36 protein-coding genes (2 of these 36 cut by a window edge) are annotated in these 57,671 nt (G+C 52.0%); 26 read left to right on the top strand and 10 right to left on the bottom strand.

Going from position 1 to position 57,671, the window contains the following annotated elements; all coding sequences use genetic code 11:
- A protein-coding gene (locus HF324_RS21965) for a non-ribosomal peptide synthase/polyketide synthase (RefSeq protein ID WP_168860837.1) crosses the window boundary here: on the top strand, nucleotides 1-3,684 show its 3' end. Its footprint begins 14,766 nt before the window's first position; the window shows 3,684 of its 18,450 coding nt (coding positions 14,767-18,450); its start codon lies beyond the left edge, outside the window; it ends in the stop codon at nucleotides 3,682-3,684.
- A gap of 118 nt (nucleotides 3,685-3,802) precedes the next feature.
- Here the strand turns inward: HF324_RS21965 and HF324_RS21960 are convergent, their stop codons facing one another.
- Nucleotides 3,803-4,135: a YegP family protein gene (locus HF324_RS21960; protein ID WP_168804554.1), complete on the bottom strand. Its 333-nt coding sequence runs from the start codon at nucleotides 4,133-4,135 to the stop codon at nucleotides 3,803-3,805.
- Between the two features lie 197 nt (nucleotides 4,136-4,332).
- On the opposite strand from HF324_RS21960, the gene HF324_RS21955 reads away from it, so the two are divergent.
- From HF324_RS21955 to dxs, 15 genes are all read left to right on the top strand, one after another.
- On the top strand, nucleotides 4,333-4,881 hold the full coding sequence (locus HF324_RS21955; protein WP_168804553.1) for an RNA polymerase sigma-70 factor: 549 nt from the start codon (nucleotides 4,333-4,335) through the stop codon (nucleotides 4,879-4,881).
- 77 nt (nucleotides 4,882-4,958) lie between these two features.
- Entirely contained in the window at nucleotides 4,959-5,909 is a 951-nt protein-coding gene (locus tag HF324_RS21950; RefSeq protein ID WP_168804552.1) for a FecR family protein, read from the top strand.
- Between the two features lie 151 nt (nucleotides 5,910-6,060).
- Nucleotides 6,061-9,471 (top strand): SusC/RagA family TonB-linked outer membrane protein, encoded by a 3,411-nt coding sequence (locus HF324_RS21945; RefSeq protein WP_168860836.1) that lies wholly within the window; start codon nucleotides 6,061-6,063, stop codon nucleotides 9,469-9,471.
- Between the two features lie 18 nt (nucleotides 9,472-9,489).
- Nucleotides 9,490-11,172, top strand: coding sequence for a RagB/SusD family nutrient uptake outer membrane protein (locus HF324_RS21940; protein ID WP_168860835.1), 1,683 nt, complete (start codon nucleotides 9,490-9,492; stop codon nucleotides 11,170-11,172).
- 10 nt (nucleotides 11,173-11,182) lie between these two features.
- On the top strand, nucleotides 11,183-13,342 hold the full coding sequence (locus HF324_RS21935) for a glycoside hydrolase family 31 protein (RefSeq protein WP_193114961.1): 2,160 nt from the start codon (nucleotides 11,183-11,185) through the stop codon (nucleotides 13,340-13,342).
- A gap of 217 nt (nucleotides 13,343-13,559) precedes the next feature.
- Entirely contained in the window at nucleotides 13,560-14,606 is a 1,047-nt protein-coding gene (locus tag HF324_RS21930) for a lipase family protein (RefSeq protein ID WP_168804548.1), read from the top strand.
- A 544-nt stretch (nucleotides 14,607-15,150) separates the two neighbouring features.
- Nucleotides 15,151-15,975, top strand: a complete 825-nt coding sequence (locus HF324_RS21925; RefSeq protein WP_168804547.1) for a M57 family metalloprotease — start codon at nucleotides 15,151-15,153, stop codon at nucleotides 15,973-15,975.
- Nucleotides 15,976-16,316: 341 nt separating this feature from the next.
- Nucleotides 16,317-16,922, top strand: coding sequence for an RNA polymerase sigma factor (locus HF324_RS21920; RefSeq protein WP_168804546.1), 606 nt, complete (start codon nucleotides 16,317-16,319; stop codon nucleotides 16,920-16,922).
- Between the two features lie 79 nt (nucleotides 16,923-17,001).
- Nucleotides 17,002-18,111 carry a FecR family protein gene (locus HF324_RS21915; RefSeq protein WP_168860833.1) on the top strand — a complete coding sequence of 370 codons (1,110 nt, stop codon included), beginning with the start codon at nucleotides 17,002-17,004 and terminating at the stop codon, nucleotides 18,109-18,111.
- Between the two features lie 166 nt (nucleotides 18,112-18,277).
- Entirely contained in the window at nucleotides 18,278-21,727 is a 3,450-nt protein-coding gene (locus HF324_RS21910) for a TonB-dependent receptor (RefSeq protein ID WP_168860832.1), read from the top strand.
- A gap of 23 nt (nucleotides 21,728-21,750) precedes the next feature.
- Nucleotides 21,751-23,643 (top strand): RagB/SusD family nutrient uptake outer membrane protein, encoded by a 1,893-nt coding sequence (locus HF324_RS21905; RefSeq protein WP_168860831.1) that lies wholly within the window; start codon nucleotides 21,751-21,753, stop codon nucleotides 23,641-23,643.
- A 51-nt stretch (nucleotides 23,644-23,694) separates the two neighbouring features.
- Nucleotides 23,695-24,891: a DUF4959 domain-containing protein gene (locus tag HF324_RS21900; protein ID WP_168860830.1), complete on the top strand. Its 1,197-nt coding sequence runs from the start codon at nucleotides 23,695-23,697 to the stop codon at nucleotides 24,889-24,891.
- A gap of 31 nt (nucleotides 24,892-24,922) precedes the next feature.
- Nucleotides 24,923-25,996 (top strand): DUF4998 domain-containing protein, encoded by a 1,074-nt coding sequence (locus HF324_RS21895; RefSeq protein ID WP_168804541.1) that lies wholly within the window; start codon nucleotides 24,923-24,925, stop codon nucleotides 25,994-25,996.
- Between the two features lie 116 nt (nucleotides 25,997-26,112).
- Nucleotides 26,113-27,294, top strand: coding sequence for an exo-beta-N-acetylmuramidase NamZ family protein (locus HF324_RS21890; RefSeq protein WP_168860829.1), 1,182 nt, complete (start codon nucleotides 26,113-26,115; stop codon nucleotides 27,292-27,294).
- An 84-nt stretch (nucleotides 27,295-27,378) separates the two neighbouring features.
- Nucleotides 27,379-29,289 carry a 1-deoxy-D-xylulose-5-phosphate synthase gene (gene dxs / locus HF324_RS21885; protein ID WP_168860828.1) on the top strand — a complete coding sequence of 637 codons (1,911 nt, stop codon included), beginning with the start codon at nucleotides 27,379-27,381 and terminating at the stop codon, nucleotides 29,287-29,289.
- Between the two features lie 77 nt (nucleotides 29,290-29,366).
- On the opposite strand, the gene HF324_RS21880 is transcribed toward dxs, so the two are convergent.
- Nucleotides 29,367-30,101 (bottom strand): GntR family transcriptional regulator, encoded by a 735-nt coding sequence (locus HF324_RS21880; RefSeq protein ID WP_168804538.1) that lies wholly within the window; start codon nucleotides 30,099-30,101, stop codon nucleotides 29,367-29,369.
- A 260-nt stretch (nucleotides 30,102-30,361) separates the two neighbouring features.
- Between HF324_RS21880 and HF324_RS21875 the strand changes: the two genes are divergently transcribed.
- Genes HF324_RS21875 through HF324_RS21855 form a run of 5 tightly spaced genes read left to right on the top strand, consistent with a single transcriptional unit; the run spans nucleotide 30,362 to nucleotide 39,236 of the window.
- Nucleotides 30,362-33,508, top strand: coding sequence for a SusC/RagA family TonB-linked outer membrane protein (locus HF324_RS21875; protein ID WP_168860827.1), 3,147 nt, complete (start codon nucleotides 30,362-30,364; stop codon nucleotides 33,506-33,508).
- A 20-nt stretch (nucleotides 33,509-33,528) separates the two neighbouring features.
- On the top strand, nucleotides 33,529-35,445 hold the full coding sequence (locus tag HF324_RS21870; protein WP_168860826.1) for a RagB/SusD family nutrient uptake outer membrane protein: 1,917 nt from the start codon (nucleotides 33,529-33,531) through the stop codon (nucleotides 35,443-35,445).
- Nucleotides 35,446-35,482: 37 nt separating this feature from the next.
- Complete coding sequence (locus HF324_RS21865) at nucleotides 35,483-36,652, top strand: DUF5000 domain-containing lipoprotein (RefSeq protein WP_168860825.1); 1,170 nt, start codon at nucleotides 35,483-35,485, stop codon at nucleotides 36,650-36,652.
- Nucleotides 36,653-36,677: 25 nt separating this feature from the next.
- The gene (locus tag HF324_RS21860; protein WP_168860824.1) at nucleotides 36,678-37,880 is read left to right on the top strand and encodes a DUF4998 domain-containing protein; all 1,203 of its coding nucleotides are present in this window, start codon (nucleotides 36,678-36,680) and stop codon (nucleotides 37,878-37,880) included.
- 18 nt (nucleotides 37,881-37,898) lie between these two features.
- A complete protein-coding gene (locus tag HF324_RS21855; protein WP_258539174.1) occupies nucleotides 37,899-39,236 on the top strand; it encodes a GH36-type glycosyl hydrolase domain-containing protein in 1,338 nt (445 codons plus the stop codon).
- A 56-nt stretch (nucleotides 39,237-39,292) separates the two neighbouring features.
- Here the strand turns inward: HF324_RS21855 and HF324_RS21850 are convergent, their stop codons facing one another.
- Together HF324_RS21850 and HF324_RS21845 are read right to left on the bottom strand one after the other, a co-directional pair.
- Nucleotides 39,293-41,050 (bottom strand): peptide MFS transporter, encoded by a 1,758-nt coding sequence (locus tag HF324_RS21850; RefSeq protein WP_168860823.1) that lies wholly within the window; start codon nucleotides 41,048-41,050, stop codon nucleotides 39,293-39,295.
- Nucleotides 41,051-41,155: 105 nt separating this feature from the next.
- Complete coding sequence (locus HF324_RS21845; protein WP_168860822.1) at nucleotides 41,156-42,058, bottom strand: sugar phosphate isomerase/epimerase family protein; 903 nt, start codon at nucleotides 42,056-42,058, stop codon at nucleotides 41,156-41,158.
- A 233-nt stretch (nucleotides 42,059-42,291) separates the two neighbouring features.
- On the opposite strand from HF324_RS21845, the gene HF324_RS21840 reads away from it, so the two are divergent.
- The gene (locus HF324_RS21840) at nucleotides 42,292-43,182 is read left to right on the top strand and encodes a helix-turn-helix domain-containing protein (RefSeq protein ID WP_168860821.1); all 891 of its coding nucleotides are present in this window, start codon (nucleotides 42,292-42,294) and stop codon (nucleotides 43,180-43,182) included.
- 209 nt (nucleotides 43,183-43,391) lie between these two features.
- Nucleotides 43,392-45,563, top strand: coding sequence for an outer membrane protein assembly factor BamB family protein (locus HF324_RS21835; protein ID WP_168804530.1), 2,172 nt, complete (start codon nucleotides 43,392-43,394; stop codon nucleotides 45,561-45,563).
- Here the strand turns inward: HF324_RS21835 and HF324_RS21830 are convergent.
- Nucleotides 45,556-45,969, bottom strand: coding sequence for a VOC family protein (locus HF324_RS21830; RefSeq protein ID WP_168860820.1), 414 nt, complete (start codon nucleotides 45,967-45,969; stop codon nucleotides 45,556-45,558). The two genes, HF324_RS21835 and HF324_RS21830, sit on opposite strands and share 8 nt — an antisense overlap.
- Before the next feature lie 179 nt (nucleotides 45,970-46,148).
- Between HF324_RS21830 and HF324_RS21825 the strand changes: the two genes are divergently transcribed.
- Nucleotides 46,149-46,832, top strand: coding sequence for a DUF3592 domain-containing protein (locus HF324_RS21825; protein WP_168804528.1), 684 nt, complete (start codon nucleotides 46,149-46,151; stop codon nucleotides 46,830-46,832).
- Between the two features lie 26 nt (nucleotides 46,833-46,858).
- Here the strand turns inward: HF324_RS21825 and HF324_RS21820 are convergent, their stop codons facing one another.
- The gene (locus HF324_RS21820) at nucleotides 46,859-47,014 is read right to left on the bottom strand and encodes a GDP-mannose 4,6-dehydratase (protein WP_220100803.1); all 156 of its coding nucleotides are present in this window, start codon (nucleotides 47,012-47,014) and stop codon (nucleotides 46,859-46,861) included.
- Between the two features lie 144 nt (nucleotides 47,015-47,158).
- On the opposite strand from HF324_RS21820, the gene HF324_RS21815 reads away from it, so the two are divergent.
- Nucleotides 47,159-48,340 (top strand): hypothetical protein, encoded by a 1,182-nt coding sequence (locus tag HF324_RS21815; RefSeq protein WP_168804527.1) that lies wholly within the window; start codon nucleotides 47,159-47,161, stop codon nucleotides 48,338-48,340.
- Nucleotides 48,341-48,427: 87 nt separating this feature from the next.
- The gene (locus tag HF324_RS21810) at nucleotides 48,428-49,171 is read left to right on the top strand and encodes a GntR family transcriptional regulator (protein ID WP_168804526.1); all 744 of its coding nucleotides are present in this window, start codon (nucleotides 48,428-48,430) and stop codon (nucleotides 49,169-49,171) included.
- Between the two features lie 54 nt (nucleotides 49,172-49,225).
- Here the strand turns inward: HF324_RS21810 and HF324_RS21805 are convergent, their stop codons facing one another.
- From HF324_RS21805 to HF324_RS21790, 4 genes are all read right to left on the bottom strand, one after another.
- Nucleotides 49,226-52,540, bottom strand: coding sequence for a glycoside hydrolase family 38 N-terminal domain-containing protein (locus tag HF324_RS21805; protein WP_220101218.1), 3,315 nt, complete (start codon nucleotides 52,538-52,540; stop codon nucleotides 49,226-49,228).
- A 9-nt stretch (nucleotides 52,541-52,549) separates the two neighbouring features.
- Nucleotides 52,550-53,947 carry a sugar porter family MFS transporter gene (locus HF324_RS21800; protein ID WP_168860819.1) on the bottom strand — a complete coding sequence of 466 codons (1,398 nt, stop codon included), beginning with the start codon at nucleotides 53,945-53,947 and terminating at the stop codon, nucleotides 52,550-52,552.
- Nucleotides 53,948-53,964: 17 nt separating this feature from the next.
- Nucleotides 53,965-56,589, bottom strand: a complete 2,625-nt coding sequence (locus tag HF324_RS21795; RefSeq protein WP_168860818.1) for an ROK family protein — start codon at nucleotides 56,587-56,589, stop codon at nucleotides 53,965-53,967.
- 422 nt (nucleotides 56,590-57,011) lie between these two features.
- Nucleotides 57,012-57,671: the 3' portion of an acyltransferase family protein gene (locus tag HF324_RS21790; RefSeq protein ID WP_220101217.1), read on the bottom strand. It continues 444 nt past the right edge of the window; only the last 660 of its 1,104 coding nucleotides appear in the window; its start codon lies beyond the right edge, outside the window; it ends in the stop codon at nucleotides 57,012-57,014.

The raw sequence follows: 57,671 nt of genomic DNA, 5'->3' as shown, positions 1-57,671 counted from the left end.
ATGACGCTGCTGGCGGCCCTCAAGGTGTTATTGTACCGTTACAGCGGGCAGGATGACATCTGCGTCGGCAGCCCTATCTCCGGCCGTACGCGCCAGGAGGTGGAAGGACTTGCCGGCTTCTTCATCAATACCCTGGCACTGCGCAGCAACCTCGCTGGTAACCCCGCTTTCCTCTCGCTGCTGCAGCAGGTAAAACAGACTACGCTCAGCGCTTATGAATACCAGGAGGTACCTTTCGAAAAGATCGTGGATGCGGTGGTAACGGAGCGCGATATGAGCCGCAGTCCGTTGTTCCAGGTGATGCTGGTGTTGCAGAACACGCCGGATATCCCGGAGCTGACACTGGGAACGGTACAGTTGTCGGAAGAGCCGCTGGACCATATCTCTGCTGTATTTGACCTTAACTTCTGTCTGAAGGAAACGGAAGAGGGCCTCTCCCTGATCATTCAGTATAGTACGGATCTGTTCTATCGGGATACGGTAGAAAGAATGGGTAAACATTTTGAGCAGTTGCTGCGGTCCATCACCCGTCAGCCTGCTACCCACATCTGTGCGTTATCGTTATTGGATGAAGCGGAAGAACTGCAGTTGCTGGAAGGCTTTAACGGTAAGGCGTTAGCCGTGCCGCAGGATATGTCATTGCCGGGCCTGTTCTCCGCGAAGGCGGCAGCCATACCCGATGCCGTGGCGCTAATGTTTAAGGATATTACACTGACCTATAAGGAGCTGGACGAGCGCTCCAATCAGTTCGCACACTATCTGCGCGACAGAGGCGTGGGCCGGGCCACGCTGGTGCCCCTGTGCATGGAACGTTCGCCGGAGATGATTATCAGTATATACGGCATCATGAAAGCAGGAGGCGCTTATGTTCCCATAGATCCCGAATATCCGGCAGACAGGATACAATATATCCTCACGGATATCGCCGCAGGCATTATCGTCAGCAGCCCGGGCATCTGCGACAGACTGGCGTTTGCCATAGGGGGTATAGAACGGGTGATGGCGACAGACAGCGATTTGTTTGCCGGTTACCCGGTGACGCCGTTGCCTGATAGTCCTGCTCCCAATGACCTGGCTTATGTGATCTTTACTTCCGGTTCCACCGGTAAGCCCAAAGGGGTGCTGATAGAACATGGCGGCGTGGTAAACCTGGTGCATGATCAGCAGGAAGCATTGCAGATCACCACCGGCAGCCGCCTGTTGCAGTTTGCCTCTATCGGCTTCGACGCCTCCTGTATGGAGATATTCATTGCCCTGTCTCATGGCGCGTTATTGGTGCTGCCGCTGAAGGAGGACCTGATGTCTTCTGCCGGATTTGCGACGCTGATCAATAAACGGAAAGTGGAGATCTTATTTTTACCGCCGTCTTATCTGCACAGCATGAGGGAGATGTTAACCAGGGTGAAAACCGTTGTGTCGTGCGGGGAGCCGTTAAACAGGGAGGATGGAAGGTTCCTGCAGGCCAGGGGCGTACGCTTTATTAACGCTTACGGCCCTACGGAAAACAGTATCTGTACCACCGTCTCCCTTGAACCTATCCGGGAAGACGGCGTGGTAGTCATCGGGAAGCCGGTGGCCAATATGCAGGTGTACATCCTGGACGCCCACGGTGGCTTGTGCCCGGTAGGGGTGGCAGGTGAAATCTGTGTGAGTGGCGCCGGGCTGGCCCGTGGTTATCTTAACCGACCGGAACTTACCCGGGAGAAGTTTGTCATGAATTCTTTTACCGGGGACGGCGAAACGAGGATGTACCGTACCGGTGACCTGGGCCGCTGGCTGGCAGACGGAAATATTGAATACCTGGGACGCATCGATGACCAGGTGAAAGTACGCGGATACCGGATTGAACTGGGGGAAATAGAAAATGTGGCAGCAGAATGTGAGCATGTTAAACAAGCGGTGGTGGTCGTAAAAGGAGGAGAACATGATAACAAACTGCTCGTGGCTTATATAGTACCGCGGCAGGAGTTCGATAAAGAAGCTATCGTGGCTTACCTGAAAAGCAAGCTGCCGGAGTTTATGGTGCCGCCGGTGATCGTTCCGATGGAATCATTCCCACTTACGCCTAATGGTAAAATTGACCGGAAAGGTCTGCCGTCGCCGGCCTCCCTGATGGCCCATGAACAGCAGCAGGATGCAGGTCCTGCGAACGAGATTGAAGAGCGGCTGCTGGAAATCTGGAAGGAGGTATTGAACCTGCCTCAGTTAGGCATACACGACAATTTCTTTGCAGCAGGCGGGAACTCTATCACTGCCATCCGGTTGATCGCCAAAATGAAGGTCGATTTCCAGGTTTCTATTAATAACCTCTTCCAGCATCCTACCATTGCCGGTATCTCTAAATACGTGATCTACGAAAAGAATCACTTTAAAAATAAACTGGAGGCATTGATGTCGCGGTTTGATCCGGCACAGGCAGACCAGGAAGCGATGCAGGCGCAGGCAGCGCACATGCAGCAGCTGCTGGAAGAACAGCGGCAGCCATACCTGGAGGAAGTGAAAGCGTGGCAGCAGCTGGATGTCAGCCGGACTACCACCTATCAGCAGATCTTACTGCTGGGGGCTACCGGTTACCTGGGTATTCACCTGTTGCATGACCTGCTGCAGCGAAACGATACACCGGTATGTGTGCTGGTACGCGCAGAAAGTGATGAAGCGGCTTTCAGCCGGTTGTCGGAAAAGTATGCTTTTTACTTTGATCAGCCATTGCCTGAGGACCAGGCAAAGCTGCGGGTATATAAAGGAGATATTGCGTTGCCGCAGCTGGGCATGGATGCCGCCGCGTTTGAGACGCTGATGTATGAGACCGACTGTATCCTGAATACGGCCGCCAATGTCAAACACTATGGTAGTTACAGCGAGTTTGAAGCCGTAAACACCCGACCGGTACAGACGTTACTGGACTACTGCAAAACAGGAAGAACGAAGGTCATCCATCATATCTCCACCACCAGCGTGGCCGGTATGGCCCAAAAGGGAAGCACCGGCTACCTGTACACGGAAGCGGATTTGTTCAAAGGGCAGGAGGTGCCCAACTTCTATGCGAAGAGCAAGCTGGAGGCGGAACGCCTGCTGGATGAAGCGAGAAGGGAAGGGGTGATGGTCAATATCTACCGGGTAGGACATCTGTCATTCCATTCTGCTACCGGTAAGTTCCAGGAGAATATTGACAATAATGCTTTCTACAACCAGATCAAAGGGTTTATTGCCTTCCGGACGATGCCGGAAGAATTCAGCGAGCTGGAGTTGTCTAATATCGACCAGGTGTCTGCGGCGATACTGCAACTTTTCGACAAGCCGGCATTGCTGAACAGGAATTACCATGTCCGTAGTCCACATCTGCTGCCTGCGGCCGATTTCGTGGCTTATCTGAACAGTTATGGCTACGATATGGAGTTGACCAGCATGTATACTTACCTGGAGAGGATGTTGCAATCATATGATACGAAGAAAGACCTGATAGACCGGTTGTTTCTCCAGGCAGACCTGTTTGGCGACGACAGGCAGGACATAGGTCACCCGTACCAGGTATGTTATGAAGCTACCAATGCTGTCCTGAGAAAAATGAAATTCAGATGGGCGCATCCCGACGAAGAAAAAATACACCTGATGATGAAGTATGCCGTGGAAGTAGGCTTCTTTGAGCCTGTGCGTAAAAGAACGGTATCGCTTGAGCGTGACTGACTTTTTTAACGGAAACCTGCATAATGAGAAAAGCCTTCAAGTCTTATGATTTGAAGGCTTTTTTAGCAGCATTGGTAAGATAGTGGCCGGCTCAAATCCCGGCCATCCTTAAAAGATCTTACGCCGTCTGATCTTCTGTTGTGGCTTCTGCCGCATTTTTCTTCACAGACTCAATTCCATTATCCCTGCCCGCGGCGCTGGCGTACATCTGGCTGGTACCGATCACCTGGCCGTTTGTCGCTTTCAGGTTAAAATAATGTTTCTCGTTGGAAGAAGTTTTTTTCTCGAACCGTTCGTCGTGCCGGGAGTTGGTTTTAACTGACTCGATACCGTTCAGGCAACCGGCCTTGGCGTTGTAGCCTTCGCTGGTGAGGATGGTTTCGCCGTTGCCGGCATTCAGTTTAAAACGGAATTCTCCGTTGGCACTCTTCGTAATGACAAATTTTCCCATTAGGTACAGTTTTTATACGGATGAAGATAAGTAAATCATTTTATATATGATACATGACGCAGCGGTCAAACCCTTGCGCCTGCACGCACCACCATCGATTGCATTTTGTTGTCTGCTAAAATCCATACATAAATCGCTTAAATACCACTATAATCTGCCTGATATTCTCCCTATCTTCCGTGCAAATTCAATAGTGAATGGCGCCTGCATTATCGCCCCTTTCCCATGATGATATCTACCTGTTAACAGGGCTGGCACAGGGTGACGCTATGGTCTTTCGCCTGATATATCAATCCTATGAACGGAAGATATATAACATCGCCTTTTTTTATACCGGCTCCGAAGAAGATGCCGAAGACATCGTACAGGACGTGTTTACCTCCCTCTGGCTGCGACGGGAAAAGATTGAACTAAAAGGGTCACTTGAAAACTATATCACCCGCTGTGCAAAATATACTGCCTTTTTTTATCTCAAAATGAGGCAGAAGAAAAAACACGCGACGGAAAACGCTGCCATCCCCCGGCCGCTGGACGGCCCCGAAGAGCATATCCGCTACAAAGATATGCAGGCATATCTTCACAGCCTGCTCCAATCCCTGTCACACAAAACAAGAGAGATATTCTACCTGAGCCGGTATAACGGGCTAAGCTACCCGGAGATAGCCAACAGGATGGACATCTCTGTAAAAACGGTGGAATATCACGTTTCGCTCGCCCTTAGAAAGATAGCTTCGGGGAAATTTTAAATTTTTTTTAATCCGGTTTAGGGTATACAGGGTGTTTTATACACTTATATGCTGACGGCCTTTTCAAGATCAATACTATGGCGCCCATAGACAGAGCTCTGCTGGAGAAATATTTTAACGGTGAATGTACGCCTGAAGAGGAAAGCCTGGTATACCGATGGCTGGATGAGAACGATCTGGACGAGTACCCCGACGTGCATAACGAAAGGAAGCATGACCGGAAACAAAAGAAAGGATGGGAAAAACTATCCAGGCTGGATGAAGGACTCAGGGCTTTGCCTGCTCCGGGAAGCACCGGCGCCTCCCGCGGGAGGTGGTGGATAGCTGCTGCCATGCTGATAGTGTTACTGGGAGGGAGCCTGTTGTATTTTAATTATTTCCACGGTGATGAAAAAGCATACACCACATCCTTTGGCGAGGTCAGGACGTTCCGCCTGGCCGACGGCACTACGGTCACGCTCAACGCCTGTTCGGTCTTAAAGGTCAAACGCGGTTTCGGCCGTAAACACCGCGACGTACAACTGCAGGGTGAAGCGTGTTTCGATATCCATGGCCAACCGGGAAAAGCTTTTACCGTGCATGCCGGAGAACTGGCTGTCACCGCGCTGGGAACGGCTTTTAACGTATCGGCCTTTGCGGAAGATCCGCAGGCCATCGTGTCCCTGGCCAATGGCAAAGTACGGGTAGCAAAAAGGAACACGCCCGGCATAGTGCTGGCGCCGGGAGAGGAAGTGGTATATTCCACGAAGGAAGACCGGCTCAAAAAAGAGAAATTTGATTACAGGAAACGGTTCGCCTGGAAGCAGATGATCATCTGTTTCGACAATGCCAACATCGACGAAGTCCTCACCAAACTGGAAAGATTCTATGGAGTACAATTTGATATCAACCAATTAAAGTCACGCCAATGGCGGCTTACAGGGGAGTACAGCAACCCGGCGCTACAGGAAGTGCTGGAGAGCCTGTCTTTTAACTATGACTTTAAATACAGGATAGAAGCCGGCAAAATCACGCTATCCGAACATTAAATCCAGTTACATATGTAGTCACCGCATTTAAAAAAAATGCCGGTAATCGGGCAAGGACTACCGGCCTGTTAATGTAAAAATGCGTCATCGTGCGGAAAGTGGAGCCTCCGCGCACAGGCGACGTTTGCTTAAACAAAAACACGTTAAAAGTATGAAAAAAAGATCAACCAGGGTACCAGGGAGGATGGCAGGATGTCTGATGATTTACTTCCTCATCGGACTGGCGCCTTCCTCCGGCAGCTATGCCAACGCCCAAATGAACCACGTTATCACGGAAAACTTCCAAAACATCTCTGTAAGAAGATTATTTGCCATTATCAACCAGAAAACGGCGGTCACCTTTGTATTCGACGCCAGCAGCATTAATCCCGATATTGTGGTACACATCAATGCCCGTAGTTTAACTGCCGGCAACATTCTGGACAGCCTCTCGGAGAAACTGAACTGGTCGTTCAAAAAGCTGGGCAATACTATCACCGTGAAAAGCAATCCGCCGAAAGCCCATACGCCGGGCGACGCGCCACGGGCGCCGGGACCGGCCCGGCAAAAAGAGATTGCCACAGATACCTTTCTTATTTCAGGAACGGTAAAAGACTCGCTCGGCACCCCGCTGACAGGCGTGACGGTACAGGTGAAAGACGCTCCCGGCGGCACCGTCACCGACAAAAACGGGCATTACACGATTCCTGCCAATCCAAACGCGGTCCTCGTTTTTTCTTATATCGGGTTTAACCGCCGGGAAACCACTGCCGGCGGCAGCAACCGCCTCGACGTGACGCTCAGCAGCACCGCCAGCGGCCTCAATGAAATAGTAGTGGTCGGATACGGAACGGAAAAAAGAGCGACCCTCACAGGCGCTATCGCCACCGTCGCAGGAAAAGACATCCGCGACCAGCCGGTGGCCAACCTCTCCAACGCGCTGGCAGGGCGGCTGTCCGGCGTGCGCATCACCCAGTCCGGCGGTAAGCCCGGCATGGCCTCCGCCATCACCATCCGCGCTGCCAGCACCTGGAACAACACCGATCCCCTGTACGTTATCGATGGCGTGGTGCGTGATAAATTTGCCTTCGACGCACTGGACCCGAGCGAGGTAGAAAATATCTCCATCTTAAAAGACGGCGCCTCTGCTGCGGTATATGGCTCCCGTGCGTCCAACGGCGTCGTGCTCGTCACCACCCGGCAGGGCAGGGAAGGAAGAACAGCTATTTCCTACAGCGGTTCGGTAGGCGTGGAAAAGCCCATCCATATCCCGGAAGTACAGAACGCCTACCAACAGGCCATTACCATCAACGACGCCCTGCGTATCGACAATATCCCCACCAGCGATGCGCGGTACTATTCACCGGATGAGCTGGAATATTTTAAAACACATAACTGGAACTGGATAGATGAAGCCTGGAAAAATCCCGTTACTACCCGGCATTCACTGTCGGTGAGCGGCGGCTCTCCCAAAGTAAGGTATTTCATGAACGGCACTTACTTCTACGCTACCGGGTCATTTAACAAACTGGACTTCCGCAAGAATACATTACGTGCCAATGTGGAAGCCGATATCACCAGCAACCTCACCGCTTCCCTGAATGTAAGCATGGACGTAAGGAATGATCAGAAGCCCTACTGGCGGTACGACAACGACGGGGATAATATGGAAGACCTCTATAAGGCTTTCCTGTTCCGTTCCCAGTCGGTACCTCCGTATATCAACGGCAAACTGAATGGCACTTACGTAGAATGGTCGCCGCTGGCCATCACCCAGGGACAAACAGGTTACAACAAGAAGAAATTTACCAACTATAATACCATCGCTACCCTGCGTTACAGGATACCGGCCGTACCCGGCCTGGAACTGAAACTGATGTTCAACAAATACTCCCGCACCAATTTCATCAAGCAGTTCAGCCTGCCTTACGAGCTGACTGTCTTTAAACGTACCGGCGAACACAATCACATTGTGACCGATGAACCGGAAGGCGTGAAAGTGCGTAATGACGGCGAATTTCTCTACGAATCCTACGACAACCAGGAGGCTTACCAGCTGGATGGTTATATCTCCTACAACCGCGCCTTTGGTGCGCATAAACTGAGCGCGCTGTTTGTATACGAACAGGCGGAAAGCAATGGCAACAACTTCAACGGCCAGCGGAACAACTTCGTATCACCGGCTATCGATCAGCTGTTTGCCGGCAGCGCCGCCAGCCAGTTCGCCAATGGCAACGGCTGGGAAGACGGCCGCGCGTCCTACATCGGCAGAGTGAATTACAACTACGCAGACAAATACATTCTCGAAGGCGCCTTCCGGTACGATGGCTCTGTAAAGTTCGCGCCGGCCAAACGGTGGGGCTTCTTCCCGTCATTCTCGGCTGTATGGCGTATTTCAGAGGAGCCTTTCTTTAAGGACAACGTCACCTTTGTCAACGACCTCAAATTAAGAAGCACCATCGCTTTAATCGGTAACGACGCCGTTGGCGGCTGGCAATGGATGCAACGCTACAATGTGGCCAACGGCGCTGTTTTCAGCGGTATCACCAGCGGTATTGCACCCGGCTCCCTGGTGAACCCCGACATCACCTGGGAGAAGTCCGTTTCCTGGAACGGCGGCCTGGATGCCTACCTGCTGCAGGGCAAACTGAATTTTTCGGCAGACGTGTTCCGCACGCATACCTATGACATCCTCGGCGCCAGGCAACAAAGCGTGCCTTCCACTTTCGGCGCCACGCTTCCCGCAGAAAATTACGGCGTGATCAACGCCAAAGGCTTTGAGCTGTCGGCGCGGTATAACGCGTCCATTAATAAGGAGTTCAACTACTATGTGTCCGCCAATTTCGGATACGCCACCAACGAGGTGAAGGTACAGGACCAGCCTGCCAACCAGCGCGCCTATAAATCCGTGATCGGCTACAATATGAACCGCATCTGGGGATATGAAGCCACCAGCATTCTCCGCACGCAGGCTGACGTCGACGCCCTGCCCGCCGGTTATACCATCTTCGGACAGAAACCGGAGCCGGGCATGCTCAATTACCGTGATATCCGCGGAGCGGTAGACGATAAACCAGACGGTAAAATTGATGACAACGATGCGCAATACATCGCCGGCTACAGCAATCCTCCTGTTAACTACGGCATCGCTTTCGGGGGCACCTGGAAAGGAATAGGGCTGGACCTGCTCTTCCAGGGGCTGGCGGGCAGTAAAACCATGATCGATGTGCGCGGTGTGCAGGCCAGAACAGAGGAGACCAATTTTGCGTACTGGAACGATCACTGGACACCTGAAAATCCCAATGCCGCCTACCCGCGGGTGGCCAGGAACGCTGCCGGCGATGCCTCCACCTTCTGGCTGCGTAACGGCTCATTCTTACGGCTGAAAAATGTGAACCTCTCCTACGACCTGCCCCGGCCGCTGATGAAAAAATACGGCCTTGCCGGCGTGCGCCTTTTCTTCTCCGGTACCAACCTGTTGCTGCTGGAGGATCATGTGAAGGTCAGGGACCCGGAGGCCGCAAGCCTGCGTGCCTATCCGCTGATGAAGAACTACACCTTCGGCCTGAACATTACCTTATAACGTGAAAAGAAAACAGTTATGAAATTCGGATATACTACTATACGCGCGCTGCTTGTAATGGTCTGCTTTACCGGTTGCAGTAAGGTGTTGGACAAAAAAGACCTGGGTGCTGTCAACGAATCGGATATATGGAAAGATAATAAGCTGGCCACTGCTTATGTCAATAAATTATATGAAGATAACCTTCCCGGCTGGAACACTTCCGATGCCGGAACGTCTGATGAAGCACCGGGCGGAGATGCCGTAATGTACGGTCAGCTGACGATCAACTCTTTCGATGTGTGGCCTTACAACAACATCAGGAACATCAACATCCTCCTGAAAAATATCGACGGCGGGACCCTGCCTGCCGCCACCAGGGACCTGTTAAAAGGACAGGCTTTCTTTTTCAGGGCATGGCGTTATTTCCAGATGGTGAGACTATACGGAGGGGTGCCGCTCCTCCTGGAACCGCAGCAGGTGACAGACAACCTGATGGTAGCGAGAACGAAAACATCGGCCTGTATTGACCAGATGGTGGCCGACCTGGACAATGCCGCGAAAGTGCTGCCGCCGTCGTGGACCGGCAACGACATCGGCAGGATCACCAAAGGGGCCGCGCTGGCATTAAAAGGAAGGATACTGCTGTATTATGCCAGCCCGCAGTTTAACCCGGCCGGCGATGCGGCAAGATGGCAAAAGGCCTATGAGGCGAACAAAACGGCCAGAGAAATGTTGGAAGCCGCAGGAGCGGGGCTGTATGATAAGTTCGCCAACATATGGATGGATGAGATGAATAAAGAAGTCGTTTTTGTAAACAGGTATTCCTACCCCGACAAGGTGAATGACTGGAACGCCGCCACCCGCCCGCTGAGCGAAGCACAGAATAACACCGGAGCCAATCATCCTACGCTGGAAATGGTGAATGCTTTTCCCATGAAGAACGGCCTGCCCGTCACCGATCCGGCTGCCGGCTATGACGCGGTACATTACTGGCGAAACAGGGATCCCCGCTTTGCCGCCACCATCGCCTATAACGGTTGCCCCTGGGAGCTGAGCGGAAAGGCAGGAAGACGGCAGTGGAACTATGTGGGCGCTGAAACGCAGTTCCTCACGGAAACAGGGTTTTATTGCAGGAAAGCAGTGGATGTCAGTTATTCAAAGTTCTTCACCTATAACAGCAGTACGGACTGGGTGGAAATACGTTTCGCCGAGGTGCTGATGAACCTCGCGGAATGTGCCAACGAAACAGGTAAAACCACCGAAGCGTATGAAATACTTAAACTCATCCGGAAACGTGCCGGCATAGACGCCGGTGGCGATAACCTGTACGGGCTGAAGAACGGCATGACGACGGTTTCCATGCGGGAAGCCATCCGGCTGGAAAGGAAAATAGAGTTCGCCTATGAAGGAAAACGCTATTGGGACCTGAGAAGGTGGAAATTGTTTGAACAGGAACTGAACGGGAAAGTAAGACACGGCCTTGTGATCAGCCTGCTGATACCACAGAGCGAGTTCGATAAAATAAGAGATACGGTTAACCTCGACGGGAACTACAGCCGGTATTTCAAAGACTCGCTGGTAGCGGTGGACAAGGTGTTTAAAGTTGACTTTAAGCCCAACTACTACTTTTATCCCATCAACACCAAACACCTGGAGTTGAATGGCAATCTTAAACAAACAAACGGGTGGGATGGAGGTGCTTTTGATCCCCTGCAATAATTTTATGAAAATGAGATGGTATTTTTTTCTGGTCTGTATGCTCTCCGGCCTTTTTACGCAGGCGCAGTCCGTGCCCTTACAGTGGGAAGCCGTAGCGCCGGGCGTCTGGAAAGCAACTGTAGGACAGCCCGATAAGGTGGATTTACTGGCAACAGCAGGCGGCAGTCCCCGGAAAGAGGCGTTGCAAAAACTGGGAGAGGCGCCGTTCCCGCTTCCCCAGGCGGATTGCAGCGCCGAAATAAAAGAGGGGAAGGTGTACCTGCGTTTTCCCTTACAGGAAGAAGAACAGCTGTTTGGTCTGGGGCTGCAATTCAAAACGGTGAACCGCAGAGGGCAAATACTGGACCTGCATATGGACCACTACCAGGGCCGGGACGACGGCCGTTCCCATGCGCCTGTGCCTTTCTATGTTTCAACCAACGGCTATGGCGTGCTGGTCAACAGCGCCCGGTACATCACCGTGTACGCCGGTACCGCCGTGCGGGTAAACACCCAGCATCCTCCAAAGGTGTATGACCGGAATACCGACCCGGACTGGAGCGCGCAGCCTTACTCCGACGCCGTAGAGATGCTGGTGCCGGCAGCAGGTACGGAGATATATGTATTTGCCGGTAAAAATGCCATGGAAGCAGTGCAACGTTATAACCTCTTCAACGGCGGGGGGACGCTGCCTCCCAAGTGGGGACTGGGTTTTACGCATCGCATGCCTACGCTTTCCACAGCGGAACAGGTGAAAGCAGAAGCCGCGGCATTCAGCGAACATGGTTTTCCGTTGGATTTCATCGGGCTGGAGCCCGGCTGGCAAACAAAAGCCTATCCCTGTACTTTTGAATGGGACCAGTCAAGGTTCCCCGATCCCGCAGGCTTTGTAAAAGAAATGCAGGCCAAAGGCATCCGGCTCAACTTATGGCTGAACCCTTACTTGTCGCCGGCTTCCTCTTTGTATAACACAGCGAAGCCGTTGTCCGGTTCACATACCGTATGGAACGGACTGGTACCGGATTTTACGTTGCCGCAGGCGCAGCAGTTGTATAAAAATCTCTTCAAAACGCAACATGTGGATATCGGCGTTTCCGGATACAAAATAGATGAAGTGGACGGTGTAGACAGCTGGCTGTGGCCGGATGTAGCCACCTTTCCGTCGGGAACGACCGCAGAACAAATGCGGCAGGTATACGGAGTGATGATGCAACGCCTCACCACCGAATGGTTCAGGGAGAAGGGCGTGCGCACCTATGGGCTGGTGCGCGCCTCCAACGCCGGGGCATCTTCTTTTCCCTATGTGATCTACAACGATTATTACAACCACCGGGATTTTATTACGGCATTGTGTAACAGCAGTTTTATCGGCGTCCTCTGGACACCGGAGGTAAGGGCTTCCAAAACCGCGGAGGAATGGCTGCGGCGTATGCAGTCCGCCTGCTTTTCGCCCATGGCCATGCTCAACGCCTGGGCAGACGGTACCAGGCCCTGGAGTTTCCCGGAAGTGGAACAACAGGTAAAGGACGTGGCATTGTTGAGGATGCAGCTGTTCCCGTATCTCTATACTGTTTTCTCCCAGTATTACCTGGAAGGTAAACCGCCTGTGAGGGCGATGAACCTCGTAGAGGGCTTCTCGTTCCGGCATCAATCTGAAAAAACAGCGCTGGATGCTACCGATAACCCTTACAGGATGGCCCTCCGGGAAGATGTGAAAGACCAGTTCATGCTGGGCGATGATCTGTTGGTAGCGCCGATGTTTACCGGGCAAACCACCCGTAAGGTGATACTGCCGCAAGGTAAGTGGTACGACTTCTACACCGGTGAATATGCTGGCAACGGCAACATCATCGAAGCAACGCCGGGACTGGATAAAATACCACTGTACGTGAGAGACGGCGGCATTATTCCGATGATACCGCCGGTAACCCATACACCGGCGCCTGACGAGCAGCTTCCGCTGGAAGTACGCCACTATGGCGAGGCCGAAAGCACATCACTGCTGTACGACGATGACGGGCAATCCTACGGTTACCAGCAAGGAAAGTATGTACAATACCGGCTTTCCGCGAAAAAGGATAAACGTCAGCAGTGGCAGGGACAGGTGGTGATCGACAACAAGCAGGGATTAAAAGTAGTTTACAAGGATATTAAATGGCGGTTTATGAAGCCCCAAAACGCCGGAAGGTAATTCCTACGGTCTGGAAACTGTCAAAGGCATCCCTGTGCAATACGTTGCACAGGGATGCTGTGCTTTGGGGCTTGAGCCAGGTTGAGCCATCCGGGTAAGTCCGGAAATATTAATAAAGGAGATGTTAGGAAACCAAATAATTTTACTAAATTACAACACTCAAAGTAACTATCCGGACGCTTAACCATTTTTTATTTCACCCTCAAATACCATCACTATGGAATCCAAAACTTCCCAAACAACCGCCCAATCCAACAACGGTGGGCAACCCGCAGATGCAAAAGTAGCCGTACAACTTTGCTCCCTGGCGCTTGATGTGAATGTTGTTAAAGACATGAGTACCCTCATGCCCGGCTGGCAGGTAGTCTGGAACGGAAAACCGACTATCGACGACAACTACGCATATATTGCGTTTAATGCTTCCGAAAAAAAGTATGCCCTGGTCATCCGCGGGTCCGTTTTCGACGGGTTTAAAAGCTGGGATACCTTCGCAAACTGGATACTGGAAGACCTGAATGCGATTGTGATGTTAAGCTGGCCTTATGCCCCCACTACCCAAAAGCCCCTGATTGCCGCAGGAGCTTATATTGCCTTCACCAACCTGCTTTTCATGGAAGATTCGCTGGGGTCTGGCAAATGCATTGGCGAGTATCTCTTAACCCATGCGATCGAAGCCGGCAATAGCCTGATCATTGCAGGACATAGCCTTGGCGGAAATATAGCCAACGTATTTGCCTCCTATTTTGTACAAATGCTGTTAGACAGGAACCTTTCCACTTCCAATGTTTCTCTGTTTACTTTTGCCGCGCCTGCTTCCGGAAATGCCGATTTCGCGCTCGACCTGGATAACAAGCTGTCAACAGCATGGCACTACGAGAATCAGAATGACATGGTTCCCAAGTTTCCTGTATTTACCGGGCTTGTTTATACCAGCAATACGTTTGCGCCTAAAACACCGGATGCAAATAAGATTACGGTTGCCTTTAATCCCAAAACCATTACCCTCAACGGACCGAATCTTACACTGCATGATGCCTATATGGCCATTGCGGGTATATTCGCGAAGAATGGCTACGTACAGCCAATAAAGAACAACTACATTGTCTTCCCGACTGACCTGAATCCTGATCTTACCGAGAACAGTATCACAGACTGGCTTGGCCAGGTACTTCCTCAGCATGGCCTTGATTACTATGCGGCTTTCCTGGGCGTAAAGCTGCCGGTGCCACCGGTTAAGCAAAAAGTAGCAGCCGCACTTGCTTAGACAGGTCCCGGAAAAGTATCGAAATAAAAGCGAGGTTGTCTTCGGGTAATTTTATTACCTGGAGATGACCTCGTTTTATGAATACGCAAAATTCGCCTGCTGTATACGGATTTATAGCGGAATTAAAATGTGCTTAAAAATCTATTAAAATCCGCTTAAACGGATTTATAAAATAGTTCGGACTGCTGCTATTTAATTACCTTGGAAAAACATTTCCTGTTTTTAAAATATTTTTTTTCAATAGGAATAAAGCTGTAATATTGACAAACAGACACGATAGAAAACCCGATCGCAGAGCCATAATCTTTAAGCAAATCTGAATAACCCGCATTTTCAACCTGACATATTGGAAACAACTGCTGAACGTGCATATGAGAATAATCACGATGGTGATGGTGTTATTCACAGGTGAGTAACCAAAGCTCGCCGGTCTTCTTATTACGAGTACATTAAAACGTTAGCTGTGAAATACAGCTATAGGGACCCTGTTTTTTCATGCAAACACGATAGCAAATCTAAAATCCAAAACCCAAAATCTTAACCGATGAAAAATCAAGCATTCTTTTTACTGATCTGCCTGCTGGCGGGTTCGATCTTCACTTCATGCCAGAAAGACAATAAACAAAGCAGTACTGAAAAACCCGATGTCTCCAATGAGGTGCTGGCACAGATCAAAGCGAAAGGTTTTAGTACCAGGAACGTACATGCTGTAAAAGGCGGCTACCTCGTAGAAGGAGATATTTTCCTGAGCACAAAAGACCTCAGTAAGAAAACCCCCATCAATAAAGTAAGAGTTGCCAAAACAGAACAGTATTCCACCAATAACCTGGTAGTCAGCCTGCCGCGCGTGATCACCGTGAAGGTCACCGGTTTAGGCACCGCCTTTGTACAAGGCACCGATCTGGCCATCCAGCGTTACAACGCGTTAAACCTGAGCCTCCGGTTTCAGCGTGTTACCAGCGGTAGCGCAGATATCACCATCCAGGGTTTCTATGAAGGGCCTGTTGGTGGTTATATTACTTTGGGGTCATCCGGTTTCCCTACCGATGCCGGCGATCCTTTTGACCTTATAGAGATGAACACCCACCCGTATGCCTACGGCAGCAACCCGAACGTACAGTACGTAGGCTCTGTGATCCAGCATGAAATAGGACACTGCATCGGCATGCGCCATACGGACTATATGGACCGTTCCTACAGCTGCGGCGGCGACCCGATAGACGAAGGCGATGGCGGGGTAGGCGCTGTATACCTGCCGGGCACTCCCAGCTATCCGGATGCCAACTCCTGGATGCTGTCCTGCTCCAACGGTGGTAACCGTACCTTTAATGCCAATGATATCATTGCATTAAATTACCTGTATCATTAATCCGTCGATCAACTACCATGCATGAAAAAAGGAAAGGTTACACCACGGCTATCGTGTGGTGTAACCTTTTTAGTTCCCCTGTATCCTATACGCCAGGGGTTCAATATTCATCAGCCTAGGCGCTCCTGTTGCCAAACAACGTGGCAAAACAGGTGTTCAGTGCATTGTTTAACAGGTTAACGGGAATTATATGAGCGGACTGGTCTTTTAATATTTTCTATACGCGTAATTGTACCGCGATATTGTCTAATTACGATGCTTTTTTGATCGTCCGGGTACACATCTGCATTGTTTCTTTACTTTTAGACAGATCTCTTTTTTTACACAATTCCTCGTTTAGTATGATGTCCTCAAACACAATGCCCGTTTGCAGTACGCTGCTTTTAGAACAGGTGGCTGGTGGTAACGAGCATGCCTTCCGCCAGCTGTTTGATACCTTTGCCGACAGGATCTACGGTGTTGCCTACACCTACACAAAATCTCCCCATCTGTCTGAAGAAATAGTACAGGACGTATTTGTGAAGATATGGCTTAAAAGAGCTTCACTGCCTGCGTTGAAGAGCATCGCAGACTATATCTTTATTATCTCCCGGAACCGGATCATCAATGAGCTGCGGCGCCTCAAAACGGAAAAAAAATATCTTCAGCAACTTTTTTCAGCAGAAACCGAGAATCTCCGTTCGCCGGAAAGCGAATATGTGCTTAAAGAATCCCGCAGCCTTGTTTTACATGCCATCGATAGCCTGCCGCCCCGGCAGCGGGAAGTATATCAGCTCAACCAGCTACAGGGCATGCGGTTGGGTGAAGTGGCCATACAACTGGGACTGTCCAGGAATACCGTTAGAAACCACCTGTCCAGGGCGGTACAATCCGTTCGGGAATACCTCCATGACCATGCCGATGAACAAACCTTGCTTTTTGTGATAATATTTCTCGCCTTACAGTAATCTCCCCACTGGTACATTTTTTTTTGTCGCGTGTCTTTATATACTGAATCAGCTACAACAGTACTGGTCACCACAACATATGCATCAATTTCAGCGTAAAGCAAGGAGATGGCTAAAGGCCAGGCTGCCTGGTAGTTTGCCGTCTGCTCATGACGACATGCTGCATACAGAGATAGAGGGGCACCTGTCATCCGGCGTTTTTGACAACCTCAGTTCCCCGTCGGGCCGCGAGGCAATGTACCGGCGTATCACGGAACGGGTGAAGCAGCAGGAGCAGCGCAGTGCGGCTCTTCACAAATGGTGGAGGGCGGCGGCAGCCATCCTGCTTCCCATCATGTTAGCGGGAGGGTGGTGGTACGATGGCTACCAGGAAAAGCCGGTGCAACACGCTGCTGCCGGCCTGAAAAAAAATAAGGTGCTCCTTACGTTGTCAGACGGCGCCAGTATAGAACTGGACAGCTCCGGGAAGGGCGTTGTTACCCTGCAGGGAAACACCGTGAGCATGAAACAGGGCAATGGTAACCTGGTGTACAACGCGCTGGTAAACGAAAGCAATAAAATGCCCTGGCATAAAATAACCACCCCCAAAGGGGAAACATTCCTGCTTACACTGCCGGACGGCAGCACGGCGCTGTTGAATGCGGAATCTTCCATCCGTTTTCCGGTGGCCTTCCCAAAAGAGGGCAGGCAGGTGGAAGTAACCGGGGAAGTGTATTTTGAGATACAAAAGGACAGGACGCCTTTCCGCGTAAAAGCACCGGAATCGGAGATCAGCGTTCTCGGTACAAAATTTAACGTAAACGGTTATACGGATAATAATGGGCTGCGCGTCACCTTGCTGGAAGGAGCGGTAAAAGTGGCCGCCCGGGCGGACAGCGTGCTGTTGCGCCCCGGCCAGCAGGCAGTCCTGACAGCCGGAAAGGCTACCGTCAGCCGCCAGGCAGACCTGGAAGAGGTGATGGCATGGAAAGACGGAAACTTTGTTTTCAACAGCCTTACTCTGCCTGAAATTATGCGCCAGGTCTGCCGTTGGTATGATGTGGAAGTCTCCTATGAAGGCCCGGTAAGCGCCAAACGTTTTACAGGAATTATCAACCGAAATGAAAGTATAACAGAAATCCTGGACTTTATGCAGGCAGCCGGCGTCAGGTATAAGCTAAACGATCGGAAAATAGTCGTAATACAATAATCAATATCACCAAAATCCACCCTTACCGGTGCTCCGTGTGTCAGCCGGAGTGACCGTATGCGGGCCAACCATCCGGATCGTCAGCCGGATGCGGAATTATATGCGCTAAACCGCGATTCTTTTACCCTAAGCAACTCAAAAAAATGAGTTGATGAAAAACGTATGTATGAACCTAAGAGGACATTTCCTTACCCATCCACGATGTAAAACATTTACCAGGCATTTGTTGCGGATGAAGTTTGCCGCTTTCAGCCTGCTCTGTTTTTGTATGCAGACCAGCGCCACGGGCTTTAGCCAGACCATTACGCTGTCGGAGAAAAATGTGTCGCTGAAGACAGTGTTGAAGGAGATCAACCGGCAAACGGGGTACCGTTTTTTTTATGAGGATGCCCTGCTGAACAACGCCGGCGGTATCAGCGTTGACTTGCGTAATACCCCACTGGCAGATGCGCTGAAAGCCTGTCTAAAAGACCTGCCGTTGACCTATGCCATCTCGAAAAACAGAATTATGATTACGGCAACGGCATCGGAAGGAAGGGATTCGACAGCGGCCACCGCTCGGCTGGCGGTCGATGTGACCGGTATGGTAGTAGGGGAAGATGGTACACCGCTGCCGGGTGCGACCGTAAAACTGAAAGGCACTTCCAAAGGCGTGACGACGGATGCTATCGGTCATTTTTCTATCCAGGTGCCGCGCGCCGGTGTGGTGCTCACGGTGTCATTTATCGGGTATGAACCGCTGGAGGTCATCGTGCAGGCTGCCGGGCCTATGCGGATCGTGCTTAAACGTCAGCAGTCGAAAGTAGAAGAGGTGGTAGTGGTAGCCCACGGGAAACAAAAAAAGACAGAAGTGGTAGGTGCAGTGACGTCCATTAAACCTGCCGAACTGAAGATCCCGAGCAGCAACCTGACGAATGCGCTGGCGGGTAAGCTGGCCGGCGTGATCGCCTTTCAGCGCAGTGGTGAACCCGGTTTCGATAACGCGGATTTTTTTGTAAGGGGCGTTACCACCTTTGGCTACCGGAAGTCACCCCTGATCCTCATCGATAATATTCAGGCGTCCACAACAGACCTGGCGCGCCTGCAGGTGGATGACATCGCGAGCTTTTCCATTATGAAAGACGCTACGGCTACCGCGTTGTACGGCTCCAAAGGCGCCAACGGCGTTATCCTCATCACCACCAAAGAAGGAAAGGAAGGCAGCGCCAATCTGTCCTTCCGGGCGGAAACTTCCATGTCCCGCTCCACCCGGAACGTGCAGCTGGCAGATCCGGTCACCTATATGGAGCTGGCCAATGAAGCTGTGCTGACCAGAAACCCGCTGGGCGGCCTCCTGTATTCTAAAGATAAGATAGAGAACACCCGCAATGGTATCGACCCTGTGGTATTTCCTGCTACTGACTGGCAACAGATGCTGTTGCGCAACGCTGCGATCAACCAGCGTTACAACCTGTCCGTAAACGGTGGCGGAAAAATAGCCCGGTACTATGTTTCAGGCGCTATGAATATGGACAACGGGATATTAAAAACAGATCGGAAAAGCAATTTTAACAGCAATTCCAAACTAAAATCGTATTCCATCCGAAGTAATGTTAACGTCAATCTGACGCCGTCTACGGAAATGATCGTACGTATCTCCGGCAGTTTCGATGATTATTCCGGCCCCATCAAAGGAGGAGAGGAGATCTATAAGCAGATCATGCAGTCCAACCCGGTACTGTTCCCGGCCTACTACGAACCTACGGAGGAAACAAAATATGTGCGGCACATCATGTTTGGCAACGCTGCGGACGGTAAGTACAATAACCCGTATGCCGATCTGCAGAAAGGGTACAGGCAGTTCAACAGGTCTGCCATCAATGCGCAGCTGGCGTTGAACCAAAAGCTGTCTTTTATTACCGAAGGGCTGTCGGTCCGCGGCTTGCTCAACATACAGCGCAACGCTTATTTCTCTGTGTCACGTGCCTATAGTCCGTTCTTTTACGTTGCCTACAACTATGACTATGTGAGCAAAGGGTATTCGCTGAAAGCTATTAACCAGGAAGCCGGACAATCGGAAGCTCCTGCCGGTACTGAATATCTCAATTACACGGAGGGCGACAAAACGTTGTCGTCTGATTTTTACGGCGAGCTGGCCGTTGACTACCGCAGGACCTTTAACAAGGTGCATGGTCTCAGCGGAACGCTGGTGGGCATCGCCAAGAACAGCCTGACAGGCAACGCCGGCAGCCTTCAGAATTCCCTTCCCTTCAGGAACCTGGGATTGTCCGGACGCGCTACCTACCTGTATGACAACAGGTACGCCGTCGAGTTTAACTTCGGCTACAACGGCTCGGAGCGGTTCTACAAGACGCATCGTTTTGGCTTCTTCCCATCTGCCGGTATCGCCTATACCGTGTCTAACGAAGCGTATTGGGAGCGGTGGAAGCGGGTGGTCAGCAAGCTGAAGTTAAGGGCCACTTACGGCCTGGTAGGCAACGATGCCATCGGCAGCCCGGACGACCGGTTCTTCTACCTGTCCAACGTGGACATGAACAGCAGCAAAAGAGGGATGTCATTTGGAACGCTGAAAAACTACAACCTTAGCGGTGTTGATATCTCGCGGTATGCCAACTTCGATATTACCTGGGAAAAAGCCGCGAAAACCAACGTCGGCTTTGAAGCCTCTTTCTTCGACCGGTTGAACCTGGAGGTAGATGTATATACCGAAAAACGGTCCAACATCCTGATGCCCCGTTCTTCTATCCCTACTACTATGGGCCTGTCGGCCGGTCTGAGCGCCAACGTTGGTAAAGCTTCCGCGCGTGGCGTGGACCTGGCGATGGACTATACGCACCAGATCACCCATCAATGGTGGGCCAAGGCGATGGCCAATTTCACCTATGCCACCAGCCGGTTTGAGGTATATGAAGAACCGGCGTACCCGGAAAAAAATAAATCGCACCTGGGGCATTCCCTGTCGCAACAGTGGGGATATATAGCGGAAAGACTGTTTGTGGACGACCTGGATGCGAAGAACTCCCCCAAACAAAGTTTCGGCGTATATGGCGGCGGTGACATCAAATACCGCGATGTGAACGGCGACGGCCAGATCACGGAGATGGATATGTGTCCCATAGGTTTCCCCACCACCCCGGAAATCGTATATGGCTTCGGGTTGTCCTCTGGCTATGACCGTTTTGATTTTAATATTTTCTTTCAGGGTCTGGCACGCGAGTCGTTCTGGATCGATGCCGAGGCCACATCCCCGTTTATCAAAGACCAGCGTCAGCTGCTGAAAGTATGGGCCGACAATCACTGGAGCGAAGATAACCAGAACATCTACGCGCTGTGGCCCAGGTTGAGCACCAGCGCTATTGATAACAATAACCAGCCCAGTACCTGGTTTATGCGCAACGGTGCATTGCTGCGTATCAAGTCGGTAGAAATCGGGTATACGCTGCCCGCCACGCTGATGAAGAGACTGCGGCTGGCCAATGCCAGGCTTTACCTGAACGGCACCAACCTGTTTACATTCAGCAAGTTTAACCTGTGGGACGTGGAAATGGGCGGTAACGGCCTGGGATATCCCATTCAACGGATATTTAACGCAGGCGTGACCTGTTCATTTAAATAACTAACAGCGAAAAAAAAATGAGTATGAAGATCATTAAGATAATACTGCTGGGAATGGTGATCACCTGTAGCAGCGCCTGCTCGAAATTCCTGGATATCATACCGGACAATGTGCCCACAGTAGACCAGGCATTCCAGATGCGAGCCACCGCCAAAAAATATTTGTTTACCTGCTATTCCTACCTGCCGCCGTTAGGTAGTGTCAGCGATAATTATACTTTCCTGGGATCACGCGAGATAGCATCACCATATCCGGGTTCGCAGGCGCCGGGCATACCGGATGCCATCATGCAGCTCTGTTACGACTACCAGAATATCGTAAAGCCAATTGCCAACTATTGGGACGGCGATAACGGCGGGGTGGCCATGTTCACCGCCATGCGCACCTGTAATATCTTCCTGGAAAATATTGGCAAAGTGCCGGATATACAGGAGGCGGAAAGAAAAAGATGGATAGCGGAAGTGAAAGTGCTGAAGGCGTATTACCATTTCCTGATGCTACGGATGTATGGCCCGGTTCCCATCATGAAAAACAATATCCCTGTCTCCGCTGATGTAGAAGCCGTAAAGGTAAAACGAGATCCTGTAGATGAAGTGGCGGCCTATATTGTACAGCTGACAGATGAAGCCGTTCCGGATTTACCTTCCGTCATTAATAACCAGCGGGAGGAACTGGGACGGATCACAGTACCCATAGCGCTGGCAGTCAAGGCGTATGCCCTGGTGCTGAATGCGAGTCCGCTTTTCAATGGAAATGCCGACTATGCAGGACTACAGAATAAAGACGGCCAGGTTTTGGTGAACACCACGTTCGATAAATCGAAATGGCAGAAGGCGGTCCTGGCCTGTCATGATGCTATCGTAGCAGCCAATAACGCCGGCTTTCAGCTGTATTATTTCCAAAAGCCTTTCGATCTGAATAACATCAGCGATACTACGAAGAAATGTATGGACATCCGGTGTGCTGTCACAGAAGACTGGAACCAGGAGTGTATCTGGGGCTTCGCACACTCCACCACAACGGAGCTTCAGCGGGAATGCGCTCCCCGGAACGACGTGTATTCCTATACCTATGCCTTGTGGGCGGCGAACATGAACGCCTGTGAAATATTTTATACGGCGAACGGCGTACCTATTGAAGAAGACATTCACTGGGACTACGCCAACAGATATACGAAGCTGGTGACGGTGCCAGCCACGATGCGGAGTATTTTAAAGCCGAACTACACCACGTCGTATTTCAATATGAACAGGGAGTACCGTTTTTATGCAGACCTGGCCTTTGACGGCTCTTCTTATTTTATCAAACAAAGACCTAATGAAGACAACCTGTTGTACATAAATACCATGTGGGGCTCTTCTTCCGCCAACTCTCTGTCAAGGTATTCGTTTACCGGCTACTGGCCCAAAAAGCTGGTCAGCTGGAAAACCTCCGGCGACGGCGGTTCCTATACCGCGGATGCCTACCTGTGGCCGGCTATTCGTTTGAGTGCGCTGTACCTGATGTACGCAGAGGCGCTCAATGAATCAGAAGGGCCATCAGCCAGGGCGTACCAATACATTGATGAGGTCCGTCGCCGCGCCGGCCTGGATGGAGTGGTACAGTCATGGGCGGCACACTCACGGAACGCGGCCAAGCCTTCTACCGTAGAAGGACTGAGAAGCATCATTCAGCAGGAAACAATGATTGAGTTCATTTTCGAAGGAGAGAACTACTGGAATATGCGCCGGTGGAAACGGTTGGACCTGATGAACAGGCCCATCACAGGATGGGATGTGATGCAGCGTACGCCCGCTGCCTTTTACAAAGTAAGGTCCATCTATCAGCCACGCAATACCTATAAGGATTTCCTGGCGCCTATCCGGCAATACAATCTTTATGTGAACGGTAACCTGGTGCAGAACCCGCTGTGGTAAAGTGCGGAAGGGGATCGGCAACAGCTCTGTTATCTGTCAAAATAGAAAAAAATGAAAAAACACTTATTGTTAAATATACTGACGCTGGCAATGATAGTCGCTCATTCCTGCCAGAAACAAACAGGCACCAATATGGAGCCGATTTATAAAAGTGACAGAAAGCCTCCGGTGGTCACGCATGTGCGGGTAAATAATTTCCCGGGCGGCGCTTTCATTGTATATGATATCCCGGCAGACCCGGAAATACTGTATGTGCAGGCGGATTTTAAGATCAACCCAAAAACAGGGCAACAGGTAAAAGCATCGTACTATACAGATACTTTAAAGGTCATGGGCTTTGAAAAGGCGGGCGAGTATAAAGTGACGCTATATGCCGTGAGCCGCAGCGAAATAAAATCAGACCCTGTTGAAGTGACGGTCCATCCGCAAACACCCCCTTATCTGGACGTGAAGTCTTCCCTGCAGATCGTGGGTGATTTCGGCGGGGCCAATATCTCCTTCCGGAATGTTACCGGCAGCGACATCGCCGTGGTGGCGCTGGTAGATACGATCGGCAAGGCGGAATACATCTATACGAATTACACGAAGGATACCTCCGGCAATTTCTCGGTGAGAGGCTTCTCCGCAAAGGAGCGGAAATTCGGCGCTTTCGTGCGGGACCGGTGGGGAAACGTATCGGACACTGTTTGGACGAAAGTGAACTCGATGACGGAAACCGAGCTTGATCGTACCAGGATGAAAGCGTTGGTGTTGCCGGGTGATCAGACGGCATGCTGCGGTACAGATCTTAATGTGCCGCTCACCAATCCGTACAAATCGGGCGACTACGCCTTTTACGGTGTCTCTGGTCCGAATGATTCCGTTCCTGCGCGGGTGACCATCGATTTCGGCCGCCCCGTGGTACTCAGCCGCTTCAGATACTGGATGCGGCAAAACGGAGGAGCGGAGTTCAGGAACGGTACCCTGCGTTTCTTTAAAGTGTATGGCAGCATGAATCCCAATCCCAGCGGGGCGCTCGACGGTTCGTGGACGCAGCTGGGCGGCGTATATGAACTGGTAAAACCCTCCGGTCTTCCTTACGGGCAGTTAAACAGCGCCGACTATGAGGTGGTGAACAACGGATCGGAGTTCATTTTCCCGTTGCCGGCAGTCACGATGCGTTACTTCCGGCTTGTCATCCTGCAAAACTACTCCGGTGGTGGCGGTGTGGAAATATCTTCCCTCCGGTTTATGGGAGACTATCAGTAATCATTTCCGGCAGCATTTAAAAAAGGTTATTATGAAACATATCATTTATACACTGTTGTTGGTGGCCACGGGGTTGACCGCGTGTACGAAAATGGACCACGAATACGCCCCTTACCTGTCAAATGGTGAGATCTTTTATACCGGCGTGCCCACCCGCCTGGAAGCGCATCCCGGAAGGGGCAGGGTGGAGCTGCAGTTCACCCGCCCGAAAGATCCCAACGTCACCCGCTTTGTTATTTACTGGAGCAACCGCAGCAAACACCTGGAAATCCCGGCGGTGGACGTCGCGGTTCAAAAAGTGATCATACCGGACCTCCGGGAAGGTGAGTATGCGTTTGAAATTGTGGCTTATGATAAAGCCGGTAACCCGTCGACCCCGGGAGCAGCCATTATCAGCGGCGCCAGCCTGGGCCAGCAATACGAAAGCAACCTGCAGACCAGACGGGTGAATGTGGCCAACAGCCAGTCGGGCATTCTGCTGGACTTCGCTTCGGTAGACACCGTATGCCGGTACACGACGGTAGGTTATACCACTTTGTCGGGAGCAGCCGGATCGATGACGTACACCACCCGCGAGGCGTTCCGCGATACCCTGAAAGACGCGTCCTTACAGCTCTCCGCGATTCAGCTGAAAACGGCTTATGTGCCACCTTCCGGTATCGATACTTTTTATGCCAGGCAGGAGCTGGCGGTAAACCTGCTGGCCGGTAAATATGTCTGTACCGGGCAGATGACCGACAATACCACCGCTTCGCTGACGGGTCCTTACCCGTGGAACGTGACGTTGCGACCGGTAACGGCCACCCAGGTGGAATTGGTAGACGATGACCAGACAAACGATGTATATCATAAAATCCTGAACGACGGCAACGGTTCCTACTATGGATCGTTCGGAGTGGTCTTTAACCTTGACAACCAATACAGGGTGATCAGCGTCGTGAATAAATACGGACAACCATCTTCGAACGGAAGATCGGCCGAGCTGGACCCGTCGGGCGTCAATAAATTTGATCCGGCGACGCGGATATTACGGGTGAAATACTGGATGAACCAGCCGGGCAGCACCCATCGCACTTCTTTTGACGAGACGTTTACCATGAAGTAGGCGATTTCCCTGATTGCCGGATACAGGGTAAGGCCGCATAAACACTATCGTTTATGCGGCTTATCTTTTTTCAGCCAACTTTAGTACATTGGTAGCAAGACATCATTTATTTAGCCATGAATTTGCTGTTGTCCGGTATCGATATGTTATTGGCGCACCCGCCCGTTTGGAAAGACCGGCGGATTGGCCTGGTTACTAACCATGCCGCCTGTACGATAAATTTTAAACCTGCCCGCCAGGCCTTGCTGGAGGCTGGGTTTAAGATCGCCCGGTTATTTTCTCCGGAGCACGGGCTGGATACCACCGGTGTAGACGGCGCGGAAATGCATGATGGCATGGACCCGTTGACAGGACTTCCGGTGACGAGCCTGTACGGTAGTAAGTTAGCGCCCGGTCAACAGGATCTCGCTGACATTGACCTGGTGTTGTTTGATATCCCGGACATTGGCTGCCGTTTTTATACCTACCTGTGGACGATGACCCATGTGATGGAAGCTTGTGCGCTGCATGGCAAACCCCTCGTGATCGCTGACAGGCCCAATCCTTTGTCCGGCGCCATGACGCTGGCAGAAGGGCCGATGCTGGACGAGCGCCGCTGCAGCAGCTTTATCGGGCGGTGGAATATCCCCGTCAGACATAGCTGTACGCCGGGGGAACTGGCGCTTTATTTTAAATCGGCAGGCTGCAGTAAGATCTTGCAGGTGCACCCGCTAACGCTGGACGTCATTCGTTGCCAGCACTGGCAGCGGACGATGTTTTACCCGCAGTGGAGCCGCTCGTTTGTACCGACGTCGCCAGCCATACCTTGTTTTGAAGCGGCCTTATTGTATCCCGGACTGGGTCTGCTGGAGGCGACCAACATCAGCGAGGGGAGAGGAACGGCCACGCCCTTCCGCGTAGCCGGCGCTCCCTGGATGGATGGCGCGGGTATCGCTCAGCGCATGAATGCATTGGATATCAGTGGCGTCGTGGCACGACCTGTGGGTTTTACTCCCACCGAAGGAAAATACGCGGGCCAAAGATGCCACGGTATGATGTTTCATGTAAATGATCCAGCGGTGTTCAGACCAGTGACATACGGGTGGCGGCTGGTCCGGCTCATCAAGGAGCATCATCCCGGGCATTTTGCATGGGCTTCCTATCCCACCTATGTTAACCATAGCGGGGCGCGGCATCTCGATTTGCTGACAGGACTGCCGGGTGCTGAATCAATAGTAGGCGGGACAGAAGACGATATTGACCGGTATACCGATACCGGAGACTGGCGGGAGAGGGTAGCGCCGTATTTATTGTATTGATGGCTATCTGTACCGCTCATTTATACACGCGCTGTACCGGTGCCGTAAATACAGGCGATTTAATTTGCGGGAAAAAACATTGCCATGCCCGAAAACTTTCACATCGACAGTCCTGCCGCGCTGCGAAAGCTGCCCGTTTCTTCTCTGCCCGGTCTTTGCGAAGAACTGAGATCTTTTCTGATAGATCACGTCGCCTCCAACGGCGGTCACTTCAGCTCCAGTCTTGGTGTTGTGGAACTGACGGTGGCGCTGCATTACGTGTTTAATACGCCGGAAGATAAACTGATATGGGACGTAGGCCATCAGGCGTATCCGCATAAATTACTGACGGGCAGGAAGGGCCGTTTTTATACGAATCGTTTGCGGGGTGGTATCAGCGGTTTCCCATCCAGGGAGGAAAGTGAATACGACGCTTTTGGCACCGGGCATTCTTCCACTTCTGTTTCGGCGATACTGGGCATGGCCTGTGCCGCCAGATACCGCGGCGATCATACGCGGCAGCACATCGCCGTTATCGGCGACGGCGCCATGACGGCCGGGATGGCGTTTGAAGCGTTGAACAACGCGGGATATGAGCAACCCGATATGCTGGTGATACTGAATGACAACAACATGTCGATAGACGCCAATACCGGCGCTTTGCAGGACTACCTGACAGCACTGACGACCGGCAGGTATTATAACGCGTTGAAGTCGCATGTCCGGACATTATTGTCGTATCCGGGACAACCGGACAAGTGGCCGGCGGAGGTGCTGGGGAAACTCCGGAATGCTGTGAAAGGCGGCTTGCTGCGCTATAGCAATCTTTTCGAAGCGCTGAATATCCGGTATTTCGGTCCTGTTGACGGGCACGATCTTGATAAGCTGGTCCATGTGCTGGAAAAACTGAAGCATATACCCGGACCTAAGTTGTTGCATTGTGTGACCACCAAAGGAAAAGGTTTCGCCCCGGCAATGACCGATCAGGCCAAATGGCATGCCCCTAAAACATTCGACAAGTCGACGGGCGCCACATTGGAAAAGACGTCTGCGGTCACTTTCCAGTCTGTGTTTGGCAGGACCCTGATGGAACTGGCCCGTAAGAATCCGGGGATCATGGCAATAACGCCTGCGATGTTATCCGGCAGTGCGCTTACCACGATGAAAAAAGAAATGCCGGAACGTGTGTTTGACGTAGGTATCACCGAACAACACGCTGTTACTTTTGCTGCCGGTCTCGCCGCCGATGGCCTGCTGCCTTTCTGCACGATTTACTCCACTTTTTTACAACGCGCCTACGACCAGGTTATTCACGATGTAGCATTACAAAAGCTGCATGTTGTGTTCTGTATCGACAGGGCAGGCGTGGTGGGGCAGGATGGGCCAACGCACCACGGCGCTTTTGATATTTCCTTCCTGCGATGTGTGCCGGGTATAACCGGCGCGTCTCCGATGGACCTGGAAGACTTCCGGGACCTGCTTTTTACTGCGCAGGCGGACAGGGAAAGCGGACCTTGGGCTATTCGTTATCCCCGGGGAGCGGGGGGGCCGGCGCCGGCGTCTTCCCGTTTCAAAAAACTGGTGATAGGAAAGGGAAGAAAGCTCAGGCCCGGAAAGGATATCGCGGTGCTTTCACTGGGCCCGGTGGGACTATCTGTAGTTGATGCCTGTGCCGGGCTGGAGGGGGAACTGGATGTTGCCCATTATGACCTCCGTTTTTTTAAACCACTGGATGAAACATTATTGCATGAAGTATTCCGCCGTTTCTCCGCCGTGATCACGATAGAAGACGGTTGCCTTGCCGGCGGGATGGGAAGCGCAGTACTGGAGTTTATGGCGGAGCATGGCTATCATGCTGTGGTAAAGCGGCTTGGGTTGCCGGATACATTTGCGGAGCAGGGTACGCAACAGGAGCTGCATGCTTTATATGGCTATGATAAAAAGGCGATCGTTGCGGCGGTCAGGCAATTGGCGGCGAGGACGAAAGATTTAAAAAAGGTGGCGGATATTCTCTGACCGGATGTGCCTTATTGTTATAATGTAGTGACATAATATTGAAGAGTGCATGCATGATTTTTTGAGGGAGCGCACGGTCAGGGCGTGCGTCTGCTTTCAACGGTATAAACAAAACTTTCCGCCTTATAGTAGCCGAGATTGTATTCCATGGGGCGTTCGGCCTGGTCGTAGACAAACCTTTTCCGGAAGAGGATGGCGCTGCCCAGGTCGATCTCCAGTTTGGAGGCAATCATTTTATCGGCGGTCCTGGAGCTGATTTCTTCTTTAGACAGGGTGGCCACGAAGTAATGTTCCTGCTCCAGCATTTCATACAGGGGTTTCTTGAAATCTTCATCCCCTGTGAGACCAATTCTTGGGTGGAAATAAGAAATAAAATAGACGAAGGGCTCCTGTGTGTTACCGCGCAGGCGTTCCAGCTTCATGATTTTCCGGTCGGTCCGGATATCGAAGAAAGCTGCGATCTGTTCGTCAGGATAGACCCAGCTGATATGCAGTTCATAATTTTTGATGGTGATGCCCCGTGCCAGCATTTCCTGTGTGAAGCTCAGCCAGTTCATGGATTTGGAGCTCATCTTCGGTTGCGCCACTTTTGTCCCCAGCCGCTTTTTCCGTACCAGCAGTTCCTCGTATACCAGTTTGTTGATCGCCTGCCGCAGCGTGGTGCGGGACACGGCCAGTTTTTTGGCCAGTTCCAGTTCGTTGGGCAATAATTTTCCCGCCTGGTACTCCGGTTGTTTAATCAATTCCCGTAACAGATTTTCCACCTGGATATGCAGGGGAACAGCACTCTGATGATCTATCTCAATTTTCATAAAAATGTAGGAACATAATTAAGTATGCAAGTTAGCATAATTAATCAACAATGGCCACCCCCGGGGGAGTACCCTTGAAAACCTTTATGCAGCAAGATCCGGATGAAATAATGCTCCCATTTTTCACTCCGGTTTTTCCCCTTAAAGGCATCGAGTGGGCAAATTTTTTTTCCGGGGATGTTTGCTTTTTTCAAACTTAATATGTAATTATGTATGTACAATATAACTGCTCGCTTTACTTTATACTGTTAGTCATTGTTATGAAAAAATGTGCCCTGACCTTTTTAAGGCAGCGGAGGTACCTGTATTGCCTCCTGTTACTGCTGACAACCAAAATCTCGCCAGGCCAAACCGTCTTTAAAGTCACGGGGAAGGTACTGGACAGCAAAGGCCAGGCGATGCCCGGCGTAACGGTCATGATAAAGAACACCGCTACCGGCACCACCACAACGGCCGGCGGGGACTATGTCATCACCGCGGGAGGCGCCACCGATACGCTCCTGTTTTCCTATGTTGGTTACCAGCGGCAGCTCATACCGCTGGCGGGCCGGCATACCATCCAGGTGACGATGCTGGAAAATAAAAACGACCTGAACGACGTAGTGGTGGTGGCCTACGGACAACAAAAGAAAGGAAGCATGGTCAGCGCTATCACCAGCGTGAATCCGAAAGAAATCAAAGGTCCTACCAGCAACCTGACCACCATGCTGGCAGGACGGATATCGGGCCTTGTTTCCTATCAGCGGAGCGGAGAGCCCGGTGCGGATAACGCCTCTTTCTTTATCAGGGGCATCACTTCCTTCGGCTCCGGAAAGCTGGACCCGCTGATCCTGATAGACGGGATGGAGTCTGCCTCCAACGAGCTGGCGCGCCTACAGCCGGACGATATCGCCGGGTTTTCGGTATTGAAAGACGCTGCCGCCGCCTCCTTGTATGGCGCACGCGGGGCCAACGGCGTCATCCTCGTCACCACCAAAACAGGCAAAGCCGGCAATACCAAAATGAATATCAGGCTGGAGAATTCCATCTCCTCCAACACAAGGAACTTCCGCCTGGCCGACAACATCACCTACATGCAGCTGGCAAACGAAGCAGCCCTCACCCGCAACCCGCTGGCGCCACTGCCTTACAGCCAGCATAAAATCGATGGCACCATCGCCGGCGGCAATCCGTATCTCTATCCTGATAACAACTGGATAGACGCCCTGATAAAAAAGTACACCAACAATCAGCGCTTTAACATCAACCTTACCGGTGGCGGTAACAAAGCGCAGTATTATGTAGGCGCTACCGTCAACCAGGACAAAGGCATACTGAAAACACAGCGCGGCACCGCGGTGAATAACAACATCCGGCTGAGAAGTTACGAAGTGCGCTCCAACGTCAACCTGAAGCTGACCAATACTACGGAAGCCATCATCAGAACGACCGGCAATTTCGACGATTATACCGGGCCGATCGGCGGCGGCGCGGAAGTCTTTAAAAGTACGCTGAACGCCAATCCCGTTTTATTCCCCGCCATTTTCCCGGCCACCGCGCTGCCAACCGCCCGGCACCCGCTGTTTGGCAACGCTTCGCGCGGATCTAACGGTGAAATATATACGAACCCGTACGCGTCTATGGTGTCGGGTTTCCAGCAATACAACACCTCGGTCTTAAACGTTCAGGTGGAAATAAAGCAGGACCTGGACTTCATCCTCCCCGGCCTCTCGGCCAGGGCGATGGCATATACCAAGCGCTATTCCTATTTCAGCGTCAGCAGGCAGTATACCCCGTTCTTTTATGCAGCCAATCCTGTCGCGGACAAATCCGGCGGCTATACGCTGTCGCTGCTCAATGAAAGTACCGGAACGGAATACCTGAACTACAAGCCCGGCGACAAAACGGTGAACACCACCACCTATGCGGAAGCGGCCATCAACTACAACAGGACCTTCAATGAACTGCATAATGTCGGCGGGCTGCTCATCGGCATCCGCCGCAACTATCTCAACGGCAACGCCGGAGATCTGCAGGCATCCCTGCCTTTCCGCAACCAGGGCATATCCGGCAGGTTTACCTATGCCTACGATAACCGCTACCTGTTTGAAGGCAACTTCGGCTACAACGGCTCTGAAAGGTTTGCAAAGAAAAACCGGTTCGGATTTTTCCCTTCCATCGGCCTCGCCTGGAATGCGGGCAATGAAAAGTTCTTCCGGCAATGGAACAATGTGGTGTCGAAGCTGAAAGTGCGCGCTACCTGGGGCCTCGTAGGTAACGATCAGATAGGCAATGCCAATGACCGTTTCTTCTACCTGTCCAACGTGAAGCTCAGCGACGATCTTTTTGCCGCGGCCTTCGGGGAAAACTTCGCATACAGCCGCCCCGGCGTCTCCGTTGCCCGCTATCCGAACGAAGGCATCACCTGGGAGAAATCGAAAAAGATCAACGTCGGTATGGACCTCGGTCTGTGGAATGCACTGAATATTACCATCGATGCCTACCAGGAGCGCCGCAGCAACATCCTGATGGCGCGCGCCTATATTCCCACCACCCTCGGGCTCACAGCGCCGGTATCCGCTAACGTGGGCGTAGCGCAGGGCCGCGGCGTAGACGTATCGATGGACTACAACAAAACATTCAACAAGGCCTGGCTGCAGATGCGGGGAACATTCACCTATGCCGCCAGCAAACTGCTGGTCAACGAAGAACCGGAGTATCCCGCCAACATGCAGTACCTCTCCCGCGTAGGGCACTCCCTCGGGCAGGTGTATGGCCTGATAGCAGAGCGCCTGTTTGTAGATGATGAGGACGTGAAAAACGCTCCCAGGCAGAATTTTGGGGAAGTAAGGGGAGGAGATATCAAATACCGTGACATGAACGGCGACGGACAGATCACCACGCTGGACATGGTCAACGGGCTTGCGCATCCCGTTACGCCGGAAGTGATCTACGGCTTCGGCTTCTCCTTCGGCTATAAAAATTTCGACATCAGCACTTTCTTCCAGGGATCGGCAAGATCTTCTATCGCCATCAGCCCCGAAGCCATTTCCCCGTTCGTGGCCGATGGCCCCAACCAGCACGGCCTGCTGGACGTGATCGCCAACGATCACTGGTCCGAAGATAACCGCAACCTCTATGCTTTCTGGCCCAGGCTCGGGCTTACCCAAAATCAGAACAACAACCAGCCATCCAGCTGGTGGATACGCAACGGCGCTTTCCTGAGAATGAAAAGCGCAGAGATCGGGTATAACATCGGCGACAAAGGCCTGAAAAAATATCACATCGCAGGCCTGCGCATTTATGCCAACGGCACCAACCTGTTCCTCGTCAGCGCCTTTAAACTGTGGGACCCCGAGCAGGGAGGAAACGGCCTGGGATACCCCGTGCAACGTGTTTTTAATATAGGGGTCAACGTTCAGTTATAACGCCGGCTAAATCATATGTCATGAAACATTTATCAACCAACAATTTATCATATCTCTCACGCTGGCTGTTATGCCTTGCCTGCTCCACGCTGTTTGCCTGCAATAAATACCTGGATATCGTTCCTGACAACGTACCCACGCTGGACCATGCCTTCTCCAACCGGCTGGAAGCGGAGAAGTATTTATTTACCTGCTACGCTTACCTGCCACAGGATGACCACCCGGATAAAAATCCTGCCTTCAGCGGCGGAGATGAAGCATGGACCTACTGGCCCATGACGGAAGATTTTTTCTTCCTGGACCCGTACAACATCGCGCGGGGAAACCAAAACGTGGCGCAACCCTACATGAACTACTGGGATGGTTATGACGGAGAGTCGCTCTGGCAGGGTATCAGGGCCTGTAACATCTTCCTGGAGAATATCGGTAATGTGCGGGACCTGCAGCCCTATGAAAGAGACAGATGGACCGCGGAAGCCACCTTTTTAAAAGCCTACTTCCACTGGTACCTGTTGAGAATGTACGGCCCCATCCCCATTGCAGATAAAAACCTGCCCATCACCGCCTCTCCGGAAGAAGTAAAAGTACACCGGCAGCCGGTGGATACGGTAGTGAGTTACATCGCCGGGCTGATCGATGCGGTGGCCGGCAGTGAAAACAGCGCCCTTCCTGCAAAAATCACCAACACAACGACTGAGCTGGGCCGTATCACCAGGGCCGCGGCACTGGCCATAAAGGCGCGGGTGCTGGTAACAGCCGCCAGCCCTCTGTTTAATGGCAACAGTGATTTCGCCGGCATGAAAAATAAAAACGGTCAGCCGCTCTTTAATCCACAGTATGACGCCACTAAATGGGAGAAAGCGCGCATCGCCTGTAAACAGGCCATCGATGTGGCGCAGGCGGCCGGCAGTAAACTGTATTACTTCAATCCCACCGTAGGTACGGTGGACCCGGCCACGAAGATTGAAATGAATATCCGCAACGCCGTTTGCGAAAAATGGAACAGCGAACTGATATGGGGACAAACATCCGCAGGTACGCCCACCTACTGGCTGCAGACCTACGCCTGCCCGCAGCTGGACCCGAACGTGTTTAACCTGAACCTGAAAGGAAAACTGGCGCCTCCGCTGAAGATGGCAGAACTTTTTTATACGCGTAACGGCGTTCCCGTGGAAGAAGACAGGACCTGGAATTACGCCGCCCGCTACCAGCTGCGCACAGCTACGGCAAAAGACACGGGTATCCAGGAAGGATACCGCACCATCGGGCTGCATTTTGAAAGAGAGCCCCGGTTCTATGCCGATATGGCCTTTGACGGGTCTACCTGGTTTATGAAAAACGGGAATTACAATATCCAGAGTAAACTGGAACAACATTCGGGGAAAAAACAAAGCCGCCTGTATTCTGTCACAGGCTACTACATCAAAAAAATTGTCAACTGGAACCTCGTGTACAACAACACCTCGCTGGAAGTAGAGGCTTATCCCTGGCCGATAATACGCCTGGGCGACCTTTACCTGCTGTATGCGGAGGCGTCCAACGAAACAGGCAAGCCGGCCGACGCGCTGTTTTATCTCAATCAGCTGCGGGCCAGGGCAGGACTGGCTACTATTGAATATTCGTGGAGCACGTATTCTGCAAAGCCAACGAAATATTCCACGCAGGAAGGATTGCGGGACATCATCCGGCAGGAAAGAACGATTGAAATGGCTTTTGAAGGCAGCCGCTTCTGGGACCTCCGCCGATGGAAAACGGCGCCGCAGGTATTGAACCAGCCTGTCTTCGGTTGGGATATCCTCCAATCAACCTATGAAGACTACAACCGCAGGGTGTTTTTGTACAGTCCCCGCTTCGTGGCGCCCAGGGACTACTTCTGGCCGATCCGCGAGAGCAACCTGCAAATCAATCCCAACCTCGTGCAAAATACCGGTTGGTAACGATCATTTATCAATATATCGATGTAAACAGATGGAGATGAAAAAAAGAATTTATTACCTGCACCTCTTTATCATACTCTTCATGGCCGGCGCCTGTAAGCAGGATGGGAACGGGCCTGTGCTGAAAGACAAGACAGCCCCGGGACCTGTGAGCAACGTAGTGGTACAAAGCCTGCACGGCGCAGCAAAAATAAGTTACGCCGTTCCTGCAGATGCAGACCTGTTATATGTAAAAGCCCTTTACACAGCCCGCAACGGCACGGTCCGTGAAACAAAAGTAAGCCGCTACAACAGGGACCTGACCGTAGCCGGTTTTGGCGATACCAGCGAATATAAAGTCACGGTGTATGCGGTAGATAAAAGCGAAAATGTTTCCGCGCCGGTGACCGTCACCGTCCGTCCGCTGATACCACCTGTATGGATTGTCAGAAAAGGGCTGGCCACCAGCGCCGATTTCGGGGGCATCAACGTAAAATACACCAACCCGGAAGAAGATGACCTGGCGATCGTTGTGCTTTCGGACGATTCACTGGGCAGGTTCTCCCCGGTGGCTACACAGTATACGAACCTCAGGGAAGGCGATTTTTCAACCAGGAATATGCCCGATGTTTCTACAAAATTTGGCGTGTATGTGCGCGACAGATGGGGCAACCTGTCCGACACCCTGCATGTGGTGCTGACGCCGCTGTTTGAACAACGGCTGGACCGCCTCAAGATGAAAGGCCTGGTACTGCCCGGCGATGCGCCAATAGGATATGGCGGTTCTATTGCCGGCCTTTTCGACGGCAGCACCACCGATGGTTTTTATCACTCCTCCGATGCGGCGAGAATGCCCCAATGGTTTACCTATGACATGGGCCAGCGTGCTAAACTGAGCCGCCTGGTATGGCATATGAGACCGGGATTCTATTACTCGCTGCACAATCCCCGCGTAGTGGAAATATGGGGTTCTGACAATCCCAATCCCGATGGCAGCTTCGACGCCAGCTGGACTTTGCTGGCAACGGTGACGCAGATCAAACCTTCCGGCCTGCCGGAAGGACAGCTTTCGCAGGCAGATACCGATGCGGCGCTGGCGGGGCAAACGGTGACCTTCCCTTTAAATACGCCCAAAGTGCGTTATATCCGGTTTAAGACACTGAAGAACTGGTCGAACGGGACCTATGTGAACTTTTACGAGATCGCAATGTGGGGCGACACCAAGTAATACATCCACCTAAAAAAAACAATACATGAAATATACCTGTTTCATCTTCTTATGGCTGCTGGGCATTTCGGTATGGTTAACATCCTGTACCAAAGGAGACGCCTTTAAGAAATATATGGAAGGAGGGGAGATCACCTATCCCGGCCGCGTGGACACCGTGCTGGCGCAACCGGGTTATGGGCGCATACAGTTGCTGCTGGTACCTGGTAACGATCCGCTGGTAACGAAATTCAGGATCTTCTGGAACAGCAATAAGGACTCCGTGGAGGTGCCGGCAAAACAACACAGCGGCAAGGACACATTGCCGGTGCTCATATCCGGCCTGCCTGAAGGCAATTATAATTTTACCGTTTACTCCTACGACAAGGACAACAACAGGTCGGTGATCGTTCATGTCTTCGGAACGGCGTATGGAAAAAGTTATGCGGGTACGCTGGTCAACCGCACGCTGAAGTCGGTCACACAGTCGCCTGACGGCCAGCAGATCTTCCTGAACTGGGGAGAGCCCGCCGCGGGAGAACAGGGGATTGAAGTGACTTATGTCAGCGCCGGCGGAACAACGCAGAAAATAATTGCCCATGCCGGTGACAACCGTACGGTGCTTCCGGATTATGCAGAGCGTTCACCGTTGACCTACCGTTCCATGTATAAACCGGATACGACCGCCTTCGAATTTTTTTACCCGGAGCTGTCGGCAGTCACGCTTCCCGCATTTGAACGGGAACTGTCCAAAGCTGATTTTAAGGTGCTGCCACTGCCCACTGACGTAAAGGACGGTGGCTATGGGTGGCTGATAGATTACCTTTGGGACAACAACTACGACGTGCCCGGTTTTGCCACACAATCGGTCATCCCCTGCTGGTTTACGATAGATGTGGGAACTGCCGCTCCGCTCAGCCGTTTTAAAGTATGGCAGGCAGCCGACAGGTTGTACAACCAGGAGAATGTAAAAACGTTTGAACTATATGGCAGTAACAGCCCTGCGCCGGACGGTAGCTGGAACAGCTGGACCATGATAGGGACGTATGAATCGGTGAAGCCTTCCGGCCTGCCGGTTGGACAGCTGACCGATGATGATATCACTTTCGCCAAAAACGGAGAACCATTTTCAGTGCCTCCGGGAACTACGGCTTTCCGCTATTACCGGTTCAGGCTGTTGACCAATTGGGGCAGCGCTCCTTTTATGACGATGGGAGAATGCACTTTTTATACGCACAGTAAAAAATAAATTCAAAAATAACAGAGGATGAAACGACTATTCGTAGCAACATGTTTGCTCATGGGCACCATGGCGCAGGCACAGACAGAAAAAATGGAACTGTTGTCCTATCCCGGCAGGATATCGGCGACAGTACCGGGCAAAGCCGCGCTGGCCAGGCAGATACTGGCAGACCACCGCCTGGACACCGTGCAGGAAAGAGCATTGAGAATACTGACTGGTTTTAACGCCGGCACCGGGTACGGGGAGATATGGATAAGAGATTTTAATACGTTCATCAACGGTTCCCTGAAAGTACGCAAGCCGGAGGATGTGAAAGAGGCGCTGCTGCTTTTCTTCAAAGTACAGGGAGCAGACGGTAATATACCGGACGGTGTTATCAAGGAAAAGCAGGCCAATATCGGCTATCAATACGCTTACTCCAACCTGGCCCCGGGATGGGCCAGCCATAAGAACACGGTAGAAACGGACCAGGAATCGTCGCTGATACAGGCGGTGAGAAAGTACATTGAAGCTACCGGCGACCGTGCTGTACTCGGTGAGAAGATCGGTGATCAGACAGTGTTCCAGCGTATGGAAGCGGCGCTGGATTTTGTGTTGGCAGAACGGTGGTCCGCTAAATACGGTCTTGTGAAGGGCGCTACTACCATCGACTGGGGCGATGTGCAGCCGGAGAAAGGATGGGGCGTAGCGCTCAACAAAGAAACCAAATGGGCGATCGATATTTACGACAACGCCATGTTCCTGTCTGCCATTGACGATTTTATGGCGCTGAAGCCTGCCGCTGTCAACGTAAAGAAGAACTGGAAAGAAATAGCAAAAGGTATCAGGAAGAATGTCCGTAAACATCTCTGGGATAACGTTGCCGGAAAATACATCCCGCATATCTATCTGGATGGAAGCCCGTTCCCTGAAACATTCGACGAAAACAAGATACTGTATACCGGAGGTACCACCTGCGCTATCCTGGCCGGGCTGCATGATAAAAAAGAAATCCGCCGCATCAACAACCAGTTTCTGGACGCAGCGGAAAAAGAGAAATTCGCTACCATAGGGATGACGGTATATCCTCCCTACCCGGTGGAAGTGTTTCCTAATATGGCGGCCTATGTTTACCAGAATGCCGGAGACTGGACCTGGTTCGGTGGCCGTATGATCCCTGCTTTAATAAATGCCGACATGCCGGCGGAAGCATATGCTGAAATCATTCCCATGCTCGACCGGGTGATTAAAAACAATGGTTTTTACGAATGGTACGATGTTCAGAATGGTAAAGCCTCTGGTTCCGGCGATTTCCGGGGAGAAGCGGGGGTATTGTATGATGCCGTTGCCGCGCTGAAAAAATGGGCGCAACAGGCGAAATAATGTACGCAAAAATGATGTGTAAATACCCTTTAGTGCCCTAACGACTCAGTGCACTTTTATGATAATGCCGTTGTAATCTTACTCTGGCAGTTGGTTTTATCCGGGGCCGCCATCATAGCGGACAACCATTTAGACATCATCAGCAGGACGAGCGCCGCTACGCCGGCCATCACCACAAAAAGCAGGAAGAAGTCGTAGGAGGTCTGTATGTTATACCCCAGGAAACTAACGGTTTCCCCCTTTTCAGGGTATAAAGTACTTAACACGCCCGCGAACTTGTTGGCCGCTGCAGTAGACAAAAACCAGACGGCCATCAGCAGCGACGAGAATTTAAGAGGAGATAGCTTATTGACCAGCGAAAGTCCTATCGGCGACAGGCAAAACTCGCCAAACGCATGCAGTGCGTATGTTACTGTGATCCAGGCGATACTTACTTTAGTGCCGGGTGCTATGTCCCTCACGCCCATGGCGATCCATAAATAGCCCAGTGACAGTAATAACAGCCCTATCGCCATCTTAACCGGCGCGGCCGGTTCGTATTTCCCCAGCCGCGGCCACAGCCAGGCGAAGAATGGGGCGAACAAAACGATGTAGATGGAGCCGAGTGACAGAAAGAGGCTGGGCGGTATCTCTTCCAGCAGCAGCGCGCTTTTATGTTGCAGCAGCAGCCAGGCGTTCACGCCGGCAATCCCTGCCGCGAAGAGCGATAGTAGCGCGTATACGGTGCCGCGCAGCAGGCGGTCTGCCGGTTGCGGCAACTGTCTCCGTGTCTTCCGGAAAAGGCGGTACAGTATATACAGGAGCCCGGCGGACAGCAGCTGCAGGCTCCATACCGGTATCTGCAGATGCAGTTGTCTGTCGGTTTGTTCATCGGTAAAAAAGGTCAGCGAGGCGCCGGTTTGTTCGAACGCCGCCCAGAAAAAGATCACAAAAAACGACACGATAAAAATGACTTTGATCCGCTGTTTTTCCATGTAGGAGAGCGTCCGGTCCCCGAAGATCGTGACGGCAATGAATATGACGGCTGCCAGCATCAGCCAGGAGAGGTAACCGATCACTTTTGCATCGAGGTATAGGAGGCCGATCATCAGCAGGGTGAAGAGTGCCAGTCCGCCTATGATGACGGCCGGCTGCAGCGCTTTCACAGGTGCCTGCTCCGGTGTCAGTCCCAGCACGTTGCCTTCCGGCGATGTCACGTACCGGTGATGGAAAACCACCTGTACAATGACGCTGATGATCATGCTGATGCCTCCCGCCAGAAACGCCCATTTAAAGTCTGCCGGGCTGCCGGTATCGCCTGCCAGTCCGCATATGATCGGCCCGAGCGCTCCGCCGGTATTGATGCCCATGTAGAAAATGGTATAGGCCGTGTCTTTACGTTTGTCGCCGTCGGGATACAGTTGTCCTACCAGGGAGGATATATTCGGTTTAAAGAACCCATTGCCGGCGATCATGCAGCCGAGGCCGCAAAAAAACAATGACAACGAGGCGGAGGCATAGCTATGAAACAGCGAAGCGCTGATAAACAGGATCATTTCTCCTGCCGCCATCACGATGCCGCCGGTGATGATGGAGCGTTTGTTGCCCCAGTAGCGGTCGGCGATGTACCCTCCAAGCAAAGGCGTGAGGTAGATAAGGCCGGTATAGCTGCCGTAGAGATTGGCCGCAAACACTTTGCTGAATAGCAGGGCCTTGGTCATGAACAGGATCAGTACGGCGCGCATGCCGTAGTAGTTGAAGCGCTCCCACATCTCGGTGGCAAACAGGATATAAAGACCTTTGGGATGCGCTGCCGGCCGGGAAGTGTTGGGCATAGTGCTGTTTTATATTTGAAGGAGGTTGCGTCCTCCCTCAAATATGCACTACTTTGCCCGATATAGCTTTGCAATAATTGACGGGATGTGCTTTTATTTTAACCCTTATAGTTTGTTAAAATAGTTGATCGATTGTATCACGTCTTCCAGGTTGTTCTCCATTTTATGTTCACATTCCACATAGATCATTCCGTTGAATCCCTGGCTTTTCAGCTCGTGTACCACGGCGGCGAAATTGATCACGCCGGTACCTACCATTACATCTTCGGCATTTAAGTTGTTGAATGAATCGATGTCTTTGAGGTGGACCCCCAGGATATGTCCCTTTAATTTTTTCAGACAGTCCTCAGGTTTCAGTCCACTTCTTGCCCAATGCCCCAGATCGGCGCAAACGCCGAAGTTCGGATGGCCCTCCAGGGCTGCCAGCACGGAGTCGGGATGCCAATACGCGCTGCTTCCCCGGGCGTGTTCATGGATGGCTATGCGGATGCCGTAAACGCCTGCCAGGCTATCGGCCACGTCCCACTGGTCCTTTGCCGGCTCGCAGGTAAGATACTGCGCGCCCAATGCCTTCGCCATATCGAAATATTTCCTCCACTCCTCCATATTGTGGGCGTCTGCATAAATCGATGCCATGGAAATACCTTTGTCCTCCAGCATCTTTCGCATCCTGGAAATGCCTGCCGGGGACAGGGCAGCCATCGTGGAATCATTAAATGCTTTTCCCAGCATATAAAAGGAAAACCCTTCAACATACCTGACGCCGGCGCTGTCCACTTTATCAAGAGCGGCGGTAAATGAATGCCGGTTGAAGGAGTACAAGGCGATCCCCGTTTCCCATTTGGGAGGAGGGGCGGTGTTTCGACTGCTGGTGGTACTGTCGGTATGGGCGTTTGTAGCCGGAGAGCCGTTGCAGGCCAGCTGGAACAGGGCGCCGCTCAGTAACATAAGAGCGGCCGGGAGGGCGCGGCCTGCGGCTAAAAGCCTGGATTTCAACGAAATTTGCATTGATGATGTTGGTTTTATTCATTGTTAACTACAAGGCCTAAAATAAAAGGAGTCCGGCAGCTAAAATATCGTGTTCTTATCCTTTTTTTTCCCGGAATTACCCCGGTGCAGGACCATAAAATCGGGGAATGCGGAGAAAAAAAATTTAGTATCTTCGGTAACAAGCATCCCCAAACCATTAAGGCGACCTCGGTTTCAATCAAAAAGCCCATTTTTTACCAATATTGTGTAGCATGAGGTTATTAAAAACAGAAATTACTCCCTTAATTAATGATGTGTTGCATATTGACGTGAGAGACCAGGTGTTTTTGTGGTCGCCGTACCATACGCAGCCTTCCTTTCACGCGCATCCCGAGTTAGAACTTGTATTTGTCCTGGAGGGATTTGGAAAGCGGATCATTGGTAATAAGATGGAGCCTTTTGAGGCGGGAGATATGGTTTTCGTTGGTTCGAACGTGCCACATCTGTGGCTGAGCGATCCGGTGTTTTACGAAGAAGGCTCCAGCCTGAGATCAAAGGTGATCGTTACCTATATCCATCCCAAAATCTTTAACCAGGTATTCGATCTGATAAAAGAGTTTGAAGGTATAAGGGAAATGATCCGGCAGTCATCCAAGGGGATCAGGATTTTTGGAGAAACCAGGGAAATCATCGCCGAAAAGCTCCTCTCTCTTTCAGCGGTCGAAGGATTTGAAAAAGTGAACGGACTTTTACAGGTGATGAATTTGATTTCTGTGTCGGATGAAAAGGAGTTTATCGTTAACAATTATGAAACAGATCATTATGATGATTTATATCCCGACAGGCTGGTGGATGTTATTAAATTTCTGAAGGATAACCTGCATGAGCCGATTACCCTGCGCCAGGTAGCTGATATTGCCTGTATGACAGAACAGAGCTTTTGCCGTTTTTTTAAGAAAAGGACGCAAAAGAATTTTACCCGTTTTCTGAGTGACCTGCGGGTCGTTCATGCCTGCCATCTGTTGGTCCGGAGTGATAATGCCATAGAGGAGATAGCCAGCCAATGCGGCTACGGATCGGCCTCCCATTTCTGCAAGGTGTTCAAGGAGTATACCGGGGTCAGTCCTTTCCGGTATAAAACTTCGGCAAACGAACACCGGTGATCATGTTCCCGAATGTTTTCCCAAAGGAGCAACCCCAGGATCAGCGTCTTCATAACCTGGTCCGATTGTTTTGCCAATTGACTTCAACACGAACAGCTGTATGTCAATAATGCTGCATTACAAGTTAATATTTTGATATTTTTATGTTTACCCGGACTTTATTTTCACGTAAAATGTGAATTCTTATAGCTATGCATAAATCGGTAAAATTGACCAACATTATCAGCAATGCTAAACTGTTACAGGCCATTTTTTTCACCGCCCTTTACTGTGCATGTAATTTGAGCAGCGAAAAAAAATATGCCGACTGGAAAGTTACCGGGGGAAGCAAGGGTAATATCCGGTATTCCTCTTTAAATGAAATTGATACCAGTAATGTGGGGCAATTGGAAGTGGCATGGACATACTATTCGGAAAAACAGGATAGCAACCGATATGGCTCCATGCAATGTAACCCGGTTATTGTAGATGATGTGCTGTACGGCGTATCTCCGAAATTGAAGCTGTTTGCCGTAGATGCGGCTACCGGAAAAGAGAAATGGTCATTTGACCCTGCCGATTCGATCGCCAATAAAACCTGGCACCGGAACAGCGTTAACATGAACCGCGGCGTGGCCTACTGGGCTGACGGCGATGATAAAAGAATTATTTATACCGTGGGACCTGTGGCTTTCTGTGTAAATGCACAAACAGGTAAACTGGTGACATCCTTCGGGCGCGATGGGGGAATTGACCTGAGAAACGGGCTGGACAGAGATTCGTCGAAAGTGTTTGTTGCGCCTACATCGCCGGTGATGGTTTACAAAGACCTCTTCTTCCTGAGCGGGCTTGTTGGAGAGGAAACGCCCGGGCATATAAGAGCATTTGATGTAAGAACAGGAAAGCAGCAATGGATTTTTCATACCATACCCTATCCCGGTGAACCGGGGTATGACACCTGGGAAGACCCGGCAGCCTACAAACATATGGGGTCTACCAATAGCTGGTCAGGCTTCAGCCTGGATGAAAAACGAGGGATACTGTTTGCTCCCACAGGCAATCCTTCCAGCGATTTTTATGGAGGGCAGCGAAGAGGAGCGGGATTGTACGGAAATTGTATACTGGCGCTTGATGCAGCTACGGGAAAGTTGCTGTGGCATTTTCAGACAGTGCACCACGATGTTTGGGATATGGACCTCTCTTCCCCACCTGTTTTAGTGACCATCAAAAAAGACGGGAAAGCAATAGATGCCGTGGTGCAATCAACCAAAACAGGGTTGCTCTTTATACTGGACCGGGAAACGGGCAAGCCCGTTTATCCCATAGAAGAAAGACCCGTAGACACCACGACAACACTGATAGCGGAGAAATTGTGGCCAACGCAGCCTTTTCCTGTATTGCCGAAACCTTTTGCCCGGCATACGCTGACAGAAGCGGACCTCAACCAACTGGTGGACGACTCCTCCTACCAGGATGTACTGAAACGTTTCAGAAGTTACCGTGCCGGATCCATTTACACGCCTCCCTCCAAGGAAGGAACAGTCGTGTTTCCCGGGTATGACGGCGGTGGCGAATGGGGCGGGCCGTCTGTAGATCCTGAAACCAATGTACTGTATGTTAATGCCAACGAAATGGCATGGGTATTAAATATTGTTGACAACAACCCTCCAAAGGAACAGCAGAGGACTAAGCTGGAGGCCGGTGCAGCCATCTACAACCAGAATTGTATGGGATGCCATGGGCCCGAACGGCTGGGAGGGGGCGACTATCCGTCTATTGTGGGGGTTGAAAAGAAATATAACTATTCCCGGTTCGTCGAATTACTGTCAACCGGAAGAAGGATGATGCCTGGATTTAATCATCTTGATACTTTGGAGAAAGATGCTTTGGCTGCTTTTATTCTTGATTTGAAACAACTGCAGCCACAGGAGTACAAGGGAAAGAAGGACAAACAGGACGCACCGCCACATTTGCTTTATGGATTTACAGGGTACAATAAATTCCTGACAAAAGAAGGTTATCCGGCTATCAGCCCGCCCTGGGGCACTTTAAACGCTATTGACCTGAATTCCGGCAAGTACCTGTGGAAAATTCCGTTTGGGGAATTTGAGGAACTGACCAAAAAAGGTATTCCGGAAACGGGAAGGGAAAATTATGGAGGCCCGGTTACAACGGCCGGAGGCGTTTTGTTTATCGGGGCTTCGGCGGATGGCTATATGCGGGCATACAATAAAAGGACCGGCGCTTTGCTGTGGAAAACAAAACTTCCCGCCCCGGGCGTTGCTACCCCGGCGGTGTATGCGGTCAACGGGAAACAGTATGTAGTGATTGCCTGCGGAGGTTCCAAATGGGGAGGGAAATCATCTGATGCCTATGTGGCCTTTGCGCTTCCTGCTAAATGAAACGGTGCACATTGTCAGGTTTCGGTTGCAGCAAATCCCACTTATTTCCATACAAGTCTTCAAACACGGCTACTATCCCATAGTCCTCTTCTTTCGGCGGCCGGATAAACCGGATACCTACAGCCAACATGTGGTGGTAATCCCGCCAGAAATCATCGGTATACAGGAAGAGAAACACCCGGCCGCCGGTCTGGTTACCAATACTGGCCAGTTGTTCTTCATTAGCGGCACGGGCCAATAGCAGGCAACAGGCGCTGTCACCGGGAGGCGCTACCAGCACCCAACGTTTTTCATCGCTCAACTGCGTGTCTTCGATCAGGCGGAAATGTAGTTTTTCGGTGTAGAAGCTGATGGCTTCATCATAGTCTTTCACAACTAGTGTAATATGGGCTATTCGTTGTTTCATACTTGCCGTAAATGTACGCTATATCAAATTCGTTGTTGGGTAAATAAGTATTTATTATTGTATGTTTGCCCGCAGCGATAATAAAAGTACCTATGGGCATTGTTTTGTTACAAATAACCGGCTATGGTTGGACCGGCATTGCAATTATAATTTTATCCGTTCTTATAGCGGTAAAGATATTGAAGCGGAGCAACCGGCAGGGCCGGCCAGGGTGCCTGGGCATTGGGTATGTGTCATTGGTGGTATTCTGCCTGCTTACCTTCACTGTTAGCCTCGGGGGCGTGTTAGGCGGGTTTATATATAAAGCGGTGACGTTGCCCCGTTATCAGGCCAGGGTGGTGAGCTACACCAGCTTTGAAAGTAAAGACAGCAAGAACAGGCACAGGATCATGTACCGCGCCACCGTTACCTTTAATACGGCCGATGGCACGCCGGTAACCATGGAGTCCGATGTGGCGTCTTCGGGTAAACCTGAAGTAGGCGAGATCATCACTGTTGGATATAAACCGGACATGGAGCGGGTGGAAGAGCTTTCCTGGAGCAAGTTCCTGCTGATGGGCGGAGCTTCCGTGATGTTGCTGATAATAGGATACTTTGCTGTGGGCGGTGTTTTGTATGCGATGGGATACAAGATGAAGCGGTACATGGGATTTGGAATGAACTTGTTGTTGTACTTCATTTTCCCGCTGGCTATGCTGTTCCTGTTCTGTGGGATGGGATATGCCCTTGTCCTTTATTTCATGGGGCTTAAGCCCGATATGCCCATCTGGGCGGTGGCGATATGCCTGTTCTTTTGCCTTGTACTGGCAGCCGCTTTCTTCGGGTATGCACGCTTGCTGATGGAAAGACGCAGTCGTCCTTAACACGATAAGAAAAGCCTACTGTCAGCCTAAGCAGATGGTGGGCTTGTGTTTGTACCTATAATAAATTCCCCTGTATCCCGCAGGGTGCCTGTCACCTCATAGCCCTTCTCCAGTAACCGGATGATGGTATGTGAGCCCAGGAAACCGGTAGCGCCGGTCAATAAAACGCGTTTGCTGTTCATGATCTTTTGACACAAAATTCCTCTTGTCCGGCCGGCTGACAATTACCATTGGGTAAGAAATGCCGGTTGGCAGTCTTCCGCCTCCATGGAGATTTTACCGCCGGTAAATCGGATATACTTGCTTATATTTATAAGTAGAAACCCATGTCTTTACTCCTTATGGCAAATGCAGATAATAATACGGCGCTGCTGCAGGCTTTAAAAGATTACACTGCCTCGGTTGACTGGGCGGCGGAAGAAGATCATTTTGGTACCTGTGAATATATCGGAGATGCATTTCAGGCCCTGGCAGCAGGGGCTTCAAAGGATGAAGAAAGGAAGTTGCTGGGCGAACTGCTGAGCAGGACCTATCACCAGGGCGATGTGCTGCCGGTGATGGTAAAACTGATCTATCCGTTGCTGGTATTATGCAAAACCGGTAAGCTGTATGACCGTGCAGCGGTGATGGCCTTTATGACCGATATAGCAGAAAAGCACTTATATCTCCGCTATCGGCTGTTGGGGCTAAAACCTATGAGACTGGCTTTTACCGGCGACGTATATACGACCACCGTAGCAGCAGATGCCGGCATCAACAAACGGAAAGCTTACTACGACGAAACCAGGAGACATACCAGCCTTATTCAGGAAGTTATTGCCGATGAAGATCCTGTTGTGAGCACACTGGCAGTAAAGCTGTATTTGCTGACATTGTATGTGGAATCACCCGGAACAGCCGTTGAGAAGATGACTGCTATCAGGGAACTGATAGCCGCCAGGAACGAAGCCGCGCAGGAAAATCTGTTGATCGGTGCGGCGATCGTTCTACAGCAGCGGGTAGAGCAGCTGCCGGAAAGCCTGATCGCAAGCGTAACCCCGGGCCCTTATCTGAGCGTCGCACGTTTGTTTAATACGCCCACTACGGAGGATGTGGCGGAAGGGCACATCCTGTTGCAATCACATGAATGGAAGTACGACATGCATCCCTGGGCAGATGGTTATATCGCCGCTATCGCCTGTGCGGGGATTCTCTCTCATACAAAGGGTGGTAAAGAAGAGATCGATGCGGTCCTGCAGGCGGTCCGGTTTCAAAGAAATCACAGTAAAAAACATCCTGCAGAAGGAGCGCAATGGTTGCCACATGAGATCATGGCGGAATACCTGATGGTCCGCTTCTTCGCGGAGCATTGGGCAAGCCCGGTGAAAGTACCATGGGCTTCCCTGAATGATACGCAGCAATATATCTTCCGGGAGCTGTCCTGCGAAACAGGAATATTCACTTATCTGCATAGCTATATGGGACTGCCTGCAGCAAAAGAAGCACTGAAAGAATGGCTGCCGCAGTAAACGGGCTCCCTCCAAATGTTACGTCCCGCCAGCTTTTCAGCATAAAAATTTTTCCCCGTCGCAAAAAATCGATATGTTCGTACATATATGACGAAGATACCTTTATTGGACCACGATAGTAAAATCCCCCTGCATCAGCAGGCGGAGGAGCTATTACGGAAGCTGATCCGGGAGGATTTTTTCCGGGAGGGAGACATTTTTCCAAAAGAAACAGACCTGGCCAAACGCTGGAGCATTTCCCGCAACACGTTAAGGATGGCCATCGCCAACCTGGTGAAAGACGGCCTGCTGGAGCGAAAGAAGCGGTATGGCACGGTGGTGAAAAAGAAAAAGATCACCACCAACCTGGACAACTGGTACAGCTTCACCCATGAAATGGAGGACAAGGGCATCCCGTTCAAAACCCTGAAGAACAAGGTATCGGTGGCGAAAGCAGGGGAGGAAGTGGCGAAGATGCTGCAGACAGAGCCGGAGCAACCGGTGGTATGCCTGGAGCGTATCCGGAGCACTGAGAAAAGCCCGATGGTGTATTTCGAATCTTTTTTCCATCCCAGGATAGGGCTTACCGGCAAAGAGAATTTCGACCGGCCGCTGTATGAGATGCTGGACGCGGACTTTCACGTGGTGCCGGTATATTCCCAGGAAGAAATCAAAGCTATTGGCGCCGATGAAAAGATCGCCGGCCTGCTGAAAGTCAAAAAGGGATCGCCGGTGCTGGAAAGGCGCAGAATAGTGCTGGACGCCAGCCGGAAGCCGCTGGAGTTTAACATCTGCTGGTACAGGAGCGATTGTTTTACCTATAGTATCGAACTAAAACGACCTCACTTATAGATAAAAAAATGCCGGATGATTTTTCATCCGGCATTTTCATTTATAACCTGTTGCTTATGGAATAAGCAGGTACTCCTCTACGCCCATAGAGGGCAGGGTAAAGGTTGCCTTTGCGTCTTTCGTTTCTCCGTTTCTTACCACGGTAATGCGTGCAGGCTTCAGCGTGCCCCATTCAAACCCGGTGCTTTGGCTTGTTTTACCGGGATTAAAGAGCCGCACCAGGTACTGGCCATTTTCCTGTGGTACCACGGCGGTAGCCACTACGGCGGCGTTGGTCGGCCGGAAAAGCCCCGCCGGTAAAGCAGCGCCTTTCTTCATAGGAAAACTCAGGAGCGGTTGTGTAAAGTCCGCTGCTGCTGTTTCCAGCGCTGCGCCGTCGGCAGCGCCATGCGGCTGTAAGGCATAGTGATAGCTGCTGCTGCCGTCCTGGTCTGCCTTATAGTTAGTGTGCCAGTAGTTATTCATGACATAGGAGAACCAACGGCTGGTGGGTTGCCCTTTCGTTCTCCACGCTTTATGGCTTTGCGCAATCTGAAGGCGCTCGTTGATCATGCTGTCCGGCTCTACCATCGGCGTTTCCAGCAGCATCCACTGTACGCCGTTGGCGGTGTTGGAGATATCCATCCACCGGCGGCCGAAGAGAAAATCCATATTGGACCCCGGCAGCTGATCTTTCAGGTATTGCAGCGTGCCGTAGCCCGCGTCCAGCGTCACCTGTCCGGAGGGCACTTCAAACGGGAACCCGAAATGCAGCGCTTCTTTTTGCCTGACAGGCTTTTTGTCAACCGTGTTCTCAATCAATACCATGTTGCTGTTGGCATAAAGCGTAAGCCTTTTCTCCAGGGCATTGGCGCCAGGCGCCTGCGCCCGAAGCGCGATGGTGGTCACTACCGGACCGCTTTCCAATACCTGCGCCTGTACGGGCTGATTGGTCTCTGCATCGGCGGGGTTCTGGCCTGGCACGTACCAGTAGCTGTTCAGTCCCTGTCCGCGGAAAGTACCGGCGTAGTTGTGACCGTCTTGCGCGGAGAGTTGGGTGATGCTGCCGTTATTGTCCCAGGTAACGCTGATGTTGCCATTGGAGAGTGCGTTGCCGCTTTGTTTAAAGCTGGCGGTGGCCTTAACGACTTCGTCCGTGACGGTATATACCGCGGTGCCAAAGGCCGGCACCTCCCTGGCGAGGAATACGAAGCTGCCGTCGGAAAGGCGCTGCAGCGGGTATTTCCGGCCGCGGGCGTCCTTCACGGACTTGCCGGCGATGCTTATTTTTACCGGTCCGCTGCGGGGCCAGGATAGCGTATTAACGACGGCAATGCTGCGCGATTTTTCGTCTGTCAACGGCTGGAACAGCTGTCCGCTGAGGGTCTGGATGATACTATCGGCATCCAGCATGAACTGCTTTTTGATGCGCCACTGCGCTGTCACAAACGATACGTCCGGCTGCGAGATGCTGTTATGCGCTCCCCAGGTATGCTCATGGAACATAAGGATGTTGGTCCACGCATTGTAAAACTGCTGCGCGTTAAACCGTCCCGGCGCCAGCATAGCATAGGCATTGGTGAGTTGAGACAACCGGAGACTGTTGACACGGTTTTGGCCTTCTTCTTTGGCGGTAGAACCGGCGCCGTCTTCCCAGTAAGGGGTGATGTCCCCTTTCACGACGGGCAGGTCTTTTCCATATTTCTGTTCAAAAGTTTCAAACAGTTTATCGGTGGTGTTGAGTACAATTTTGGGAGATGCATACTTTTCATTCCACTGCTTAACGAAACGGGAGACAGCGGTGTCTATCGGCCCGTTATCGGCTACCACGTTGTACCTCCACTGAACGATGTCATAAGGGTAGTGTTTTTCGTCCAGCTCGTTCAGGTAACCCGCTATTTTCTGTGGTCCTCTTTCAAAGACAGCGCCGGGGGCGGTGCCATGCCAGGAGGAGTATCCTTTGCCGCCTGTCCAGAACAGTATTTTCTCCTGTCCGGAAGGAGATTCCCACCATACGGGCTTATCGCCCCAGCTGCGCACAAAATGGCCTACGCGGTCACCGAGGTAAGGATGACTTTCGCCCAGGTAATTAGGCCCGCTGGAGAAGTATTTAACGCCGCCTTTGGCCAGTGCTGTCACCGTGCTCCAGGTATACCCCGGCACGTCGGAGATCATGGCGCTGGGGATGCGGAGACCGTAAGTCTTCTGCAGCTGCGCGGCGAAGTCGGTGTAATGGAACGTTTCTTCCGGCAGGGTAAGGCCCGTGAGGATATTGGCGTACAGGGCAGAGAGGCAGATGTTGCCGTCTTTCACGGCCTGTATGAATGCAGCTTTTCTCTCCGGTGTGGCCTGTTGCAGGAAGTGTTCCACCGCCCACAGGGATTCGATGTTCCATTTGAACTTCGCTTCTTCGGGATAGTCGCGGGTAGCGGCGATCATGTCCAGCGCGTCGTTGATATTGCGGAGGTGTATTTTTAGTACTTCCGGCTGCAGGTGTGAGTAACCGATGTCGGTATGGGAGTGATGGATGAAATGCAGTTCCCGGTAGGTGACCGGTGTAAGGGTGATAACCCGCTCCGTCACTACTTTGCCGGCATCGCTAACGACTACATGAATACTGTCGGGCTGTTTCACGGCATTGACGGGGATGTCGAAAGTGTTGACGCCGTCTTCTACCGGGAAGGAATATACTTTTTTGCCGTCTACCGTTACCTTGAAAGTACGGAGCGTGCCAAAATGCAGCGCCGTCAGTGTTACAGGCTGCTGCCCGTTTTTCAGGATAAAGGGTTGGGGGAGGATGTCCACTTTTTCCTGGAAGGAAAATTTAAAGGTCATGAACCAGTCGTTGCTCTGCTGTGCGTGACCTATGATTTTCAGGCGGACCGGCTTGCCCGGTGTTACGCGGCTGAGGGGCAGCCGCAGGAACATCAGTCCGTGCGCGTCGTTGGCGCCGTCTTTCCGGAGTTGCTGGAAGACGAGGCGGCTGCTGTCGGGCGCGGCGAACGTCCAGTCCGGCGTTTGGTTACCGCGTTTAGTGGTGAACGTCAGCAGTTTTACATCATCCACATATAAATCGAAGTGACGGTCGCCGCTGTTGGTGGCGGAAGAGTGGCCGGCTACCCAGCTGAAATAAACATAAGGTCCTTTGACGCGTGCGGGCACGGCAGCGGTTTGCCAGGCGATCGTTTTATGACCGTCGGTTGCGCGTGTGAGCAGCGCGGTAGTAGCGTAGTCTGGAAATGCGGAGTAGTAGCGGATGTTCTCGCCTTCCGTTTCATGGTCGTAACCGTTGATCCAGTCTACCTTACCGAGATAGGGGACCGTTTTCTGGGCGGTCCCGTTCAGGGCGCAGGCTATTAAAGCAGTGATACAACAGAATATTCTCATCATAACAGGTGATTAATGGTGGATGATCGTTTTTTCTTTCATGGTGATGTTTTCCAGCGACTGACCCTTGGTTTCGAACAGGTATTTTTTCGCATAGAAAAAAGAGAAAAGGCAACAGCCGGCAAACAGGAAGAAGGTGGTGGCGATGCCCATGCCTTCCCGCATGATGGGGAAGAGCAGGTTCAACAGCCAGTCAGACACCCACATTACGAGGATGCAGACAGACAGCGCCAGTCCTCTTACCGGTGTCGGAAATATCTCCGTGGCGATGACAAACTTCAATGGTCCCAGTGAAAAAGCGAAGAACAGCAGGAAAAAAGTGATCGGTATCAGTAACGGCCATCCGTTGATCTGCAACAGGAAAAATATGCCCGTGAGCGTTAGTGCGGCGGCAGCGCAGATGGAGCCGGCAAGATACAGCGGGCGGCGTCCCAGGCTGTCCACTTTCCAGATGGCCACAAACGTGAAGAGCATATTGGCGGCGCCCAGCATCACCTGGTACAGCAGCGTATCGTTGGCCACTACGCCGGAAGAACGCAGAATGGTAGGACCGTAGTAGATCACCGCATTGATGCCGCTGAACTGTGAGAAGGCTGTCAATACGCAGGCCATCACGAGCAGATGCCGCAGCGGCGGTTGCAGCAGCGCGCGCAGCCCGCCCTTGGAGGCGTCCGCGGATACAGCCAGGATCGCCTGCAGTTCTGCAGCGGCTTCTTTTTTGTCAGGATTGATTTTTTCCAGGATATGCAGCGCTTCCGTTTGCCGGCCGAAGCGGGCCAGCCACCGGGGGCTTTCCGGAACGATGGCCAGCAGCGCGAAGAAAGCGACGGCAGGGATGACGCCCACGAGGAACATGCCACGCCAGTATTCTGTTACAAACAGCCAGTGCAGCCATCCGCCGGAAGTATCGCCGGCAGCTGCCGCATAACGTTGAATGGCCAGGTTGGAGCAGTAAGCTACAAGGATGCCGATGGTGATGGCCAGCTGGTAGAAAGTGACCAGCCGTCCCCGCCGCGAAGCCGGCGCCAGCTCCGAGATGTAAAGGGGGGATATATTGGAGGCCACCCCTACGCCCATGCCTGCCAGCAGCCTGAAAAATATCAGGAGCGACCAGGTGGTGGAGACGGCAAATCCGACGGCGCTGACCAGGAAGAGGAAGGCGGCCAGGGCCAGCACTTTTTTACGGCCGATACGGTCGCTCAGGGTGCCGGAAAAAGCTACGCCTGCGATACATCCCAGCAGGGCACAGGAAACGAACCAGCCCTCCTGCGATGCGGTGAGCTGGAACTGTGTTTTTACGGGAAGAATGATACCGCTGACAACGGCTACATCGAAGCCAAAAAGCAGGCCTCCCAATGCAGCGATCAGGGTGACGGTGGTGATGAACAGGCGTGTGTTACTGTTTCCCATGACGTGAAATATTTAAATCAGCAATAGTTGTCTTTTACATAGGCTACCACCAGCATGGCTTTGCCTTCGCCGGTATAACGGCAGGCGTAATGACCAGCCCCTGCGGGGATGACGAACGTTTCGGCATACTGAAAACGTTGTGTGCCGCCACCGGCGGTAACGTCCAGCTGACGGCCTTCTACCAGCATACAGATATGACACTGCCCGTTGGTGGGTATGTTCACTTCACCGGAGAACTCATAACGGTCCACGGTGTAGAAGTGTTCGGCATGCGTGGGCAGCTGCCATTTTTTTCCGGAGGGCCATTCTTCCTGCAGTTGCGGCTTTGAGATCAGCGTGTCAGGTACGGTTTTACCTTTCCGGTCGAAGTACAGGTTGTCAAAAGCCCTGTCCAGGTGGATGGGCCGCGGACGGCCATTGAGGTCTGTGCGCAGCCAGTCGTACATTTTAAATGTAAAGATGTAGGGCGTGCTGCTGATCTCCAGCACCATATTGTTTTTACCGGAAGCGTGTATGGTACCGTTGGGTATCAGGTACAGTTCATGTTTCTTGGCGGTGAACTGCTGCACATATTTTTCCACGGGTAGCGGTACGTTATCGCTGATAGCTGCTTCCAGCGCTTCTCTGAAAGCGGCCGGCTGTATGTCTTCCCGGAAGCCGAGGTACACCTGTGCGTCCGGCTTACAGTCGAGGATATAATAGGTTTCGTCCTGCGTAAAATCTTCTCCGAAATGTTGCAGGGTATAGGCTGGCCGCGGATGGCACTGGATGGACAGATTGCCGCCGTCGAACGTGTCGAGGAAATCGAAACGGATAGGGAAGCTGGTACCGAAGCGCTGTGCGGCTTTGCCAAGCAGCTGGCGGTTGTTGTGGAAGGCCAGCATATCGAAGGATACCTCCAGCAGGCGGCCGTTGCCTTCCAGCACAATACCGTTTTCCGGTGTGATAAGTTCGAAGGACCAGGCATAGTTCACTTCGTCGGTGTTCAGGCCGGGGAGATGTTTTTTCATCCAGTCGCCGCCCCATACGCCGGCTTCAAACCACGGCCGGGCGCGGAAAGGCTGACGGAGCATCACGTCGAGGGCTGCACGCAGCTGAGCGCCGGGCATCCAGGTGATGGTATCGGGACGCTGACCATCGATGATCACATCGATATGCGGCAGTAAAGATTGTTTGTGTTTATTTAAAACGGGCCAGTCGGCAAAGTAGCAGCGTTTATACGCATACGTAGGCGTGCCGATGTTGGTGATGCTGCCGGCCCGCAGGCGGTACTGGATCTCGTTTTTAGGGATGTCTATATACAGTGTTCTGCCTTTGATGGCGGTGAGCGCCGCGCCGGTGCCATAGATGATATGCAGGCCGGGCGCATCGTCCGGGTGGATAGAAAATAATTTCTCCGGATCGAAGAAGTCGGCCAGGCTGCCCTCGTACCGTTTGCCGAATACGGCGTCCGGTGTGCCGGAATAGGCTTCCAGCATGGCCGTAATAGCAGCAGGCGTTTGCAGGCATACGCCGGTATGGTACCAGTATACGGGGCGGTTATATGCCCGCAGCGCCTGGTGAAGGGCAGCCCTGAACGGTTCCCACAGCACGCCGTCGTAACCGTCTATGATGAGATAGCTGTCATCTTTAACAGCGGCTGCCAGGGAGGCGTAACCTTCTTCCACCGGATGACCGGTATGAAAGGAGGGAAAGACGGTATATGCGGCTTCGCCGGTATTATCAGCTGTCACGGGCAGTAGTGGCTGGGTGGTGCGGCGTACAGCGGTGTTGTCCGCCTGATGTGGCGTCATGGCCGCGCCGGTGAGGATACAGTGTTCTGTTTCCTGGCACCAGGTGATTTTTACCGGGAGGCCATGCAGCTGTTCTTCCAGCGGAGCGGAAAACAACGTATAAGCGCGGGCGATATTGCCGCCGATCACGAGTGCCGTACAGCCGTATTGAGAAAGCCAGGGCCGCAGGAAAGCGCCCAGGTTTCGGCCGAAGGCCTGAAATACCGGCCGGGCAATGGTTTCATGTTCTTCAGCCATGGCTTTAACGGAGGAGGCCACCACACCGGTCTGCTGCCGGAAGGCTTCCAGCAGCCAGCGGGTAGAGAAGTAATCGTCTGCTATGCCGTCCTGGAAGGGGCAGTCAAAAAACGCCGCGGAAGGCAGTCCTTCAGGTGCCGCTGCCAGCGCCCCGTTTTCCAGGAAGGCAGAGCCGAAGCCGGTGCCCAGCGTCAGCAACACGGTTTTAGGGCCGTCGAGCCCCAGTACCTGCCGTGCACCCATCGCAAAAGCATGAGCGTCATTACAAAAGTGCATGGGCAGGTCTTCTGTGCAGGATGCATCCTGTAAGGCCTGCCGGACATGAAGGCCGAACAGGCGGCCGAATTTACCCCCTACTTTGGTGATGGCGCTGATGCCGTTCTGATAGTCAAACGGGCCGGGCATGGCTATGCCGATGCCGTCGATCGTCGTGTCTTTCAATGCCGTGATGCAGCCGGCAATAACGGAAATGATCTCCGCCGCGCTGCTGTCTGCCTGTAAAGGCTTTGTCATAACGTTGCCCGGTGCTGATCCGGTGTTGTTCGTGTCTACTATACAGGCAGATACATGACTGCCGCCAATGTCTATCGCTATTTTTTTCCCGGTTCCCATTATTTTTTAATGTTCATATGTTCAAACATAATAAAAGTTTTTGGAGTAGCCCAATTAATTTGGGGGAACAGCAAAAACTGAAAATGGAAGGACTTGCGGGCTCCTCATCTGCAGGCCGGACATGGATAGACCTGCCACCTGCTTTCCGGGTGCGGTATAAGGGCGGGTTTTACCACTGTTCTCCTGGTGCGACGGGTGGCATACCAGCACGCACCCTGAACAGGTTCACAGAAGGAATAGAAAAGGCAAAAAGCGAAGCACAAAAAGTTATACCGGAACGGCTTAGGGTCACGAGGTCAGAAATGTTACGGAAGCCTCCCTGAATACCCGGGAAAGAAGTGGCAGGATGTATCGCCTGATACATCCTGATGGCAGTGACAGGTCACCGAAGGAGGTGTATGATGTGTTGCTGCCGCGAGCGTTCAACGTTTTTTCCAAACGCGGTTCAGATAATTCCTCACCGGCTGGTCGTACGCCACCAGCGCCACCCATCCCAGCAGTACCAGGGCGGTAACTCCCGCCGGGACCACTACCGCCAGGCGGGACATATTCGGTTTGTATATTTCCAGGTAATGTGCGAAGATCCAGATAAACCCGTAGTGGGTCATATATAATGGATACGACACCTGGCCGGAAAACCGGCAGGGCTTTTCCAGCCAGGGTACGAGGCGGGCGCCGGCGCCCAGCGCCACCAGCGCCGGGAAGTAAAACACGACGATGGCCATTTCCACCAGCCAGTTCTGTCCATAGAAAGGCATGAACAGCGCCAGCAGCAGTAACAGCGCCACACCGGGGAAACCCAGGCGGTTGGGGATGATCAGCCGGAAGCGGTAAACCAGCATGCCGGCGGTGAAAGAATAAAATAGCCGGGCGCCGCCATGCCAGAAGTTATCCTTGCTCCAGCCGCCCATGAGGTTACCGGTACGGTAAGCCACCACGCCCAATATCACCGCCGCTACCGCTGCCAGTACCAGCAACAGGTTGCGGCGCAGGCGCCATAATACCAGCGCATAAAAAATATTGGCGATATACTCCCAGAACAGGGACCAGGCGGGCGCATTCAGGCAGAAGAGATTAAAGTA

The organism is Chitinophaga oryzae, from assembly GCF_012516375.2.
GTDB lineage: Bacteria > Bacteroidota > Bacteroidia > Chitinophagales > Chitinophagaceae > Chitinophaga > Chitinophaga oryzae.
Note: the sequence above shows the minus strand (reverse complement) of the source record. Positions and strands in the feature narration are given on the sequence as shown.

Excerpts from the sequence above, each read along its gene's own strand:
- HF324_RS21925 (WP_168804547.1), top strand. The coding sequence starts at position 15,151 with ATGAAAAATCAAGCATTCTTTTTACTGATCTGCCTGCTGGCGGGTTCG.
- HF324_RS21880 (WP_168804538.1), bottom strand. The coding sequence starts at position 30,101 with ATGAAAATTGAGATAGATCATCAGAGTGCTGTTCCCCTGCATATCCAG.
- HF324_RS21805 (WP_220101218.1), bottom strand. The coding sequence starts at position 52,540 with ATGATGAGAATATTCTGTTGTATCACTGCTTTAATAGCCTGCGCCCTG.
- HF324_RS21860 (WP_168860824.1), top strand. The coding sequence starts at position 36,678 with ATGAAATATACCTGTTTCATCTTCTTATGGCTGCTGGGCATTTCGGTA.
- HF324_RS21895 (WP_168804541.1), top strand. The coding sequence starts at position 24,923 with ATGAAACATATCATTTATACACTGTTGTTGGTGGCCACGGGGTTGACC.
- HF324_RS21900 (WP_168860830.1), top strand. The coding sequence starts at position 23,695 with ATGAAAAAACACTTATTGTTAAATATACTGACGCTGGCAATGATAGTC.
- HF324_RS21945 (WP_168860836.1), top strand. The coding sequence starts at position 6,061 with ATGAAAAAAAGATCAACCAGGGTACCAGGGAGGATGGCAGGATGTCTG.
- HF324_RS21910 (WP_168860832.1), top strand. The coding sequence starts at position 18,278 with ATGAACCTAAGAGGACATTTCCTTACCCATCCACGATGTAAAACATTT.
- HF324_RS21800 (WP_168860819.1), bottom strand. The coding sequence starts at position 53,947 with ATGGGAAACAGTAACACACGCCTGTTCATCACCACCGTCACCCTGATC.
- HF324_RS21950 (WP_168804552.1), top strand. The coding sequence starts at position 4,959 with ATGGCGCCCATAGACAGAGCTCTGCTGGAGAAATATTTTAACGGTGAA.
- HF324_RS21815 (WP_168804527.1), top strand. The coding sequence starts at position 47,159 with ATGTCTTTACTCCTTATGGCAAATGCAGATAATAATACGGCGCTGCTG.
- HF324_RS21935 (WP_193114961.1), top strand. The coding sequence starts at position 11,183 with ATGAGATGGTATTTTTTTCTGGTCTGTATGCTCTCCGGCCTTTTTACG.
- HF324_RS21830 (WP_168860820.1), bottom strand. The coding sequence starts at position 45,969 with ATGAAACAACGAATAGCCCATATTACACTAGTTGTGAAAGACTATGAT.
- HF324_RS21845 (WP_168860822.1), bottom strand. The coding sequence starts at position 42,058 with ATGCAAATTTCGTTGAAATCCAGGCTTTTAGCCGCAGGCCGCGCCCTC.
- HF324_RS21840 (WP_168860821.1), top strand. The coding sequence starts at position 42,292 with ATGAGGTTATTAAAAACAGAAATTACTCCCTTAATTAATGATGTGTTG.
- HF324_RS21850 (WP_168860823.1), bottom strand. The coding sequence starts at position 41,050 with ATGCCCAACACTTCCCGGCCGGCAGCGCATCCCAAAGGTCTTTATATC.
- HF324_RS21905 (WP_168860831.1), top strand. The coding sequence starts at position 21,751 with ATGAAGATCATTAAGATAATACTGCTGGGAATGGTGATCACCTGTAGC.
- HF324_RS21795 (WP_168860818.1), bottom strand. The coding sequence starts at position 56,589 with ATGGGAACCGGGAAAAAAATAGCGATAGACATTGGCGGCAGTCATGTA.
- HF324_RS21960 (WP_168804554.1), bottom strand. The coding sequence starts at position 4,135 with ATGGGAAAATTTGTCATTACGAAGAGTGCCAACGGAGAATTCCGTTTT.
- HF324_RS21955 (WP_168804553.1), top strand. The coding sequence starts at position 4,333 with ATGGCGCCTGCATTATCGCCCCTTTCCCATGATGATATCTACCTGTTA.
- HF324_RS21810 (WP_168804526.1), top strand. The coding sequence starts at position 48,428 with ATGACGAAGATACCTTTATTGGACCACGATAGTAAAATCCCCCTGCAT.
- HF324_RS21870 (WP_168860826.1), top strand. The coding sequence starts at position 33,529 with ATGAAACATTTATCAACCAACAATTTATCATATCTCTCACGCTGGCTG.
- HF324_RS21855 (WP_258539174.1), top strand. The coding sequence starts at position 37,899 with ATGAAACGACTATTCGTAGCAACATGTTTGCTCATGGGCACCATGGCG.
- dxs (WP_168860828.1), top strand. The coding sequence starts at position 27,379 with ATGCCCGAAAACTTTCACATCGACAGTCCTGCCGCGCTGCGAAAGCTG.
- HF324_RS21865 (WP_168860825.1), top strand. The coding sequence starts at position 35,483 with ATGAAAAAAAGAATTTATTACCTGCACCTCTTTATCATACTCTTCATG.
- HF324_RS21875 (WP_168860827.1), top strand. The coding sequence starts at position 30,362 with ATGAAAAAATGTGCCCTGACCTTTTTAAGGCAGCGGAGGTACCTGTAT.
- HF324_RS21920 (WP_168804546.1), top strand. The coding sequence starts at position 16,317 with ATGATGTCCTCAAACACAATGCCCGTTTGCAGTACGCTGCTTTTAGAA.
- HF324_RS21915 (WP_168860833.1), top strand. The coding sequence starts at position 17,002 with ATGCATCAATTTCAGCGTAAAGCAAGGAGATGGCTAAAGGCCAGGCTG.
- HF324_RS21820 (WP_220100803.1), bottom strand. The coding sequence starts at position 47,014 with ATGAACAGCAAACGCGTTTTATTGACCGGCGCTACCGGTTTCCTGGGC.
- HF324_RS21930 (WP_168804548.1), top strand. The coding sequence starts at position 13,560 with ATGGAATCCAAAACTTCCCAAACAACCGCCCAATCCAACAACGGTGGG.
- HF324_RS21890 (WP_168860829.1), top strand. The coding sequence starts at position 26,113 with ATGAATTTGCTGTTGTCCGGTATCGATATGTTATTGGCGCACCCGCCC.
- HF324_RS21940 (WP_168860835.1), top strand. The coding sequence starts at position 9,490 with ATGAAATTCGGATATACTACTATACGCGCGCTGCTTGTAATGGTCTGC.